This is a genomic window from Mesorhizobium sp. L103C131B0 (genome assembly GCF_000502275.1).
In the GTDB taxonomy this organism is placed as follows: domain Bacteria; phylum Pseudomonadota; class Alphaproteobacteria; order Rhizobiales; family Rhizobiaceae; genus Mesorhizobium.
This window is the reverse complement of record NZ_AYXC01000011.1, coordinates 115,343-170,759: the sequence shown is the minus strand read 5'-3', so window position 1 is coordinate 170,759 and position 55,417 is coordinate 115,343. Positions and strand designations below refer to the sequence as shown.

Genomic DNA, 55,417 nt, shown 5'->3' with positions numbered 1-55,417 from the left:
CGTCATGGCCACTATTTCCAGCCGCGCCAGAACTTGCGCCGTCCTGTCGGGCACGCTAGCAAGAAGGCTCATCTTCTCGTGAGCTTTTGCCATGCGCCAGCGCCCTGCCCTCACGCCGCTTGTCGGCGCGCTTCCCTCCACGGTGCCGTTTGTCGGACCGGAAGCGCAGGAGCGCGAGCGCGGACGTGCTTTTCGCGCCCGCATCGGTGCCAATGAGAGCAGTTTCGGGCCTTCGCCGCGCGTTATCGCCCGTATGGAGCGCGTCGCGCGTGACCAGTGGATGTATTGCGATCCCGACAATTACGATCTGAAGCAGGCTGCGGCCCGCCATCTCGGCGTCGGCGCCGAAAACGTCGTGGTCGGCGAAGGCATAGACGGGCTGCTTAGCCTGGTGGCGCGCATGTATGTCGCGCCTGGCGACGCGGTGGTCACCTCGCTCGGCGCCTATCCGACGTTCAATTTCCACATTGCCGGCGCCGGCGGCCGGCTGGTCACGGTGCCTTACGAGAACGACAAGGAAAGTCTGGATGGACTGCTCAAGGCAATTATCAAGGAGAAGGCGCCGCTGGTCTATCTCTCCAATCCGGACAATCCGATGGGAAGCTGGTGGGAAGCAGGAGATATCACCCGCTTCGTCGAAGCGTTGCCGGAAACCACCATGCTGGTGCTCGACGAGGCCTATGGCGAATTGGGGCCGGCCTCGGCGCTGCCGCCGATCGATGTCGCGCGGCCCAACGTCATCCGCATGCGCACCTTCTCCAAGGCATACGGGCTGGCCGGCATTCGCTGCGGCTATGCGGTGGCCGAGGCTGAGGTGATCCGCGATTTCGAGAAGATCCGCAACCATTACGGCGTCAGCCGCATGGCGCAGATCGCCGGCGTCGAGGCGCTGGCCGACCAGGACTGGCTTCACAGCGTGGTGGCGCGAGTCGCTGCCGGACGCACACGTATAGCCGGGATTGCCGAGACGAACGGGCTGAAGCCGCTGCCATCGGCGACCAATTTCGTCACCATCGATTGCGGCAAGGACGGCGCCTTCGCGCTGAAAGTGCTGCAAAATCTTTTGTCGCGCGACGTGTTCATTCGCAAACCGATGGCGCCAGGGCTCGACCGTTGCATAAGGGTCAGCGTCGGCCTCGATCATGAGCTCGATATCTTTGCCGAGGAACTGCCCGGCGCGCTCGCCGCTGCGCGGGGAAATTAGCCCGGCCGATTGCCGTCGCGACACGGCCTGCCAATGCCGCCAAAGGCCAAGACAGAATCAGCCGGGTCCCCGGCTTCCGTCGATCCAACAACAATCCAACCGTTCAAGGCTGTTGCTTTCGTCCGATCCCGCGCCAGTTCTTGAGCATGGGAGATAACGACCGGCAAAAGGCGGTGCAGGCGCGCGTGCATGGTAAGGTGCAAGGCGTCGGCTATCGGATGTGGGCGCGACGCGAAGCGATAGGGCTTGGCCTCGTAGGTTGGGTACGCAATGAACGAGACGGCACGGTGACGGCCTCGATTGCCGGTGCCGATGCTGCGGTTTCCACAATGATCGAACGGCTCCGGCAAGGGCCACGGGGTGCTTCGGTTTCGAAGGTCGAGATCGAAGAATTCGAACTCCTCGACGCGCCCATCGACTTTCGGATCATTGTCTAGACGGAACCACTTTATTGCCGCTTGAATTAATCGAACGTTCGTTTTATTACTAAATACCGGGAGGCGATCATGGCACGCACAACGGGATCCGATGGCGAAAAAACTGAAGCGGCCGTCCGCGAGGCGGCGGTCAGCCTGATCGCCCGCTTCGGCTATGAGGCGACGTCGATGCGACAGCTTGCCGCCGAGGTCGGCGTCCAGGCGGCCGCGCTCTACCGCTATTTTCCGACCAAGGAAGACCTGCTGTTCACGCTGATGCGCGAACATATGGAAGGGCTGATCGAAGCGTGGGACGCCGCACGCCCCGACGCAGCCGATCCGGCAATGCGGCTTGCCGCCTATGTCGAAAACCACATCGCTTTCCACATCGAGCGCCGCCACTCCACCCATGTCTCGAACATGGAATTGCGCAGCCTGTCGCATGACCGGCTGACGCAGATCCTTCGCATGCGCACCGCCTATGAGAAGGAGTTGCGCGCCATCCTGCGCGACGGCGCGGAGGCCGGCGCCTTCAGTGTCGATGACACCGGGCTCACTGCCATGGCCCTGATCCAGATGATGACCGGCGTCATCGTCTGGTTCCGGCCGGGCGAGCGGCTGTCGATGGCTGAAGTCACGGCGACATATCTTTCAATGACAATGCGCCTGGTTGGCGCGAAGATCGACGGCAAGACTTACAGCGCCGCGCGTCCCTTCGGACGCGCAAAGGACGCTGTAGCATTTTGATTTCGCGCATGATCCTTTCCGGAAATCAAAGTTGATTTTCGGGGTCATGCGGCAGGAGGAACGGCATGTACACGAACACACTCAGCTTCGGGCATGACAAGGACATCGAGGCGCTGCGCGATCTGGTGCGCCGCTTTGCCCAGGAGAAAATAGCGCCGATCGCTGCCGAGATCGACCGCAGCAACCAGTTCCCCACGCATCTGTGGAAAGAGCTCGGCGCGCTCGGCCTTCTCGGCATCACCGCCGATCCCGATTTCGGCGGCAGCGGCATGGGCTATCTTGCCCACGTCATTGCGGTGGAAGAGATTTCGCGCGCCTCGGGCTCGGTTGGTCTCTCCTACGGCGCCCATTCGAACCTCTGCGTCAACCAAATCAACCGCTGGGCGACGCCGGCGCAGAAGGAGAAATTCCTGCCGGCATTGTGCTCGGGCGAAAGGGCAGGTGCGCTGGCCATGTCGGAATCGGGCGCCGGCTCCGACGTCGTCTCGCTCAAGCTGCGCGCCGAAAAGCGCAACGACCGCTATGTGCTCAACGGCTCGAAAATGTGGATCACCAACGGCCCCGACGCCGAAACGCTGGTGGTCTACGCCAAGACCGATCCGGAGCGGAAATCGCACGGCATCACCGCCTTCATCGTCGAAAAGACCATGGCCGGCTTCTCGGCATCGCCAAAGCTCGACAAGCTCGGCATGCGCGGCTCCAACACCGGCGAACTGGTGTTCGACAATGTCGAGGTGCCCTATGACAATGTGCTGCATGAGGAGGGCCGCGGCGTCGAGGTCCTGATGTCGGGCCTCGACTACGAGCGCACCGTGCTCGCCGGCGGACCGCTCGGGCTCATGGCGGCCTGTCTCGACGTTGCCGTCCCCTATGTGCATGAGCGCAAGCAGTTCGGCCAGCCGATCGGCGAGTTCCAGCTGGTTCAGGGCAAGCTCGCCGACATGTATTCGACGATGAACGCCGCGCGCGCGTACGTTTATGCCGTCGCGGCTGCCTGCGATCGCGGCCAGACGACACGCAAGGATGCCGCCGGCTGCGTGCTGTTTGCCGCCGAGAAGGCGACGCTGATGGCGCTCGACGCCATCCAGCTGCTTGGCGGCAACGGCTATACCAACGAGTATCCGACTGGCCGGCTGTTGCGCGACGCCAAGCTCTACGAAATCGGCGCCGGCACCAGCGAGATTCGACGCTGGCTGATCGGGCGCGAGATCATGGCGGAAGGGGTGTGAGCGATTTCAATGCCTGGTTTGCCAAAATACCTTGGAGTATTAGCACGGACTATCGTCGCATTGATCCCATTGTCGGGATTTGCGAATGCCGCCTCTTCAGATATGCCGCAATTTCGAGACGTTGCAGCACTGCGGGTTGAAGTCATTTCCCGCCTGAAGGCTGACAGCCGAGTCAAGCAAGCAATTCCCAACCCCGCCGATCCGGCGCGTCTTGACGTAACCAGGGTCGGTTCTACCGGCAAGGATATTCATCTTCAGGTGGACGTTACGAACCTGCTAGGCCGCATTCGCGACCTGCCGGCGGGAGAGGCGGAAACCGAAATCGAACGTTTTCTAACCACGCTCGTGCTCAGCGATAGCGAAAGCGGCTTCCAGGCCGATCTACTGATTGCCAACATTCGACCGCGCGAACATCTCGACGCTTTCAAAGGCGATGGCACAGAGCCCGACAAAGGACCGGCGTTTGAAACCTTGGCGGGTGACGTCGTGATCCTTTACCAGATCGACAATGAGGACTCGCTCGCCAGCGTCCGGCTTGACGATGTTGGAGACCGCTCACTCGCACAGCTTCGCCAGCTTGCTCTGGAAAACATCAACAAGCAGATTACGAAGGTCAAGCAGGAGCGTATCCTCGACGGGATATCGATCTTCACCGTCGAAGGGGATGAGGCCATCTCACCCGCTCTCCTCCTGACCGAAAAATTCTGGGCCACGCTTGGACCGCAATTCCCCAACGGCGTTTTCATAGCCATTCCAAAACGCGATGCCATCGTCGTTGTAGACAAGCGGCTTCCCAATGCGGTTCAGTTTGCTCGCTCATTTATCGACAAGGTTTTCAAGACCGAACCTGATCTTCTCTCCGAGTACATTTTCGAGCGCCGTGACGGCAAGCTGCAAGTCGTGGCAGAGCAATAGGAACCGATGTGGCCGTACTCCAAACCCAGATCTCGCCCTCCTCCGAAACCTACCTCGCCAATGCCGAGCGCATGCGGGCGCTGGTTGCCGACATTGCGGAGAAAGCAACCAGCGTCGAGCGCGGTGGCTCGGAGGAGGCGCGCGAGCGTCATGTTTCGCGCGGCAAGCTGTTGCCGCGCGAGCGGCTGGCGCAATTGCTCGACACCGGCTCGCCTTTCCTCGAGATCGGCCAGTTCGCGGCATGGTCCATGTATGGCGAGGAGATTTCCTCGGCCGGCATCATCGCCGGCGTCGGCCGTGTCGAAGGGACCGAGGTGATGGTCGTGGTCAACGACGCCACGGTGAAGGGCGGCACCTATTATCCGCTCACGGTGAAGAAGCATTTGCGCGCGCAGGAGATCGCGCTGCAAAACAATCTGCCTTGCGTCTATCTGGTCGACAGCGGCGGCGCCAACCTGCCCAACCAGGACGAGGTGTTTCCCGACCGCGAGCATTTCGGCCGCATCTTCTACAACCAGGCCAACATGTCGGCGGCCGGCATTCCGCAGATCGCCTGCGTCATGGGCTCATGTACTGCGGGCGGCGCCTATGTGCCGGCAATGTCGGACGAGACGATCATGGTGCGCAACCAGGCGACCATTTTTCTCGGCGGCCCGCCGCTGGTGAAGGCGGCTACGGGCGAAGATGTCAGCGCCGAGGAGCTTGGCGGCGCCGACGTGCACACCAGGCTGTCCGGTGTCGCCGACCACTATGCGCTGGACGACGAACATGCGCTGGCCATCTGCCGGCGCATCGTCAAAAACCTCAACCGGCGCAAGACTGTAAGCTTGACCTTACAGAAACCCATGCCGCCGCTTCATGACGCGCAGGAACTCTACGGCATCGTGCCGACGGATCTGCGCCAGCCCTACGATGTGCGCGAGGTGATCGCGCGCGTCGTCGACGGCTCCGAGTTCGACGAGTTCAAGCAGAATTACGGCACCACGCTGGTCACCGGCTTTGCCCATCTTCAGGGCATGACGGTCGGCATCATCGCCAACAATGGCGTGCTGTTTTCCGAAAGTGCTGTGAAGGGCGCGCATTTCATCGAACTGTGCTGCCAGCGCAAGATCCCGCTGATCTTCCTGCAGAACATCACCGGCTTCATGGTCGGGCGAAAGTACGAGGCCGGCGGCATCGCCAAGGACGGCGCCAAGCTGGTGATGGCGGTTGCCACCGCCAAGGTGCCGAAGGTGACGATGATCATCGGCGGGTCGTTCGGCGCCGGCAATTACGGCATGTGCGGCCGCGCCTACTCGCCGCGCTTCCTGTGGATGTGGCCGAACGCGCGCATTTCGGTGATGGGCGGCGAACAGGCGGCGACCGTGCTGGCGGTGGTCAAGCGCGAGGGCATCGAGCGCAAGGGCGGTGAGTGGAGCGCGGACGAGGAAGCGAAATTCAAGAAGCCGATCCTGATGAAATACGAGCATGAGGGTCACCCGCTCTACTCCTCGGCGCGGCTGTGGGACGACGGCATCATCGATCCGGGGAAAACGCGCGAAGTGCTCGCGCTCAGCCTTTCGGCCGCGCTCAACGCCGACATCGAAGAAACGAAGTTCGGCGTGTTCAGGATGTAGATGAGCAAGTTCGGCGAACGGATACATGTCCACACCGGCGACATCACCAGGCTTGCGGTCGATGCCATCGTCAACGCCGCCAATTCCTCGCTGCTGGGCGGCGGCGGCGTCGACGGCGCCATTCACCGCGCCGCAGGCCCGGAGCTCGAATTCGAATGCCGGATGCTGAACGGCTGCAAGGTCGGCGAAGCAAAGCTTACCAAGGGCTATCACCTGCCGGCACGTTACATCATCCACGCGGTCGGACCTGTCTGGCAAGGCGGCGGAAAAGGCGAAGCCGGGCTGCTCGCCTCCTGCTATATCAGGTCGCTCGAAATCGCCGCCGCCAGGGATTGCCGGACCGTGGCATTTCCGGCGATCTCCACCGGCATCTACCGTTATCCGAAAAATGAGGCGACGCAGATTGCCGTTGGCATCGCAGGTACCTTCGTCGGACAGAACTCAACGCCCGAAACAGTTATTTTCTGCTGCTTCGACGAGCCAACAGCTCAACTATACCGACAAGCCGTTGCTGCCATTGAAGGATGCTAGTCTGCATGGATAAGATGGTTCATCCACCTACGCAAAAGAAATTTTCGGTGAGCAGGCTGGCGGCACTGGAGAATAGACGCTATTGTTCATCCCGCATTGGGCAACGGGGATGGGGTAAAGATGAGGCCGAAATATTCGGGAAAAACGACTGCGTCGGTACTTGCAGTCTTGCTTATATTTGCGGTACCCGGCGTTGGCGCCGCGGCATCGCTGGCGGGAAGCAAAGGCGACATCCATTTCTATCCGTATTTGCCGAAAAGCCCGAAAGACCAGTGCACCATGGCTTACAACGCCTATGTGGCCGCCGGCGGCCATTCGGCCTATGCGACCACGCCCTATGCCCGGATCCGTTCGTTGTACATCATCTGCGGCTCGGGCTTGAATGCACCGTCACAGAAGGCTGCCGAAGAACGGGCGATGAAATCCTGCGAGTCCGCCCGCAGCCATTACAAGGTCATTACAGGGGCGGGCTGCGAAGTTGCGGCATCGAAGTAGGCCGACAAGCATCGGCTTGGGCATTTTTCAAATGGGCGGCGCAAGATGAAATCGACACGCATCAAACGAATTACTGTATCGATGCTTGCCGGCCTGCTCGTATTTACGGCACCCGGTATCGGGGCGGCTGGATCGCTGGCGGGCAGCAAGGGAGACACCCGATTCTGGCCTCCGTTGTCACTGAATCCAAAGGAGCCCTGCACGAAGTCGTACAACGCCTATGTCGCGGCGAGTGGCCACTCGGCCTACGCGACCACATTCTACTCGCGCGTCGACGATCTTTACATCATCTGCGGTGCGCGGCTGAACGCGCCATCTCAGAAGGCCGCGGAAGAGTTGGCGTTGCGAAGCTGTCAGGTTGGCCTGAAAAAGTGGAAGGTTCAGACCGCGAGCGGCGGCTGCAAAATCGCGGCTTCGAAATAGGCTCATTCCTGCCAGACCGGCGCCGCCCGAGACAAACCCGGGAGGCTCCATGTTCGCCAAGATCCTGATCGCCAATCGCGGCGAGATCGCCTGCCGGGTGGTACGCACGGCCAGGAAGATGGGGGTGCGCACCGTTGCCGTCTATTCCGACGCGGACGCCAAGGCTCTGCACGTCGAAATGGCTGGCGAGGCGGTGCATATCGGCGCTTCGCCCGTCGGTGAAAGCTATCTGCGCGGCGACAGGATTGTTGCGGCGGCGCTGGCGACCGGCGCCGAAGCAATTCACCCCGGCTACGGCTTCCTCTCGGAAAACCCCGATTTCGTCGACCAGGTGGTGGCGGCAGGGCTCACCTTCATCGGCCCGTCGGCCGCCTCGATCCGCGCCATGGGGCTGAAGGACGCGGCCAAGCGGCTGATGGAAAAGGCCGGCGTGCCGGTGGTGCCGGGCTATCATGGCGAGGCGCAGGAGATCGTGCTGCTGGCGTCCAAGGCGCGTGAGATCGGCTATCCCGTTCTGATCAAGGCGCGCGCCGGCGGTGGCGGCAAGGGCATGCGCCGGGTCGAACATCCCGACGATTTCTCCGAGGCGCTGTCGGGCGCACGGCGCGAGGCCAAGGCCGCGTTCGGCGACGACCGCGTGCTGGTCGAAAAATATGTCGACAAGCCGCGCCACATCGAGGTCCAGGTGTTCGGCGACAATTTTGGCAATGCCGTGCATCTCTATGAGCGCGACTGCTCTGCGCAGCGCCGCCACCAGAAGGTGATCGAGGAAGCGCCGGCGCCCGGCATGACGCCGGCGCTGCGCAAGGCGATGACGGAAGCGGCGGTCAAGGCCGCCAAGGCGATCAGCTATTCCGGCGCCGGCACCATCGAATTCATCGTCGATGCCTCGCAAGGGCTGAAGGCCGACCGTTTCTGGTTCATGGAAATGAACACCCGCCTGCAGGTCGAGCATCCCGTCACCGAAATGGTCACCGGCACCGACCTCGTCGAATGGCAGTTGCGCGTAGCCGCCGGCGAAAAGCTGCCAAAGACGCAGAGCGAAATCACGCTTTCCGGCCACGCCTTCGAGGCGCGTATCTATGCCGAGGACGCGGCGAAAGGGTTTCTGCCGGCGACCGGCACGCTGCATCACCTGGCGTTTCCCGACAACGCGCCCGAAGGCGCCAGCATGCGCGTCGAGACCGGCGTGCGGGCCGGCGATGCGATCTCGCCCTTCTACGATCCGATGATCGCCAAGCTGGTCGTCCACGCCAAGGACAGGCAGGCGGCGCTCGACGCGCTCGGGACTGCGTTGTCGCAGACCGAGATTGCCGGCTCGACCGTCAACACCGCCTTTCTCGCGGCACTTGCCGCGAACGCCGATTTTTCGGCCGGCGACGTCGATACCGGCCTGATCGGCAGGCATCAGGAAGCGCTGACCGCGGTCGCCCCGCCGAGCAGCGAGATCGTTGCCGCGGCGGCCCTTGCCGCGGCGGGCGCCGGTGCCTTGCCGCCGTCGAACGATCCGTGGTCGTCGCTTGCCGGCTATGCGCATTTCCACAGCATTGCGCGCCGCACGCGCCTGCGGCATGGCGAGGACGATATACTGGCGCGTGTTTCAGTGCGGCCGGACGGGCGCTTCGAGGTGGCGCTGGACGCGCCCTATGACAGCGTCAATTCGCATGATCTTCGCGCCGCCCCTCGCCTTGCCCGCTGGCCAGGCCACGTCACCGTGTTCGAAGGCGCCGTCGGCTACAGTTTCCTCGTCCCGGATCCGCTGGCGCGAACCGACGAGGCGGCCGCCGCTTCCGGCAGCCTGCGCGCGCCGATGCCGGGCCTGGTCAAGCTGGTGCGCGCGGCAAAGGGCGAAAGGGTGATCAAGGGCCAGCCGCTATTGATCCTGGAAGCGATGAAGATGGAGCACACGATCGCGGCCAGCCATGACGGCGTGATCGCCGAGATCGCCACAGAGGGCGCGCAGGTCACCGACGGAACGGTGCTGGTGCGCTTCGTTGAAGAGGCTTCATAGCCGGCTGGAGGCTTGAACAAAAATGGCCGGGACAAGCCCGGCCATTTCCATGAGTACGCGGCCGCTTACTGCGCGATCGGTGCGTATTTGCCGTCGTGCCACTGGTTGATGTCGTAGCTGGCGTTCTTCAGATCGCCCTTTTCGTCGAAGGTCACGTCGCCGACCACGGTGCTGAACGGCGTGCCGTTCTTCAGCGCTTCGGCGACCTTGACCGGATCGTCTGTTCCGGCGCGCTTGACGCCCTCTGCAAACGCCTGAACGACGGCGTAGGAGAACAGCGTGAAGCCTTCCGGCACGAAGCCGCCCGCCTTGATCTTGGCGATGGCTTCCTTGGCTTCCGGCTTGGCCTGCGGGTCCGACGGGAAGACGAACAGGGTGCCTTCACCGGCGGGGCCGGCGACCTGCCAGAATTCCGGCGAGGCGATCGAGTCCGGCATGATCAGCTGGAACTTGACGCTCTGCTCGGCCGACTGACGCAGGATAAGCCCGGCTTCCGGGTGATAGCCGCCGAAATAGACAACGTCGGCCTTGAGGTCCTTCAGCTTGGTGACGAGAGCCGAATAATCCTTCTCGCCGGCATTGATGCCTTCATAGTCGATCTCCTTGAGGCCACCGGCATTCATCGTCGCCTTCACGGCATCGGCAACGCCCTGACCGTAGGCGCTCTTGTCATGCAGGATAACGACATTCTTGCCGGCATATTTCTTGGCGATCCACGGGCCAATGAAGGCGCCCTGCGCGTCGTCACGCGTATAGAGACGCATGATCGTCGGCCAGCCGGCCTTGGCGGCGGCATCGGTCAGCTCGGGATTTGAAGAGGCCGGGCTCATCATCAGCGCGCCGGCCTCGGCGTAGACGGCGGAAGCCGGGATGCTCGAACCTGAACAGGCATGGCCGTCAATAAACTTGACGCTGTTGGCAACGATCCGGTTGGCCACCGAAACCGCCTGCTTGGGATCGCACTGGTCGTCCTCGATGTCGAGCTTGATCATCGAGCCGTTGACACCGCCGGCGGCGTTGATCGCGTCGGCGGCTGCCGTTGCGCCCTGCTTGAACTGATCGCCGATCGTGGCGAGCTGTCCGGTCATCGGGCCGACCACCGAAATGGTGATGTCATCGGCAAAGGCAACCGGCGCGCTCATCATCAGGCCAAATACGGCCGCGCTCAAAATACCCATTTTTTTCATGGTGATAGAACTCCTCCCACACTCGCGCAGCCGCTCTGGCCGCGCTTCTTTCCGAAGGCGGGACAATTTCATCCTTCATTGGGCCTGTCTAGGCGCATCGGCGCCGCTCGATTGGGCCTCATCAACGCAAAAAGCCACGCCAGCCTGTTCCGGCCGGTCGTGGCTTTTTGCTCGTAGCAGTCCCCATGCGCCCCCGCGCCACGAAAACCTGCCCGCCGTCCCCATTGTGCACGACTGGACCGTGCCGGCCTGCCGCGTTCTTGTTCTTTCATGGTCGGCCGTCTTGTCGCGGCCTTGTCGTTTCACCGGTTCCGACCGTCTTTGCGGTCTTGATCCCGGGGCTTCCCTGCTTTCGATAATCTGCCTGCGATAATCTGCTCGCGATCTCAGTGCATCGTCATCCATTCGCGGGCTTCGCGCAGCGCCTTGGCGATCTCGACCTTGGACATTGCGGCCGACAGTTCCGAGCGCAGTTCCGCGGCGCGGACCGAGCCCTTGATGGCGGCGATGTTGAACCATTTGTGGGCGGCAACGACATCGGTCTCGCAATCGCGGCCGGTCGCATACATCATGCCCAGTTCGAAAAGAATGTCGGCCTGGGCAGTTGCCCCCATGGCGCCGAAGCCGGCTTCAAGCATTTCAAAACGTGCCATTTTAGTCCCCTGTCTGGCTCCCGAGAGCGGGCCTCTTCTGTCCCCCGGTGTTCCCCGGGGAGCCGCTCTTTCGATGCTTCCGAGAATGAGGCCGAGCCTTGAATCCGTCGTTAAATGGCGTGCTTAATTTGGAGAAAACAAAGCTAAAACAAGAGGTAAACGCGGAAATTCGTTAAGGATACAAAGTCAGCAATCCCGCCGTTTTTCGATCGATTTGACGAAAATTTGCAAGACGCCGATCAACACTCTGCTAACCACGCGAACCAAAGCCAACGCCTCGATCGTTTCATTTCCACGGGCTGCACTCTCCCGACCCCGCATGAAAATTGCGAAACCTTCCGTCGCGGCACGCTTTTGTTTTGCCGGGAGCTGGATTAGCTTACGTTTGCGTAAGGGGCAGAGAGGCGGCTGCCCCATCTAAACCAGGGAGGACAGATATGTTTCGCAAAGTGAGCTTGGCCCTGGCGGCCGCCGTGATGATGGCTGGTGCGGCTTGGGCCGATCCGATCGAAGGCAATTGGAAGACACAAGCCGGCGACACAGCAGTTATCGGCGGCAGCGGTTCATTCTCCATCACCCTGAAGACCGGCAAATATGCCGGGAAGACCATCGGTTCGCTCAAGGCGGCCGGGGCCAACAAATATGCCGGCAACATCACCGATCCGGCAAACGACAAGACCTATTCGGGCAAGGCAACACTGTCGGGCACCTCGCTCAAAATGAGCGGCTGCGTGCTCGGCGGGCTGATCTGCAAGAGCCAGACCTGGCACAAGCTCTGATCTTGCTGCTTTGAGTTGACCAAAGGGGCCTTCACAGGCCCCGTTTTCTTTTGCAGGACGGTCCGCGCCATAGCCACGACCGTGCCGCTTGCGGCGGCGCAAACCCGAACCGATGCGCTCCCTAAAACATCGTCAATCACTTTGAACCGCAGATGAACGCCGGCATCAGCGCCGGTTCAGTCGCATCAGGGCATTTTGATGGCGTGTTCAAGGAGACACCACGCAAATGCTCGCTCGCCGCTTCACCATCGTCTGCCTGTTGATGAGCCTGTTCGGGATGCTCTTCGCCATCCTCGTGGCCGAACCCGGCCGTCCGGCCCGTTCCTGGGATGCAGCCAGTTCCTGCCAATTCGATTGCATGAACCATTTTCGCCCCTGAGACGACAAAGACATAGATCCAAACAGAAAAGCAAAAGCCATGAACCGCATCGCCATCAACGCCCTCCAGACCCTTCGACTCCTGCCGCGGGCGGCGCTCGTCCTGGTCGTGCTGTCGGCGCCGGTCCTGGCCGTGCCGATGATGCGGGCCAATGCCGACACGACGATCGACGCGCCGGCGACGAAGAAGCATGGCGTCGGCTTTGTCTTGCTGGTCAGTCTGCAGCGCGGGTAAGGTGTGCCGGTATTAAGGTGATGCCGGCCTGCAAGTGGCGGCCTTGGTGCTCACATGCTTCGAGTACGCTCCGCTCCGGTTCTCGAAGCCAGCCAGTTTGGTCGCTTCGCGCCCGTCCTCGACTCCGGCTCAGCGTTACCTGAATCTCAGCACACCTTGGGCATGGACGAATAAATCGACCACTTGGCGGCCACCCTCCCCTCCCAAGTGCGGCCTCAAGTCTCTATATTGAGCCATGGAAAAGCGAATCTACCCACAAGCTATCGAATCGGTCGTCATGCCGGAGCCTTTCGGCAAGCAGAGCTTCGACGACGCCAAAAAGGCCGTGGCCGCCTTGCAGGTGCTCTACGACCGCAACACCAAGTTTCTGCGCGACTCCTTTGCCACGCTTGCCGACGGCGGCGACGAAAGCAAGCGCTACCGCGCCTTCTACCCGGAGATCGGCGTCACCACCAATTCGTTCACCCAGATCGACTCGCGCCAGGCTTACGGCCACATGCCGACCCCCGGGCATTTCTCGACCACCATCACCCAGCCGGTGCTGTTCGAACGCTATCTCGTAGAGCAGCTTCGCCTGATCATGCGCAATCACGGCGTGCCGGTAACGGTTTCGGAATCGACCACGCCGATCCCGCTGCATTTCGCGTTCCTTGAAGGAACCCATGTCGATGGCGCCGCCGCCGACCGCATCAAACGGCCGATCCGCGACCTGTTCGACGTGCCGGATCTCGACGGCACCGACGACCAGATCGCCAACGGCACCTTCGAGGTCGCGTTCGGCGAACCAAGGCCGCTGGCGCCGTTCACGGCGCAGCGCATCGACTATTCGCTGCACCGCATGACGCACTACACGGCGACCAGCCCGCAGCATTTCCAGAACTTCGTGCTGTTCACCAACTACCAGTTCTACATCGACGAGTTCGTCGCCCGCGCGCGGGCCCAGATGGCTGAAGGCGGCCACGGCTATACCGAATTCGTCGAACCGGGCAATGTCATCACCAAGGCAGGGCAAAACGCGCCCAGCGAAGGCGTGGCGGCGCCGCGCCTGCCTCAGATGCCAGCCTATCATCTGAAGAAGCCGAACCATGGCGGCATCACCATGGTCAACATCGGCGTCGGCCCGTCCAACGCCAAGACGATCACCGACCATGTCGCGGTGCTGCGGCCACATGCATGGCTGATGCTCGGCCATTGCGCCGGCCTGCGCAACACTCAGGCGCTGGGCGACTATGTGCTGGCGCATGCCTATGTCCGGGAAGACCATGTGCTGGACGATGACCTGCCGGTGTGGGTGCCGATACCGCCGCTGGCCGAGATCCAGGTGGCGCTGCAGGAGGCGGTCGCCGAAGTCACCGGACTTTCCGGCTACGATCTCAAGCGCATCATGCGCACCGGCACCGTCGCCACCATCGACAACCGCAACTGGGAACTGCGCGACCAGCGCGGACCGGTGCAGCGGCTGTCGCAGTCGCGCGCCATCGCGCTCGATATGGAATCGGCCACGATCGCCGCCAATGGCTTCCGCTTCCGCGTGCCCTACGGCACGCTGCTTTGCGTCTCCGACAAGCCGCTGCATGGCGAGTTGAAGCTGCCCGGCATGGCGACCGAATTCTACAAGCGGCAAGTGGCGCAGCATCTGACCATCGGCATCAAGGCGATGGAGAAGCTGGCGGAAATGCCGATGGAACGGTTGCATTCGCGCAAGCTGAGAAGCTTTTCGGAGACGGCCTTTCAGTAGACCGGCTTGCCGTAAATGTTTGCCGCGAGGCGTTTCGTCATCTTGATTGGGCCGCATTTCAGCCGATAAAGGCCTGATACCTCGGCAATGTATTACCCGGTCTATGGGCAAAACCCGGTCTGATGGCACGCGTGCGAAAGATGATGGCTTCAATGGCGTTCCTGGCAATGCTCGGCCTCTCGGCCGCGCTTGTAGCCGGGTTCTTTGGCGCACTGCATCCGGCCTTCGATTCCTTCGCCCATTTCCGCATCCATTTTGCCGTGCTGATGGGGCTGATTGCGCTGCCGCTGCTCGCCACCTCGTTTCGCCTGCAGGCGGGCGTGGGCCTGCTGCTGGCCGTGGCCGCCTTCGCCAGCACGTTGAGCACCTTGCCGCGCCTGTGGCCGGTGCAGGCCGCCAATGACGCCGCGCCCGGCAACGAACCGGTCTACCGGCTGCTGCAGATGAACCTGCGTTTCAACAATCCGACACCCAAGAAGGTTCTTTCGCTGATCGCCAGGACCAACCCAGACGTGATCACGCTCGACGAAGTATCGGCCATGTGGGCGACCGAACTCGGCTATATCCAGAACGCCTATCCCTATCGCATCCTGTGCGCCCATCCCGACGGCGTGTGGGGCGTGGCGCTTTTGTCCCGGCGACCTTTTGCGGCCGGCACCGAGCCGCATTGCGAACCGCGCGGCGCGATGGCGGCCGCCACCGTCGATTTCGGCGGCACTCCGGTCGATGTCGCGGCGATCCATTTGAGCTGGCCGTGGCCGAAGGAACAATACTGGCAGATCGGCGAGTTGACCGAGACGCTCACCTCGCTCGGCGAGACGGCGATCATGGCCGGCGACTGCAACGCCGTGCCGTGGAGCGCCGCGGTACGGCGCGTTGCCTCGCTCGGCGGACTGACCGTGATGCCGTCGGCCGGACCGACCTGGATCCACCGGACCCTGCCCGATTTCCTGCGGCGCTATGCGGGCCTGCCGATCGACCAGGTGTTTTCGAAGGGCGGGGTGACCATCCTGTCGTCGACGCAGATGGAAGAGACCGGCTCCGACCATCTGCCGGTGATGGTGGAATTTTCATTGATGCGCGACGAGACCAAGCCGGTCGACGAGGATTCTACCGCGACTGTGTCGCTGATCCAGCCCAGCATGGGCGGCTAGATCGTACGCCACGGGGCTTACGGTTTCACAAGCCTACCAAGGCCTCGATGATGCGCTCGACATGGCCGCCTTCACTGTGCTCGCGCGCGTCGAACGCGATCTGTTTTGCCTCATAGAGCTTGGAAGTGGCTTGCAAGCGCCGTGTGGCTTCGACGCGCGTTTTGTTGCATTGCGGATCGTTGGCAAATTTCAGGCCGCGAACCGACCGCTCGGCAGCCTGCATCATCTGCCCGGCGATACGGCCATGGGTTCCTTCATGAGCGAGAACGCCTGTGAAAAACCGGTTCCAGCGTTTGCGCAGCGCCGGCGTGACGGCCGAGGCGACGCGCGGGTAGGTGTAGGCGATGTTGAGCGTTCCATTGGCCTGGCGCAGGCGGCAGACGCCGTTGACCTGACCCACGTCCAGGCTCCAGTCGGCGGTGTAGCTTGTCTGCGCGATGGCGTGGGTCATGAAACCGTGCTTGGGGCCCCTGCGGTTCATGGCGATAACCAGACCGGCACCTGTCGTGCCGGTGATGTCATAGGTTCGCGTCTTGACGACGGTTTTCACCCCCGCCGACGCCGTCCCGACGACGCCGCAGGCCGCGCTTACGACGGCGACGCAAAACAAGACCAACACGCGCATGCCATTTTCCCCATGGACGCGGCAATGAGACCACAAGCAGACGACGGTTTCAACAATCTTTGGCGCCGAGCGCCTTACATGCCTTGGTAAACCCGGCCATCGCCGCCATTTTTGCTGGTTGAGACGGCCCCGGTCGGTGAGGCTCACATGCCCTGATAGACCGGGCCTTCGCCGCCTTGTGGCGGCACCCAGTTGATGTTCTGGTTGGGATCCTTGATGTCGCAGGTCTTGCAGTGCACGCAGTTCTGCGCGTTGATGACGAAACGCACATCCTTGTCAGACGGATCGGCGGCGGCGTTGCCGTCCTTGTCGACCCATTCGTAAACACCGGCCGGGCAATAGCGGGTCGAAGGCCCGGCAAAGACATCATGCTCGGAACGCTTCTGCAACTCCATGTCGCCGACGATGAGATGCACCGGCTCGTTTTCCTCGTGATTGGTGTTGGACAGGAACACCGAGGACAGGCGGTCGAAGGTCAGCACGCCGTCCGCTTTGGGATAGGCGATCTTCTTGTGCTTGGCCGCAGGCTCAAGCGTGGCATAATCGGCATTGCCATGTTTCAGCGTGCCGAAGGGCGAGAAGCCGAACAGCGTGTTCAGCCACATGTCGAGACCGCCGAGGCCGACGCCGATAATGGTGCCGAAGCGCGACCAGAGCGGCTTGACGTTGCGGACCTTCTTCAAATCCTTGCCGATATCGGTCGCGCGCCAGGCGTCCTCATAAGACGACAGCTCGTCATTGGCGCGGCCGGAGCCGATCGCTTGCGCGACATGCTCGGCCGCCAGCATGCCGGACAGCACCGCATTGTGCGAACCCTTGATGCGCGGCACGTTGACGAAGCCCGCCGCACACCCCATCAGCACGCCGCCGGGGAAGGAGAGTTTCGGCACCGACTGCCAGCCGCCTTCGGTAATGGCGCGCGCGCCGTAGCCGATGCGCTTGGCGCCCTCGAAGGTGCGCGATATCGCCGGATGCGTCTTGAAGCGCTGGAATTCCTCGAAGGGAGACAGCCAGGGGTTCTTGTAGTTGAGATGCAGGACGAAGCCGACCGCGACCTGGTTGTCCTCCAGGTGGTAGAGGAAGGAGCCGCCGCCTGTCTTCAGGTCGAGCGGCCAGCCGAAGGAGTGCTGCACCAGGCCCGGCCGGTGGTTCTCGGGCTTGACCTGCCACAGCTCCTTGAGGCCGATGCCGTATTTGCCGGGCTCACGCCCGTCGGACAGTTTGTATTTTGCGATCAGCTGCTTGGACAGCGAACCGCGCGCGCCCTCGCCGATCAGCACGTATTTGCCCATCAGTGCCATGCCCGGCGCAAAGCCCGGGCCATGTGTGCCGTCTTTTTCGACGCCCATGTCGCCGGTGATGACGCCCGTGACGGCGCCGGCATCGTTGTAGACGAGGCTGACGGCAGCAAAGCCCGGATAGATTTCGACGCCTAGCGCTTCAGCCTTGGTTGCCAGCCAGCGGCAGACATTGCCGAGCGAGACGATGTAGTTGGCGTGATTGTTCATCAGCGGCGGCATCAGGATATTGGGCAGACGGAACGAGCCGGCGGGGCCGAGCACCAGGAAATCGTCGGCCGTAACCGGCGTCTTGAAGGGGTGGCCATCTTCCTCGCGCCAGCCCGGCAACAGGCGGTCGATGCCTATGGGATCGACGACGGCGCCTGACAGAATGTGGGCACCAACCTCGCCGCCCTTTTCCAACACCACGACGGAAAGCTCGGGATTGACCTGCTTGAGACGGATCGCTGCGGCAAGGCCCGCCGGGCCGGCCCCGACGATGACCACGTCGAATTCCATGCTCTCGCGTTCGATCTCGCTCATCAACCCCTCCGCACTGGCCGACCGTTTCCGGGCATTTTGCTGGCTCCTGCGCTGCATAGCGCATCAATCCGCGACAGGAAACCGGCGCTGACGTGACAATGGCGATTTCGACAAAAAGTCGCGGATGACAACTCTGCCGCAAGCGTTTTGCGCGCGACCGCGCTCAGCGTCCCATATTTTAATTGTTCGACGGCTCTCTTATCGGCCATACTTATTTCCATGCGCACGCCGTCCGGCTATTCATTGACGCGCTTCCCCCTTCCGCCCGGCCGGACCTGCCGAGCGATCCTTCTCGCCCTTTCAATGCTTACGCCGGTTCGCGCTCAGGCCGAGCCGGTGAAGGTGTGGGCGACCGGCGCCTATTCCTTTTCCGACGAGCTTGGCGGTTTCCACATCACCGGCGCCTCGGGCACCGGCACCAAGGAAGATCCGTTGGTCATCTCCGAGGAGCTGAATTCGTCGACGCCGGTGACGCTCACCATCCGCACCACCAAACCGATCCAGCCGTTCAGCACCAACGGCGAATTCGCCAACGGCATCCTGTACATGCGTATCGAGGTGCTCAACAACAGCGGCCAGGCCTGGGTCGAATTCCAGTTCGAGCTGCAGGAGATACTCAACCAGCCGAGCGTGTTCGGCGACGGCCTGTCCTTCGACCAGCGCAACAAGACGCCCGACAACATCCTGTCGAACGCGTACGCCGATTTCGACCGCGATTTCGAACCCTATGACCGGCTCTTGTTCAAGAGTGGACAGATCGACCCGCTGAAGAGGGGACGCTTCGAGTTTCTGATCACCGACTACACGCCGCGCTGGACGTTCTATCTGGTGCAGGATCCGCGGATTCCTACGGGGTAAGCGGCAGACGCCGTGAAAATCGCCACGAAATGCCCTTCGTGATCGGCGAAAGCCGACGAGCGCGTAATCTCCCTCCTTGAGGGGAGATTACTAACCGCCCAACCTTGCAAATCGTCTCTCGGCGGACGAATGTTCCCGGCATGACTGCCGCCTCCCCCAACAACCGATCCGACCTGGCCGAGTTGCTCGCCTTCTACGCCTCTGCCGGTGTCGACGAAGCGTTGGAGGACGCGCCGGTGAACCGGTTTGCCGGGGCAGCACCGGAGCGCCCCGAGCGCACAACGGCGCCTGCCGCGCCGCCTCGCGAAAACAAGTTTCCGGAACAAGCCGCCGCCAGCCCCGGGCTGGACGCAAGCCGGGTGCCGGACGCGCCGGCGCGTTCCGTTCCGGCCATGGCGACGGTGCCCGACGAGGCACAGGCGGCCCTGGCCCGGCAAATGGCGGCAAGTGCCTCGACGCTCGACGAACTGCGCCAGCACATGGCGTCGTTCGATGGCTGCAACCTCAAATTCACCGCCAAGAACCTGGTCTTTGCCGACGGCAATCCGGAAGGTTTGGTGATGTTGGTCGGCGAGGCGCCCGGCCGCGACGAGGATATTGAGGGCCTGCCCTTCGTCGGCCGCTCCGGCCGGCTGCTCGACCGCATGCTGGGGGCGATCGGGCTTGACCGGACTTCGGTCTATATCGCCAACGTCATTCCCTGGCGGCCGCCCGGCAACCGCACGCCGACGCCGCACGAGACCGAAATCTGCCGCCCCTTCATCGAGCGGCAGATCGAGCTGGTCAATCCGAAGGTGCTGGTCAATCTCGGCGGCCCTTCGGCCAAAACCCTGCTCAACACGACCGAGGGCATTCTGCGCCTGCGCGGCAATTGGCAGGTGCACACGACGGTGTCGGGCACTGCCATTCCGGCCATGCCGACGCTCCACCCGGCCTATCTTTTGCGGACGCCGGCGCACAAGAAACTGGCGTGGCGGGATTTTCTCGAGGTCAAGGCGAAGTTGCGGGAGGTGGGGTGAGGCGCGCCTCTTCCTTCCACCCTTGTGGGGGAAGGTGGATCGGCGCGCAGCGCCGAGACGGATGAGGGGTGTTCCAGCGGAGTGAGACGTTGGCGTTCCCTGGAACACCCCTCATCCGACCGAGCTTCGCTCGGCCACCTTCTCCCACAGGGGGAGAAGGGAGAACCGCGCCAATGACCTCAGAGGTAATTGAAATACCGCCCGCCCCGGCCTACTCATCCTCCCATGACAACAGTCCAAACCTCCGCCGGCAGCCTGATCCGCGAATGGCGCACGCGCCGGCGCATGAGCCAGCTTGATCTCGCAATGGAGGCTGAGATTTCCCAGCGTCATCTCTCCTTCGTCGAAAGCGGCCGCGCCGCGCCATCGCGCGAGATGGTGCTGCATCTGGCCGAGCAGCTTGAGATTCCGCTGCGGCAGCGTAATCAGCTGTTGCTGGCTGCCGGCTTTGCCCCGAGCTTCAGCGAGCGGCCACTCACAGATACGACGCTGGCGCCGGCGCTTGCCGCGGTCGAGAGCGTGCTCAAAGGGCATGAGCCGTTCCCCGCCCTCGCCGTCGACCGGTACTGGAACCTGATTTCCGCCAATGCCGCCATCGGCCCGTTTCTGGCCGATGTTGCCGAGCCGTCGCTGCTCCAGCCGCCGGTCAATGTGCTGCGCCTCAGCCTGCACCCGAACGGCATCGCACCGCGCATCGTCAATCTCGCGGAATGGCGGGCGCATCTGCTGGAGCGGCTGAAACACCAGAACGATGCCGCCGGCGATCCCGTCCTGGTCGAGCTGGAGCGCGAATTGCGAACCTATCCGTCCGGGCTCAAGGGTGCGCGGCCGGTGCCGGTCGAGCCCAACGGCATCGTCCATCCGCTGCGGCTGGCGCATGGCGACCAGGTGCTGTCCTTCATCAGCACCATCACCGTCTTCGGCACGCCGCTTGACGTGACGCTGTCGGAACTGGCGATCGAGTCTTTCTTCCCGGCCGACGAGCAGACGCGAGCGGTGCTGGTGCGGCTGGCGAAGGAACGTGCGGAAGCTAACTGAGCCAACCCCGCGGACCTCCTCACCCCTGTGGTGGCGCTGCCTTGCGCGTTCGGGTGCGTTCCAGGCCGAGTTGGCGCTCGCGCCAGATGATGAACATGCCGGCGGCAACGACGATCACACCGCCGACGAGCGTGTTGATGGTGGCGATATCGCCAAAGGCGAAATAGCCGACGACGACACCGAGGATCATCGAGGTGTATTCGAACGGCGCCACCACCGAGGCCTCGGCGTGGCGATAGGCTGCCGTCATCAGGATCTGCGCCAGCCCGCCGCAGAAGCCTGCGGCGACCAGAAGGCCGGTCTGCAATAGCGTCAGCGCCTGCCAGCCGAAAGGCAGCGAAAACAGCGCCATGACGCTCGCCGTCGCCGAAAACCACAACACAATGGTCGCTGTCCGTTCGGTCTGAACCAGATTGCGCACGAGCAGGATGGCATTGGCGGAGATTGCCGCTGAGAAGAGAGCAGCGATGACGCCCAGCACCTCCTGGTCGCCGAGCGCGGCGCCCGACGTGAGCAGCGTCAGCTCCGGCCACGAGATGATCAGCACGCCGACCAGACCGACCGCAACCGCGCTCCAGCGATAGACGCGAATGGCTTCGCCGAGGAACAGCGAAGAGAACACCACCACCAGCAAAGGCTGGGCATAGTTCAGCGTGATCGCTTCCGGCAGCGGCAGCCGGGTCAGCGCGAAGAAGCCGAGCCCCATGGCGCAAACGCCGACGACACCGCGCGCAATGTGGTTCAGCGGGCGTTTGGTGGCGAACGCCGTACCGAGTTTTCTCTTGAAGGCCAGGAAGACGATGATCGGGAAGATGGCGAAGAAGGAGCGGAAGAAGACGATCTGGCCGGCCGGCAAAGTGCCGGCGGCCTTGATGCAGGTTTGCATGCCGACAAAGACTGCCACCGACATGACCTTGAGCATGATCCCAGTGAGAACATTAGAGCGCCGCGCGTCGTCTTCGACGCGTAAAGGACGCTCTGACACTTTAAATCTGCGCATCGTGCTTTCCAAAAATCGACATTGATTTTTGGGCCGATGCGCGCCGGGATGATCGGACAGTTTCCCGCCCGCTTCGTCTCCAGGCCCGGCTTTCACTGTTTTGTTGCTTCCCGGATCTCCGCTGAGATGCGCGTCGAACGACGCGGTACACAGGCGCCCATGCCGAACTTCGATGTGACGACGGTCATCAAGGCCTCACGATAATGGCGGAAGGGGAACGCCCCGAAATAGGCATTGGCGCAGTTTTGTCGAGTGACCGTTTCGTGTAAAGAGCGCGCAACTTTAGATTTAATGGGCCAGGACACGTCAGCGGCTCCGATAGCGACAGGGAAACCCAAGGGAATGCGAACCGATACCGGCCAGGTCTTCAAGCTCGAAGACTACCGCCCCAACGACTTTTCCATCCCGCAAACCGGCCTCACCTTCCGCCTTTCGCCAGACGCAACGCGTGTCACCGCAGTGCTGACGATCGAACGCCGCGATGGCGCCGCCGCCTCGACGTCGCTGGTGCTGGACGGCGACGGGCTGGTGCTCAAGCGCATTGCCATCGACGGTCGCGAGCTTGCCCCGGCCGAGTATCTCGCCACGCCGGACCAGCTGACCATTTTGAGGCCGCCGGCCCGTTTCCAGCTGCTGCTCGAGACCGAGATCGCGCCGGCCAGCAATGAGGCGCTGATGGGCCTCTACCGCTCCAGCAATGTCTATTGCACGCAATGCGAGGCCGAGGGCTTTCGCCGCATCACCTATTTCCTCGACCGCCCCGACATCCTGTCGGTCTATACCGTGCGCATCGAGGCAAGGCTGGACGAAGCGCCGCTGTTGCTTTCCAACGGCAATCCGGTCGAAAGCGGCGCGCTTGCCGACGGCTGGCACTTTGCAGTCTGGCACGACCCCTTCCCCAAGCCGTCCTATCTGTTTGCGCTGGTGGCCGGCAATCTCGGCAAGGTTGCGGACAATTTCGTCACCATGTCCGGGCGCGAGGTCGAACTCGGCATCTATGTCGAGCCAGGCAAGGAGGGGCTTGCCGGCTACGCCATGGATGCGCTCAAGCGCTCGATGCAATGGGACGAGCAGGCCTTCGGCCGCGAATACGACCTCGACGTCTTCAACATCGTCGCCGTTTCCGACTTCAACATGGGGGCCATGGAGAACAAGGGCCTCAATATTTTCAACGACAAGTATGTGCTGGCCGACCGGGAAACCGCCACCGATGCCGATTTCGCCAATATCGAGGCGATCATCGCGCATGAGTATTTCCACAACTGGACCGGCAACAGGATCACCTGCCGCGACTGGTTCCAGCTCTGCCTCAAGGAAGGGCTGACGGTCTTTCGCGACCATGAATTCTCCGCCGACCAGCGCTCGCGCGCGGTCAAGCGCATCGCCGAAGTGCGCACGCTCAGGGCACACCAGTTCCCCGAGGACCAGGGACCGCTGGCGCATCCGGTGCGGCCGCGCCGCTACCGCGAGATCAACAATTTCTACACGGCGACCGTCTACGAAAAAGGCTCGGAAGTCGTGCGCATGATCCGCACCATTCTCGGACCTGACACGTTCCGCGCCGGAATGGATCTCTATTTCGAGCGCCATGACGGCGAAGCAGCGACGATCGAGGATTTCCTCAAAGTGTTCGAGGACGCCTCCGGGCGCGATCTGTCGCAATTCGCGCTCTGGTACCACCAGGCGGGCACGCCGAACCTGACCGTCAGTTCGACGCACAATCCGGCCACGCGCGAGTTCACGCTCGAGATCGAGCAGTCGGTGCCGCCGACGCCGTCGGAAAGCCGCAAGCGGCTGATGCACATCCCGCTCGCCTTCGGGCTGGTCGGCGCCGGCGGCGAACCGGTTGCCTATGGCGGCGTCGAGGGCGCCGCCGTCGAGGACGGTGTCATCCATATTCGCAAGCGCCGTCACATGGTGCGCTTCTCAGGCGTTGCCGAGCGGCCGGCGGTGTCGCTCAACCGCGGCTTTTCGGCACCGATCACGCTTTCGGTCGAGCAGAAGGCCGACGACCAGTTCTTCCTCGCCGGCCATGACAGCGATGCCTTCGCGCGCTGGCAGGCGTTCAACACGCTGCTCACAGATGCGCTGATAGCGGCCTTCCGCCAGATCCTCGGCGGCGCGAAACCGGTTTTCACCGCCAGGCTGACCGGACTTGCCGGGAAGATCGCCGGCGACGAGACGTTGGAGCCTGCCTACCGGGCACTGGCGCTGTCACTTCCCGGCGAGGCCGACATTGCCCGCGACCTCGGCACTAACATCGATCCTGACGCCATCTTTGCCGCTCGCGAGGCGTTGGCGCTGGCAATCGCGCGCGCCAACAAAGACAGCTTCGCCAAGCTCTACGGCCGCCTAGCCGACGACGGGCCGTTCAGCCCCGACGCGGCAAGTGCGGGACGCCGCGCGCTGCGCAACATCCTGCTCGACTACCTCTCGCTGCTGCCGGAAGGTGCTGCGCTCGCCGCCCGGCATTTCGAAACCGCGACCAACATGACCGACCGCGCCGCAGCGCTGACCGTCCTTGCGCACCGCCATGACGGTTCGCCGGAGGCGATCAAGGCGCTGGCCGATTTCGAGGCGCGTTATGGCGCCGATCCGCTGGTCATGGACAAATGGTTCCAGATCCAGGCCAGCGTGCCGGGACGCCGGACAGTCGACACGGTACGCGAGCTGACTGGCCACGCAGCTTTCTCGATGGCCAATCCGAACCGGGTGCGCTCGCTGGTCGGCACATTCGCCAGCGCCAACCAGACCGGCTTCCACCGCGCCGATGGCGAAGGCTACCGGTTTTTTACCCAGACCGTACTCGAGGTTGAAAAACGCAATCCGCAAGTGGCGGCCAGGCTGGCGACAGCGCTGCGCTCGTGGCGCTCGCTGGAGCCGGGCAGGCAAGCCAAGGCCAGGGAAGCGCTGCTGGCCATCGCCGGTGCCGAGAACCTGTCGGCGGATTTGCGGGACATTGTGGAGCGAACGCTGGCTTGAGCGCCTCTTCCCTTCTCCCCCTGTGGGAGAAGGTGGATCGGCGCTTTAACGCCGAGACGGATGAGGGGTGTTCCAGCGGAGTGAAACGTCGGCGTTCCCTGGAACACCCCTCATCCGTCGCCTTCGGCGACACCTTCTCCCACAGGGGGAGAAGGGAAGATCCTGCGTTATTTCAATCAATTTTTAATGTTTTTCGGCCGCGCCTCTGGACAAGGCGAATCACCTTTGATTCTTTACAGACGATTCGGATGTGCGGTGTTGCCGGATCGTCAAGCGTACGGAAATTCGGGGAGTGCCATTTATGGCCAAGGCGGACGCGTGGGGCGCGCCCGAAGGGACGGCTTTTGAGCGGCGCAAGGCGCGAGGCGACGGCCTCGCCGGCAATACGCGGCTCATCGCTGAACCAGCCTACCGGCGGCTCCTGGCTGCCGAACCCCTTCTGCGCCGTTCGATACCGGCTCTCATCATCATCTTCCTGATCGTCATCGCCGCACTGCGCGTGCTGTCGCTGATGAACGAGCGCGACGAGGCCGAGCGCGATGGCAAGGCGGTGCTAGGTCTCGCCGCCGGCCAGATGGCGAACGCAATCTCGGCCGACCCGACCGCGGCATCCAGCGGTGCAATTGATCTTCTGGAAAGCACGAGCCGCCAGGGCGCCATGGGCAGAAGCCATGTGCTTGTGATCACCGACAGCGCCTTCAAGATCATTGCCGTGTCGCCGCTGTCGACCGGCTGGCAAGGGCGATCGCTGGACAGCCTGGTGCTGGACGGCCAGCCGCTGTTCATGTTCGGCGACCGCGCCGGGGTCATGGATGTCAGCATCGGCGGCCAGGACTGGTACGCGGCGGTGAGCCTGACCCGGGACCGCAAGAACGCCGCCGCCGTGCTGGTGCCGCAGGAAGCGGCGTTCGACAACTGGCGCAAGACCGTCTCGCTCAACGTCACGCTGTTTGTGCTGACAGCCGGCGTGCTGATCATCATCCTCTACGCCTATTTCGGCCAGGCATCGCGCGCCCAGACAGCCGACCGCATCTATCTCGAAGCCCATCAGCGCATCGACATGGCGCTGGTTCGCGGTCGCTGCGGCCTGTGGGACTGGGACATGGTGCGCGGCAAGATGTACTGGTCGCGCTCGATGTACGACATGCTGGGCTACGAGCCCTGCAACTCGATGCTGTCGTTCGGCGAGGTCGACGACATCATCCACCCCGAGGACGGCGACCTGTTCGAGCTGGCCAACAAAATCGTCGAGCGCGAGATCGACCATATCGACCAGGTGTTCCGGATGCGTCACGCCGACGGCCAGTGGGTGTGGATGCGCGCCAGGGCCCAGGTGATCGACCCGGAAGCGCCTGAGATCCAGCTGATCGGCATTGCCGTCGACGTCACCGAGCAGCGGCATCTGGCGCTGCGCTCGGAGGCGGCCGACCTGCGCCTGCGGACCGCGATCGAAAACATCAACGAGTCCTTCGTGCTGTGGGATGCCGCCCAGCGCCTGATCATGTGCAATTCCAAATACCAGAAGGACAACGGCCTGTCGGACCGCGACGTCATGCCGGGCGCTGCGCGCGCCGTGCTTGAAGAGCGCATGCTGGCCTTCGCCTCTGAACGGCGGCTGGCCAACACCAACGGGCCGCAAGGGGGCGCAACCTTCGAGCGGCAGCTCTCCGACGGCCGCTGGCTGCAGGTCAACGAACTGAGGACCCGGGACGGCGGCACGGTCTCCGTCGGCTCCGACATCACCCAGATCAAGCTGCACCAGGAAAAGCTGGTCGACAGCGAGCGCCGGCTGATGGCGACCATCCACGACCTCAGCCTCGCCCGCCGGGCCGAGGAAGAGCGCGCCAAGGAACTGGTCGAGCTCAACCGCGAATATATGAAGGAAACCGAGCGCGCCGAGGCCGCCAATCGGGCCAAATCCGAATTCCTGGCCAACATGTCGCACGAGCTGCGCACGCCGCTCAACGCCATCATCGGGTTCTCCGAACTGATGGAACAAGGCCTGTTCGGGCCGCTCGGTTCGCCGCGCTACGAGGAATATGCCAACGACATCAACGGCAGCGGCAAATATCTGCTCGGCGTCATCAACGACATACTCGATATGTCGAAGATCGAAGCCGGCCAATTCTCGGTGGACCGCGAGGAAATCGATCTCTGCCCGCTGATCCGCGAGACGGTGCGGGTGATCTCGCTGCAGGCGGCGGAGAAATCGATCACGGTCGAAACCCGCATCGCCGATACGATGACGCTGTTCGCCGACCGCCGGGCGATCAAGCAGATCGCCATCAATCTGCTGTCGAATGCGGTGAAGTTCACCGGCCAGGGCGGCCATATCTCGGTGCGCGCCCGCAACACGTCAGGCGCGCTGGTGCTGACCATCGAGGACAATGGCTGCGGCATTCCGAAGGAGGCACTGAGCAAGCTTGGCCGCCCCTTCGAACAGGTGCAGAACCAGTTTTCGAAGAACCACGCCGGTTCCGGCCTCGGCCTTGCCATCTCGCGCTCGCTGGCCGAGTTGCAAGGAGGAGCGCTGAAAATCCGCTCGACCGAAGGCGTCGGCACGATCGTGTCGGTGCGCATCCCGGTGAAGAAGGCGCAACCGGCGGTGAAGGCGGCGGCCTGACGGCCCGCCAATGCGAGCGGTGCTCTCCGCCGCGTTCAAGGACTGAGTAGCCCCGGTCATGTAAGGGCTCCGGCGGCTTTCGCCGCCGGAGACATATCGCCATTTCACTCCATGCTGTCGTCGCCACCGTCCCATTGGTGGTGGCGGCCCATGCGGCCTTTCTTTGGGAGTTCGTTGCGCTCGATCTTGCCGTCATTGTTGCGGTCGAGCATGGCGAACACCTTCTTCTCGCGCCCGGTGATGTCGTCCGTGGTCAGCGTGCCGTCGCCCTTGCTGTCGTAGCGGGCAACGATGCGCTTGGCCATTTCCTCGAACCGCGCCTTCTCCAGCGCGTCGGCGAGCTGGGCAACGGTCAGCTTGCCGCCATTATCGGCGACCAGCTTCTTCAGCCGCGCGTTCATGGCGTCGGAAAACTGGTCGAAGCTGATGGTGCCGTTGGAATCCTTCATCGCCTTGTCGAGGCGCATCATGGTGCCCTCGCGCATTCTGGCGCTGGCATTGTTCTCGGCATAGGCGGTGGTGCCGACGGCGCCGGCAAGCGCGATGAAGGCAAGGGCAAGTCCGGTTGTCTTTCTCATGGGTATCTCCTGTTGCATCGTCACCCCCGATGCGATCCGAAACAGCCGCCAGCGCTTCACGCCCTCACAACCGTTTCGTACGAAGCAAAAGGTCGAAATCCTTTCTGACCTTTTGCGACGTCTCCTTGAGATGTGCTTCCAGCACACCGAAATCCGGCAGGTCAGTCACCGCCAGAAGCAGATCCGACAATCCCGGCGGAACGTCATCGCGTTCGAATGCGCCGGTGAGGCAAAGCCGCGTCATCTGGGTCAGCGCCAGATAGAGCTGGTAGGCTTCGCAAAGCTGCTGCCTGACGTCGGCCTCGGCGAAATCCGGCGACAGATGCGCCAGGATTTCGCCGGTCGCGGTCACCCTGCGGCCGGCTTCGACCTGCCCGGTTATAACCGCCACCTGCGCGATGAATTCGAGGTCGATGAGGCCGCCGGAGATGAGCTTGATGTCCCAGAGATCGCGCGGCGATTTTTCCTTCTCGATCAGCGCGCGCATCTCGGATGCCTCTGCCCTCACCTTGGCGGCGTCGCGCGGCAAGGCCAGAAGTGCCGCCACCTCGGCCTCGACCTCGGCGCAAAGGGCCGCGTCGCCGCCGATGGCGCGCGCCCGGGCCAGCGCCATGTGCTCCCAGGTCCAGGCCTCCTGGCGCTGGTATTTCGTGAAGGCATCGATGTGGGTGGCCACCGGCCCCTTGTTGCCGGATGGCCGCAAGCGCAGGTCGAGCTCGTAGAGAACGCCTTCGGCGGTCGGCGCCGAGACAGCCGCGATCAGCCGCTGCGTCATCCTGGTATAGTAGTGCGATGGTGCGAGCGGCTTGTCGCCGTCGGACTCGTCGGCATCCGCGTCGTGGTCGTAGAGCAGAATGAGGTCGACGTCCGAACCAGCCGTCAATTCGCGGCTGCCGAGCTTACCCATGCCGAGCAGCGACACGGTGCCGCCGGCGATGCGGCCATGACGCAGCGCGAATTCGGTGGTCACCGCCTGCAATGCGGCGTCGATGGTGAGGTCGGCGAGATCGGAAAAGGCGCGGCCGGCGCGCGCCGGGTCGATCGAGCCGGCGAGCAGCCTGACACCGATCAGGAATTTCTGCTCGGAGGCAAAGATGCGCAGCCGGTCAAGCACATCCTCGTAGGGCCTGTCGCCATCGATGAAAGCGGCCAACCGCGCTGAGAGATAGGCGCGGTTGGGCAGTTCGGTGAGCAGCGCCGGGTCGAGCAGACCGTCGAAGACATGCGGGCGCCTTGTGATGATTGCCGCCAGCCGAGGCGCGGCGCCCATGATCGTCGCCATAAGCTTCAGCAGAGCGGGATTCGACTGCAGCAGCGAAAACAGCTGGATGCCGGCGGGCAGGCCGGCCAGGAATTCATCGAAGCGAACCAGCGCCTCGTCGGCCCGGCGCGTCTGGCCGAAGGCTTTGAGCAGCGCCGGCGTCAGTTCGGTCAGCCGCTCGCGCGCTTCCGCCGACTGGGTGGCGCGGTAGCGGCCGAAATGCCAGCCCCGAATGACGCGGCAGATGTCGCTTGGCCGCTGGAAGCCAAGGCCATGCAAGGTCTGCAGCGTGTCGGGATCGTCGACATCGCCGGTGAAGACCAGATTGCCGACGCCGGCCGACAATTCAGGCGCGGTCTCGAACAGCGCGGCGTAATGGCGCTCGACCTCATGCAAAGCCGCGCGAAAGGTTTCGGCAAATCTGGCGGCATCGGCAAAGCCCAGCATATGGGCGATGCGTTCCAGCCCTTCATCATCGTCGGGCAGAATATGCGTCTGCTCGTCGGCGACCATCTGGATGGCGTGTTCCACGCCGCGCAGAAACCAATATTGCTGCGTGAGCGCGTCGCGTGCATCGGCGGTGATCCAGTTGCGCGCCGCCAGCGCACCCAGCATCGGCACCGTCTCGCGGCCGCGCAGCTCCGGAAAACGGCCGCCGGCGATCAGTTGCTGGGTCTGGACGAAGAACTCGATTTCGCGAATGCCGCCGCGGCCGAGCTTGACGTTGTGTCCTTTGACCGCGATCTCGCCATGACCCTTGTGGGCATGGATCTGGCGCTTGATCGAATGAACGTCGGCGATCGCCGCATAGTCCATGTATTTGCGCCAGACATAGGGCTGCAATTCCCGCAGGAACGCGTCCCCGGCATCGAGATCGCCGGCCACGGGACGCGCCTTGATCATGGCGGCGCGCTCCCAGTTCTGGCCGCGCGCCTCATAGTAGCGAAGTGCTGCCTCGACCGGGATGGCCAGCGGCGTCGAGCCTGGATCGGGACGAAGCCTCAAATCGGTGCGGAAGACATAGCCGTGCCCGGTGCGGTCCTGCAGGATGCGGACCAGCCTGCGGGTCAGGCGCGCAAACAGCTCTGTGGCGTCGAGCGGATCGACGATTGCCGGCGCATCCGGATCGAAGAAGACGACCAGGTCGATGTCGGAGGAGAAATTCAGTTCATGCGCGCCAAGCTTGCCCATGCCGAGCACGATCCAGCCGGATTGCCGTGACGGATTTTCGGGATCGGGCAATTTGAGCTTGCCTTGGCTGTGCGCCTCGCGCAGCAGGAAGTCGACCGCCGCGCAGGTGCAGGCATCGGCGAGATTGCTGAGGCGCCTTACCGTCAGCGCTGCATCGGCCTCGCCGGAGAGGTCTGCAAGTGCGATCAGGAAGTGAGCTTCACCCTTCCACTGCCTGAGTTCCATCATCAGGCTGGATTCGCAAACGGTCTCTGAAAAGGCGGCCTGGCCGATCGCTTCGGCGATGGCGAGCAGCCGAGCCTCGACACTGCCATCGAACAGCGCGTCGAGGATTTGCGGCCGGCGGCGCGCGACATCGCGGAGGAAGGGCGAGAGGTCGAAGACCGCAGCGAGAAACTCCTGTGCGGCGCCCTTGCCTTCTAGGAATTTCGCCAGCCGCGGCAGGTTCTCGTCCTTGGCATCGCCAGCGATCTCCGACAGTTCACGCCGGGCGCGGGCCTCATCCAGAGGCGCGAGCTGCGCCGCCAGTTGCAGGCGCCATTCGGTCTCGATCCGTTTCGCAGCCATCCTCACCGCCATCAATGGTCCTCCCGCGCCGGGAAGCTCATGATAACCGACAATCCGGGATTGGCAGGCAGAAGTTCAAGCCGGCCATTGTGAAAAGTCATGATCGCCTTGGCGAGGCTGAGGCCAAGGCCTGATCCCGGCTGCGAGCGGCTCTTTTCCAGCCGAACGAAGCGCTCGGTCGCCCGGGCGCGGTCCGCATCGTCGGGGATGCCATGGCCATTGTCGGAAACGGAAAGGCGGATTTCGTGACCGACGCGCTGCAGGGCTACGCGCACGGCAGGCTTTTCCGTCGCATCGGTCGAGTATTTGATGGCGTTGTCGACGATGTTCGACAGTGCCTGGCCGATCAGCTCGCGGTTGCCATCGACGGAAAAATTCCCGTCCGCGGCAGTTTCAAGCACCACGCCAGCCTCCTCCGCCACCGGCTCATAAAGCTCGACAACGTCATGCACCGCGGCGGCGAGATCGACCTTGCTGGTGCTCTCCGAGGAATAGCCGGCCTCCAGCCTGGAGATCATCAGGATGGCGTTGAAGGTTTTTATCAGCTGGTCGGATTCGGCGATGGTGCCTTCCAGCGCCTGCCGGTAGTCGGTGGTCTTGTGCTTGCCCGAAAGTGTCGCCTCAGCGCGGTTGCGCAGTCTGGTCAGCGGCGTCTTCAAATCATGGGCGATGTTGTCGGAGACCTGCTTCAGCCCTTCGTTGAGCGTCGCGATCCTGGCCAGCATGGTGTTGAGGTTTTCCGACAGGCGGTCGAACTCATCGCCGGCGCCGGTCACCGGCAGCCGTCCCGTGAGATCGCCGCCCATGATGCGGCGGCTTGCCTCCGAGACGCTGTCGATGCGCTTCAGCGCGGCGCGGCCGACAAGGAACCAGATCAGCAGCCCGCCCAGGCCCATCATGCCCAGCGCCAGCATCAGGGCGCGGCGGACGACGGCGCGGAAGCGCTCGGGCTCGCCGAGATCGCGGCCGACCAGCATGATCATCTGGTTGGGCAGCCGCAGCACCAGCGCGATGGCGTTGTGGCCCTTCTCGCCCTCGGGCTGAATTTCGGTCTCGCCGGGCTGCGCGCCATTCGGGTCAGAAGCCTGGTTGCGCTGCCGTTCGAGCTCACCTTCGCCGAAACGGCGATAGGAGAAGGGTTCGGTCGTCCAGCCATCGGTCTCGAGCACCCCCGGTGCCAGGCTCTGCACGTTGCCGGTGAGGATCTGGCCGTTGACATCGGCAATGAGATAGAGGTTGGCGCCGGGCTGGCGCGAGCGCTGCTCGACGACGCGCACCAGCCGCGGCAGGCCGCCGCTCTGATAGGCACGGGCGAGGCCGAGCACCTCGTCATTGATGGTCTGCTGGGTCTGGCCGGTCAGCATGCGGGCCGACAACGACGTCATGTAGAAGACCAGCAACACGGCACATAGCGCGAAAAGCAGGAAATAAAGCGCTGAAAGCCGCGCCGCCGTCGTCCTCATGATGGCCGGCAGGGAAAGGGCCATCGAGTTCTAGCTCATGATGAGATTTGGCTGAAATCTCATCATGACCTACCCCTTTGTTGGAGCATGATCTTCTCCAAAAACCGGTACCTACTTTTTGGGATCATGCTCTAGCCGCTCTTCAGCATATAGCCGGCGCCGCGAACCGTATGCAGGATCGGCTTGTCGAAACCCTTCTCGATCTTGCCACGCAGGCGCGAGACGTGAACGTCGATCACGTTGGTCTGCGGATCGAAATGATAGTCCCAGACATTTTCGAGCAGCATGGTGCGCGTCACCACCTGGCCGGCATGGCGCATCAGATATTCGAGCAGGCGGAATTCGCGCGGCTGCAGCGTGATCTCGCGCGCCGCGCGCTTGACCGAATGGGACAGCCGGTCAAGCTCGAGATCGCCGACCCGGTAGACGGTTTCGGCCTCCCTGGCGCTGGCGCGGCGGTTCAGCACCTCGACGCGGGCGAGCAATTCGGAAAAGGCATAGGGCTTGGTCAGATAGTCGTCCCCGCCGGCGCGCAGACCGGTGACGCGGTCATCGACTTCGCCCAGCGCCGACAGGATCAGCACCGGCGTGGTGTTGCCGCGCGAGCGCAGGCCGGCAATGACGGAGAGCCCGTCGCGGCGTGGCATCATGCGGTCGACGACCATCACGTCATAGTCGCCGGCATCGGCCAGCGCAAAGCCGGTTTCGCCGTCGCCGGCGACATGGGCGGTGTGCCCAGCCTCGGCAAAGGCCTTCTGCATATAGTCGGCCGCCTCGCGATCGTCTTCTATGACGAGAATCTTCATAGAGCCGTTATACGCGATTTCGCCGGAAGATTGAGGGGCGGCCATAAGCGCAAAAGCTTTCGTTCAAGCATGTCGTTTTGCCAAAACCGTCGTGCACTTTTGGGCGACATGCTTCGATGTTAGAGCGGCAGCGGGCGATGGGGCCCGCTGCCGCCGGGGGCAGAACACGATGACTGACTAACGCGTTCGGCCCCTTGCTTCCCGTGCGGCGGCTCGGGGGTGTTGAAACCGCCGCACTGGAAACTGTGTGATGTCAGCCTTTGGCGACTGGCAGCGCGACGAAGCGGTTTGAATCGTCGCGGGTGATCTGCATCAGCACCGCCTTGCGGCCGGACTTGACCGCATCGGCCATCGCCTTGGCGACGTCTTCGGTGCCGTTCACCTCCGTCGAATTGACCGAGGTGATGACATCGCCGGGCTGGATGCCGCGGTCGGCGGCATCGCTGTCGGGATCGACATCGGTCACCACCAGGCCCTTGCCGTTTTCCGACTTGGTGACGGTGAGGCCGAGATCGGCCAGCGCGGCGGGCTTTGCCGGTGCCGCGGGCTGCTGCGGGTCGGCCGAGGCCTGCTTGTCGGTGGATGGCAGCGTGCCGAGATCGACCTTGATGGTCTGGCTCTTGCCGCCGCGCCACACCGTGACGTCGACCGACTTGCCGGGTGGGTAGGCGCCGATCAGACGAGCCAGTTCCTTCGGCGATGCGACGTCCTTGCCTTCGACCTGGGTGATCACGTCACCGGCGGTGATGCCGGCCTTCTTGCCGGGGCCACCGTCCTGGGCGCCCGAAACCAGAGCCCCGTTCTGCGACTTCAGGCCCAGCGATTCGGCGATGTCCGATGTAACCGGCTGGATTTCGACGCCGAGCCAGCCACGCTGCACCGAGCCGCTCTTCATCAGATCCTGCACCACCTGCTTGGCGGTCGAGGCCGGAATGTCGAAGGCGATGCCGACGCTTCCGCCCGACGGCGAGAAGATCGCGGTGTTGATGCCGACGACCTGGCCGTTGAGGTTGAAGGTCGGGCCGCCCGAATTGCCGCGGTTGACCGAGGCGTCGATCTGGATGAAGTCGTCGTAGGGACCGGCGCCGATATCACGGCCACGGGCCGAGACGATGCCGGCGGTGACGGTGCCGCCGAGGCCGAACGGATTGCCGACGGCCACCACCCAGTCGCCGACGCGAACCTTGGAATCGTCGGCGAAATCGACATAGGTGAACTTGCCGACGCCATCGACCTTGAGCACCGCCAGATCGGTGCGCGGATCGGTGCCGATCAGCTTGGCGTCAAGCTCCTTGCCGTCATTCATTACCACTGTGAAGGCGGAGCCTTCCTCGACGACATGGTTGTTGGTGACGAGATAACCGTCATCGGAGATGAAGAAGCCCGAACCCTGCGCTACCGGACGCGGCTGGTCGTTGTTATGGTCGCGGTGGCTGAAGCGACGATTGCCGCCGCCCTGGCCGTTCTGATCGCCAAAGCCCCGGAATTGCTTGAAGAACTGGCGCAGCTGCGGATTGTCGGGCAGGTTGTTCATGCCGTCCGGATCGTCGGACTGGTCGGAGCCGTCATCAGCGGCAGGCTCGATCTTGGCCTTGACCTTGACGCTGACCACGGCCGGCGAAACGCGCTCAACGACGTCGGCAAAGCCCGGCACCTGGGGCGCTTCGACCCGCACGGCGTCGGCCAGAACGGGAGCTGTACCAGTGGCAACGGCGCCGAAACCGATGCCGCCGGCAATGGCCAGCGAAGCGGCGGCGGCCAACAGGCGCTTGCGGGTGCGGGAATATGGGTTGGGGGCGATAGTCATGGGTCTCGTATCCTCTTTTCACTGGATGCGGCTCAGGCAGAGCATCCTCGGACAAGAGAAATAGAGAGGCGCACATTACGGCGCCATTTCCGGTGCATGAAAGTTTTGTAATGTTGGGCGGTCGCACAAATCGCTTGGTTGCGCTCGCCTGCTGCCCTATGGTGTACACAACTCAGCACAAGGCTTTCACAATGACAGCAAGCACCACCATGACCATTCGAGTCTCGTCCGAGACCAAGCTGAAGCTGGAGCAGATCGCTACCGATACCAGGCGTAGTAAATCGTTCCTCGCCGCCGAGGCGGTCTCAGCCTATGTCGATCGCGAGCTGGATATCATCGAAGGCATAAAACGTGGCATGGCCGACGCAGAGGCTGGCCGTGTCGTGCCCCACGACGACGCCATGGCGGAGCTCGACGCGGTGATCGAAGCAGCGAAAGCCAGGCGCGCAGGCAAGGCGTGAAGCTGTTCGTCACCTGGTCGCGAGAAGCGCTGGACGATCTCACGCAGCAAGTTGCCTTTATCGCTCAGGACAATCCTGCCGCCGCCCGACGCCTCGCGGACCGTATCCGTGAAATGGGCCGGGGCCTTGGTGATATGGCGACGGGCCGACCTGGCCGGGTAACAGGCACTTATGAGAAGCCCATCGGCCGCCTGCCCTACATCATTGCCTATGAATTGCGCCTGATCGCCGGCCGTCAAAGCATTGTTATCCTGCGCGCCATCCACACGTCGCGGGACTGGCCTTTGGAGGAATGGCCGAGCTAGTCGCTCAGCATCTTGTCCAGCGCCGCCTGTTCCTCGGCGCTCAGCGCCTTGGTTGCCAACGAGCGGCGGGAGCGTGTGGTCAGCACAATGAAAATGCCGCCGACTAGAAGCAGAAGCACCGGCGTGCCCCAAAGCAAGGCGTTGCGCGGGCTGAAGCGCGGCTTCAACAGCACGAACTCGCCGTAGCGCGACACGATATAGTCCATCACCTGCTGGTCGGTATCGCCGGCAACCAGGCGCTGGCGCACCAGGATGCGCAGGTCGCGGGCGAGGTCTGCATCGGATTCGTCGATGGACTGGTTCTGGCAGACCATGCACCGCAGGCCTTCCGACAGTAGCCGCGCCCTCGCCTCGAGCGCCGGATCGGTGAGAACCTCGTCCGGTTTCACCGCTTGCGCCGCGCCGGCAAACAGCAGCGCCAGAAGCAGGGTGAGCGAGGCCAACGAGAACCTGGTGCTCACGGCGCGCCTGCCGACGGCATGGAGGCTGCCTGCTTGCGGCGGCGCGAGGGTGCGCCAACCCGCAGGCGACGGTCGAGCAGCGACATTGCGGCTCCCGCCATCATCACCAGAGCTCCGCCCCAGATCAGCGTCACCAGCGGCTTCCACCACAGGCGCACCACGACGGATCCATCGGTGCCTTCATCGCCCAGCGACAGATAGAGCTGGCTGAAGCCGATCGTCTCGATGCCGGATTCGGTCGTCATCGTCTGCCGCACCGGAAAGAAGCGCTTGGCCGAGGTGATTTCGGCTGAAACGCCGCCATCGGCGCCGATCAGGGAAAAGCGGCCGCGCTGCTCGCTGTAGTTCGGACCCTGCGCCGGGAAGAGGCCGTCGAAACGCAGCGTGTGGCCGGAGAGTTCGACGCTCTCGCCGGCATGCATCGACAGTATCCTTTCGGTGCCGAAGCATAGCGTGCCGACAATGCCGAGCGTCGTCAGCCCGAGGCCGAGATGGGCAAGTGCAGTGCCGAACACCGAACGCGGCAGGCCGGCGAAACGGCGCAGCATGATGGCGGGCGACACATTGCCAAAGCCGGACTTGACGGCGAGGTCGGTGAGCGCGCCGGAGACCAGCCAGCAGGCGAGGCCGACACCAAGGGCGGCGAACACCGACGCGCCGTCGATGAACAGCCCGGTGACCAGCATCGCCAGGAGAGCGGCGCCGAAAGCCGCCATCAGGCGCTGGGCGACGGCATAGAGGTCACCGCGCTTCCAGGCGAGCAATGGTCCGAAAGGAACCACGACCAGCAGCGGCACCATCAGCGGGCCGAATGTCAGGTTGAAGAAGGGGGCGCCGACCGAGATCTTGCCGGCCGAAAGCGCTTCGACCGCCAGCGGATAGAGCGTGCCGACCAGCACGGTGGCCGTGGCCGTGGTCAGGAACAGATTGTTGAGGACGAGTGCGCCTTCGCGCGAGATCGGGTGGAACAGGCCGCCGGCCGTCAGCCGCGAGGCGCGCAGCGCAAACAGGGCCAGCGAGCCGCCGATGAACAGCGTCAAAATGCACAGGATGAAGATGCCGCGGGTCGGATCGGTGGCGAAAGCATGCACCGAGGTCAGCACGCCGGAGCGCACCAGGAAGGTGCCGAGCAGCGACAGCGAGAAGGTGAGGATGGCAAGCAGCAGCGTCCAGATCTTGAGCGCCGAGCGCTTCTCCATGACGATCGCCGAATGCAGAAGAGCCGTGCCGGCCAGCCACGGCATGAAGGAGGCGTTTTCGACCGGATCCCAGAACCAGAAGCCGCCCCAGCCGAGCTCGTAGTAGGCCCAGTAGGAGCCCATCGCGATGCCGCCGGTGAGGAACATCCAGGCGACCAGCGTCCACGGCCGCACCCAGCGCGCCCAGGAGGCATCGATGCGGCCTTCGATGAGGGCGGCGACCGAGAAGGAAAAGCAGATAGAGAACCCGACATAGCCGAGATAGAGCAGCGGCGGATGGATGGCGAGGCCAAGATCCTGCAGGACCGGGTTGAGATCGCGGCCCTCGATCGGCGCCGGATTGAGCCGGGTGAACGGATTGGATGTCGCCAGGATGAACAGGAAGAAGGTGGCGCCGATAGCCCCCTGCACGGCCAGCACATTGGCGCGCAGCGTCGCCGGAAGGTTGGAGCCGAAGACAGCGACCAGCGCACCGAAGAAGGTCAGGATCAGCACCCAGAGCAGCATCGAGCCTTCGTGATTGCCCCAGGTTCCGGTGATCTTGTAGATCAGCGGCTGCAGCGAATGCGAGTTTTCCCACACGCTCGCCACCGAGAAATCGGAACTTGCATAGGCGCCGGCGAGTGCTGCGAACGATAGCGCCGTGAGCGCGAAGCCTGTGACCGTGACGGGACCGCCGACAGCCATCAGCCTCTGGTTGCCGGTACGGGCGCCGATCAGCGGCACCAGCGTCTGCACCAGCGACAGCACAAAGGCGAGGACGAGCGCGAAGTGTCCGGTCTCAACCATTACTGGCTCTTGCTCTCTTGCCACACGCCCTTGGCCTTCAGCCCGTCAGCGACTTCCTTGGGCATGTAGCGCTCGTCATGCTTGGCCAGCACGCTGTCGGCGACGAAAACGCCGTCGGCGCCAAAGCTGCCTTCGGTGATGACGCCCTGCTCCTCGCGGAACAGATCGGGCAGGATGCCGGTATAGCTGACCTTGACCGATTTGTGCGCGTCGGTGACCGAGAACGCAACCGTCGCGCCCTGCCCGCGCACGACTGTGCCCTTTTCGACGAGGCCGCCGAGCCTGATGCGCTGTCCCGGCTGCAAGCTGGCGGTGGTCAGATCGGCGGGCATATAGAAATAGGAGGCCTTCTGGCCCAACGCATAGAAGGTCAGCCCGGTGGCGGCGCCGAGGAAGGCAAGACCTCCGACAATCACCGACAATCGCTTCTGCTTGCGCGTCATGTCCTACTCCGTCGCCGTCAGGCCGAGCGAGGCGGCAAAGGCGGTGAATTTCTTCGCTTCCTCACTGTCGGCGCCAAACACGGCGATACCGCGATGCAGCGCGTCGCGCGCCTGGTCGGCCTTGCCCAGCACAACATAGGAACGAATGAGCCGCATCCATCCTTCCGTGTCGCGCGGTTTTTGCCGCAATTTTTCGTCGAGGCCGGCGACCATGGTTTCGATCATGGCCTGCCTGTCCTGCGGCGCCATCGACGAGGCGGCGTCGACGGCCGCGGCATCGGGGCCTTTCGCCGGCTCTCCTGAGGCGACGCTGCGGTTGGCAGCCTCGGCTAACGCCTGTTGGACAGCTCCGCGCCATGGTGAATCCTGCGGCAGGGAATCGAGCATTTTCTGCCACGCCGCGGTTGCCTCGGGTATGCGGCCTTCCTGGGCCAGCGCCATCGCCAAATAGAACGAGGCTTTCGCGTTTGCCGGGTCGAGTTTTAGCGCCTGTTCGAAAGCGGATTGCGCATCGGCCGAAACGATGCCGCCGGCCGCATTGGCAATCGCTTCGCCGAGGCCGGCCTCGCGGGCGGCCGTGTCGCCATCGAGGCGGATGGCATTGCGATAGGCGGTCACGGCATCGGGAAAGCGCTGCAGGCGCAGATAGATCGGGGCGAGCACGTCCCAGCCGCGTCCATCGCCAGGGTTGGCGGCAAGATGGGCCTCGGCGCGCGCCACCAACTCGTCGACCGAACTATCGGCCGGATTCTTGGCCAGCCGTTCGGCGAGCGGCTGCGACGGCAGATCCGGCGAGCCGAGCTGGCTGTACAGGCCCCAGCTGAGCAGCGGGACCACCAGCACCGCTGATGTTGCCATCAACCTGGCCGCCCTCGACGGCTGCCGCGCGCCAGGTGCATCGGCTTGACCGACATTGGCTTGACCAACATCTCCCAGGCGAAGGATGCGGCGGGCGATCTCAGTGCGCGCCTCCTCGGCTTCGGCCGGCTGAATCAGGCCGCGCGCGGCGTCACGCTCAAGCTCGGCCAATTGGTCGCGATAGACTTCGAGATCATGGTCGCTGCTGGTCGGAGCGCCCTTGCCGCCGCTGGTCAGCGGCAGCAGCACCGCCAGGCTTGCGCCCAGCGTGAGGAGTGCGGCTATGACCCAGAACAGCATGGTTCTTCCAATAGAGCGAGAGCCCTGCTCTCACAACATGAGGGTGCTGCGACGCTTTGACGGGATTCCGGCCCCGGCCCAATGTTCAGGTCAGCGGCGTCCAGCTGCCGTCGGCGTTGCGGCATGCGGTGCCCCGCGCGGTCTGGCCGGCCGTGCCGGTAAACACCGTATGGGTGTACTGGCGGCAATCCTGCGAGCCGACGCGGTAGGGCTGGGCCGCGACGACTTCGCCGGAATGAGCCGAACTGTCGCTCTTCCACGTCACCTTCTGGCCGCTTGCCGTATATTCGAGCGCCTTGTATTCCGCCTCGAGCGCCTTGCGCTTCTCGGTGCTGTTCAGGCCGCTGCCGATCGATCCGCCGACGAGCCCGCCGGCCATGGCCGAGATGATCGTCGTCGCGACTTTGGCCCCTGAAGGAGGCGACGCGGGCGGGTTGGTGATGGAGATATCCGGGCCACTGCCCTTGCCCAGCGTTCCGCAGCCGGAAAGAGCGAGCAGTGCGGAAACGAGCGCAACGCGAATCTTCATGCCAACAACCGGTTTTCTTGAACGGGATGCGCTGGGGGCCGCGTCATCGGGGGCGTCAGGACGTCATACTATTGATATTTGTCGGAAATTTGGCCGTTCTTAACGGCTTTTGCGCAATCGAGGGGCCGCCATAACACAGGCATTCGGCCGTGTCGATTGGCCCTGGGCAGTACATCATTGCAAGCTCCGCAAGCGCACAACCGCCTTCAGCCCGCCCATCGTGGAGCGTTCCAGCGCCAGCGCCCCGCCATACTCGTTGACGAGGTCGGCAACGATGGCAAGTCCGAGCCCGGTTCCCGGCTTTGTCTCGTCGAGGCGCCGGCCGCGTTTCAAGACATCGCGGGCCTTGTCCTCGGGGATGCCGGGACCGTCATCCTCGATCGATAGCTCGAACAGGCCGGCTGCGGCCGGCGTGACGGATACGGCAACAGTGCTCCTTGCCCATTTCATCGCATTGTCGAGGAGGTTGCCGACCAGTTCCTCCAAATCCTCGCGCTCGCCAGCAAAGAGGATGTCGGCCGCCGGCAGCGTAAGCGACAGGCTGACATCAGGCTTGAGTTTTTGCAGCACGCGCACCATGCGCTGCACCAGCGGGGTCACCGGCGTGCGGTAGACGACGCTGTCGCGCTGCGCGGCGACCCGAGCCCGCTGCAGATAATGGTCGACCTGCTTCTGCATCGAGGCGGCCTGGTCGGCGATGAGCTGGCCCTTGGCGCCGCCGAGCGCCCGGCCCTCGTTGATCAAAACTGCGAGCGGCGTCTTCAGCGAATGGGCGAGGTTGCCGACCTGCGTGCGTGAACGCTCGACGATGCGCTTGTTGTTTTCGATCAGCGCATTGGTCTCGTTGGCGAGCGGCTCGATCTCGGCGGGAAACTGGCCGTCGAGCCGTTGCGCCGTGCCTTCGCGCACCTGGGCAAGCGCGTTGCGAACCCGGCGCAAGGGCTGCAGGCCGAGCAGGATGGCGATCGCATTGATGGCGATCATGCCGACGCCGAACAGGCTGAGATAGGTCAACAGGCGGCCCTGGAAGGTGGCGATCTCGTGCTCGAGCTCGGTCTTGTTGCCCATTACGCGGAAGCGCGCGGCGCGGTTCTTGGCATCGAGGACGAATTCGCTTTCGAACACTTGCAGTTCCTCGTCACCGATGCCGTCGGTGGAATAGCTGCGCTGGAAACTGGAATTGAAAGGCACCTCGGCAACGGTCGGCGACGGGATCGTCGTGGTCATCGAGGACGAATGAAGGTTGCCGTGCACGCCTTCGGAAGCCGGCTCCACCGACCAGTACCAGCCCGAATTCGGCTCCGAGAAGCGCAGGTCGCCAAGGTCGGGAGCACCGGTGAGCTGGCCGGATTCGGAAACGCCGACCGAGCCGATCAGATTGAACAGATGCGCCGACAGCAGGCTGTCGAAGCCGCGCTCGCTGGCCTGGCGGTAGAGCGTGGTGATCAGAGTGAAGATGACGATCAGGGTGAGGATCGCCCAGATCGTGGAAAATCCGATGACGCGGAAGGCCAGCGAGCGCGGCCAGAGCCGCGCCGAAAAAGGCTTCCTTGCTGGTATGGGGAGCGGTTCCGCCTTACGCCTCCGGCTCACGCATGCGATAGCCCATGCCGCGCACGGTTTCGATCATGTCGATGCCCATCTTCTTGCGCAGCCGGCCGACAAAGACCTCGATGGTGTTGGAATCGCGGTCGAAATCCTGGTCGTAGAGATGCTCGACCAGCTCGGTGCGCGACACCACCTCGCCCATATGGTGCATCAGATACGCCAGCAGGCGGAACTCATGCGAGGTCAGCTTCAGCGGCACGCCGTTGACATCGGCCTTGGAGGCCTTGGTGTCGAGGCGCAGCGGCCCGCAAGTGAGCTCGGACGAGGCATGGCCGGCGGCGCGGCGGATCAGCGCCCTCACCCTGGCCAGCACCTCCTCGATGTGGAACGGCTTGGTGACATAGTCGTCGGCGCCGGCATCGATGCCCGACACCTTGTCGCTCCAGCGGTCGCGCGCTGTCAGGATCAGCACCGGCATCTTGCGGCCGTTGCGGCGCCAGCGCTCGACGACGCTGATGCCGTCCATCTGCGGCAGGCCTATGTCGAGCACGACGGCATCGTAGGGCTCGGTGTCGCCGAGGAAATGCCCCTCCTCGCCGTCATAGGAGCGGTCGACGACATAGCCGGCATCGACCAGCGCGTCGGCCAGTTGCCGGTTGAGATCCTTGTCATCTTCGACGACGAGTACGCGCATGATCGGTCAGGCCTGTTGATGGGTCAGCTATAGGCCGATTCCGGTGGTCTGGGAAACGACCCTGCAAGGGGGAAGATTGGATCAGTTCGCCGGGACGACGATCTCGGAGCGGCGCGGACGCTGGCCGTCCTTGCCCGGCACAAGCACGACGATGACGCAGACCTCCTGGCCGCCACGCGTCGTCTGCGAAGCCTTGGCCAGCGTGCCGCCATTCTGCTCGGCAACCTGCTGGCCGATCGCGTAGCAATCCGCCGCGGCTGCCGGCGTCGCTTGCGACGCCAACAGGCCGGCCGCTGTGAGCGCCAGTATCGCGGTTCTGACATGAGAGCGAAGCGTTTTCATGGTCGGCGTTGTAACGCAACTGTGCTGAACGTGAAATGAACGGTGAACGGGTGAAAATCCATCCCCGCAATACCCCCTGCGCGCGCAACGAATGAATGCGATCCTACCGCCCAGTCCCTCAGACCGGGCAATGGATTCATAACCGGAAAACCGGCTGCGCGGCTATGGTGTTTGCGCGCAGGTTCTCAATTCGCAGCCAGATTGGGAACAGGTCAAGGCGAGACCATTCTGAAGGGCCGCCCTAAATAGCGCGGGAAACGCCAAATCATCGGAGTGCGCCATGACGGATAAAGACCTTGCCGACCTTTACCGGGGCTATATCGCTTGCCTGAATGCCCAGGACTGGGCGAAACTTGGAGACTTTGTCGGCGACGAGGTGCAGCACAATGGCGAAATGCTCGGCCTGTCGGGTTATCGCCGTATGCTCGAAGGCGATTTCGAGGCGATTCCCGACCTCCGCTTCAACATCGAACTGCTGGTCTGCCAGCCGCCGCGCGTGGCGGCGCGCCTGCATTTCGACTGTCATCCCAAGGGCGTGCTGTTCGGCCTGCCGGTGAACGGCAAGCGCGTGTCGATCGCTGAGAATGTTTTCTACGAATTCGGAGAGGGTCGCATCCGCGAGGTGTGGTCAGTCATCGACAAGGCCGAGATCCAGGCGCAAATCTAGGTTGCTTCAATCACTTTGCTCGGTGAGAGCGCGTATCCGCAGCACCCCGTGGTAGAGCGCCAGGTCCTCGTCATAGCGGGCCTCGGCGAACTCCAAGGACAGGCGGGTCTGGTCGCGCGAGCCGGTGGCGAAAGCGGCGCCGTCAAGGCGCGCCCGGATGCTGTCCATGATCAGACGCGTCTCGGCCTCGCCTTGCGCCTTCGACCAGACATGCAGCGTGATGAGCTGGTCGTCATCATTGTCGGCGCCGGTGTCCAGATCGAATGCGCTGGTCCTGCCATAGGTCACATAAGGGAAGGCGGCACTGTCGGCCGCCTGCTCGCGCAACCCGGCGCCGCCGAGCAGCGCCGTCAGCGAGGCATCGCTCTTCAATCTCATGAACAAGGCTTGCAGCAAATCGCCGGGCGCCGTCATCGTCGTCTCCGTTCGCCTGTCACGCTTTGAACAACCTCAGTTTCGCGCGCAACCTAACCGCGTTGCACGGATTTCGCCAGATGACGATCCGCCTGATGGAAGGCGGCGAATCGGGCGGCATGGCCCTTTCACGGACCGGGTTCTATTTGGCATGCGGGGAGTTTCAAGAAGGGTGTTATGAGGAGCCCTGTTTTCTCCGGCAATTCGAGGTCATTTCATGCGAACGCCACCGCTGCTGCCGGCTTTTGAAAAGCTCGGCGTCAAGCCCCCGGTCGCGATTGCGGCAACACCCGCCCTGTCGAAGAGCACCGTGGCCCTGCGCATGCGCGAGATACTTTCAATGCATGGCGGCCTGGCCTTGAAGCTGTCGGTGGTGGCCTGGACAATCCTGATCCTGGCGGCGGCATTTTTCATGTCAAAGGCCTGATGCCGATATGGCAAACCGCTACGCGTTGCGCATGGACGAGCCCGAGAGCTGGACTATCTTCGACATCTTCACCGGCCAGCCTGTCGATCTTAAGCAACAGGTGATGGTGGCCATGAATTTGCGCGATGCGGAAGCGATGGCCGACCGCCTGAACAGCCGGGACGTCAAGCGGCGGGCAAAAGCCGACCGCAAGTCCTGACGCACGCTGATCTCAGCCGCTCTGATTGCAAGACGAACGCGCGCTAGCCGAAATCCGCGGCTGTGAGCACATATATGCTCTTGCGGGTGCGAGCGTAGGCCTTGCTGGCAATGTCATGGATGGAGCTGGACGCGGTGTCGAAGGCCGCCAGATAGGTGGCTTCCGCGGTCGCCGTCCCTGATGGCGCCTTCGAGAGGGCATCGGCGGCGACCGAGAAGGAAATCTGGAACATGCCGTCATGGCCGACAAAGCGGACGCGCTTGCCGGCCTCGTCATAGAAGCGGCTTGGATTGGGGAATGTCAGGCTCATGACGTGCCCCCCTTCGGCGCGGCGGCGGCTTTCTTGACTGTCGCCCGCTTCTTCTTCGGTGTCGGGTTCAAGGCTTCCGCGACGCGGTCGGCCTCTTCCTTGGCCAGGCGCAATTCCCTGAGCCTTGCCGTCTTGATCTCCCTGGCCCTCGCTTCGGACATGTAGTCGGAGGTTGCCTTGTTGCGCTCGGCCGTCTTCTTCTGCTTGTCCATGAAGCGGGCTTCAGCTTTTTCCATGATGCTCTGATTGCCTTCGGCCATCGCCTAAATCTCCTCGTGCCTGAAATGGTGAAATCGAACTTACGATATAAATAGTCGCTTTGGCCTCGAAATTCAATTTTTCGAAATATCTAGGCGCCTCGCGACGTTTCGAATCCGGCAGACATCATAATACTTTTTAATATTTAATTTTGGCCACGAATAATTTTTGGCACTCCTATCTATCGAGTGCCAATACGCCTATAAGAACGGCGCGGTCGCCTATGCCGGCCCCAGAAAGAAGTTCTCATGAAGTTTCGGCCACTCCACGACCGCGTCGTCATCCGGCGCGCCGAAGGCGATGTCAAATCCAAGGGCGGCATCATCATTCCCGACAATGCCAAGGAAAAGCCGCAGGAAGGCGAAGTCATCGCCGTTGGGCCGGGCGCACGCGACGAAAACGGCGCGCTTGTTCCGCTCGACGTCAAGGCCGGCGACTTCATCCTGTTCGGCAAATGGTCGGGCACCGAGGTCAAGATCGACGGCGAGGACCTGCTGATCATGAAGGAAGCCGACATTATGGGCGTCATCGACAAGAGCGAGACGGCCGCTATCGGCAAGAGCGGGACGGTCGTCACCGAGAAGAGCGTCAAAGCCAAGAAGGCCGCCTGACCGGCCTGGCTTTGCCAGGCTCCGGCGAGCCGCTTGCTTCACCACACCAACGGGATTGAAAAAAATGTCTGCCAAGGAAATCAAATTCGCCACCGACGCGCGCGACCGCATGCTGCGCGGCGTCGAGATCCTCACCAATGCGGTGAAGGTCACGCTCGGCCCCAAGGGCCGCAACGTCATCATCGACAAGGCCTATGGCGCGCCGCGCATCACCAAGGACGGTGTGACGGTGGCCAAGGAAATCGAGCTTGCTGACAAGTTCGAGAACATGGGCGCGCAGATGGTGCGCGAAGTGGCTTCGAAGACCAACGACCTCGCCGGTGACGGCACCACCACCGCCACGGTGCTGGCCGCATCGATCCTGCGCGAAGGCGCCAAGCTGGTTGCCGCGGGCATGAACCCGATGGACCTCAAGCGTGGCATCGACCAGGCTGTCGCCGCCGTGGTCAAGGACATCAAGGCGAAGGCCAAGAAGGTCAAGTCGTCGGCCGAGATCGCGCAGGTCGGCACCATCGCCGCCAATGGCGATGCCAGCGTCGGCGCCATGATCGCCAAGGCGATGGACAAGGTCGGCAATGACGGCGTCATCACCGTCGAGGAGGCCAAGACCGCCGACACCGAACTCGACGTCGTCGAAGGCATGCAGTTCGACCGCGGCTATCTCTCACCCTATTTCGTCACCAATGCCGACAAGATGCGCGTCGAACTGGAAGAGCCTTACGTGCTCATCCACGAGAAGAAGCTCGGCAATCTGCAGGCGATGCTGCCGATCCTCGAAGCAGTGGTGCAGAGCGGCAGGCCGTTGCTGATCATCTCGGAAGACGTCGAAGGCGAAGCACTGGCGACGCTGGTCGTCAACAAGCTGCGCGGCGGCCTCAAGGTCGCGGCCGTCAAGGCGCCGGGCTTCGGCGATCGCCGCAAGGCGATGCTGGAAGACATCGCCGTGCTGACATCGGGCCAGATGATTTCCGAGGATCTCGGCATCAAGCTCGAAAACGTCACCATCGAGATGCTTGGCCGCGCCAAGCGCGTACTGATCGAGAAGGACACCACCACGATCATCGACGGCGCCGGCACCAAGGCGACCATCCAGGCGCGCATCGCGCAGATCAAGGGCCAGATCGAGGAGACCACGTCCGATTACGATAAGGAGAAGCTGCAGGAGCGGCTGGCCAAGCTCGCCGGCGGCGTTGCCGTCATCCGCGTCGGCGGCGTCACCGAGTCTGAAGTGAAGGAAAAGAAGGACCGCATCGACGACGCGCTGAATGCGACGCGCGCGGCGGTGGAAGAAGGCATCGTGCCCGGCGGTGGCGTGGCGCTTCTGCGCGCAAGATCGGCTCTGGCCGGCCTGACCGGCGCCAATGACGATGTGACCGCCGGCATTTCGATCGTGCTCAGGGCGCTTGAAGCCCCGATCCGCCAGATCGCCGAGAATTCCGGCGTCGAAGGCTCGATCGTCGTCGGCAAGCTGTCCGACAGCAAGGACCAGAATCAGGGCTTTGATGCCCAGAACGAGGTCTATGTCGACATGATCAAGGCCGGCATCGTCGACCCGGCGAAAGTGGTGCGCACCGCGTTGCAGGACGCCGGCTCGATCGCCGCCCTTCTGATCACCGCCGAAGCGATGATCACCGACATCCCGGCCAAGGATGCGGCGCCTGCGGGCGGCGGTGGCGGCATGGGCGGCTACTGACCATCGCCCGAAAATCGCCCGCCTGGGAATCTGGGCGGGCATAAATCAGAACAGGCGCCGGGGACATTTCCCCGGCGAGCCAGGAATTTCCGTCAGTCAGTCAAGACCAGTCAGCAACGACACGGAGATCGACAGATGATCACATTTGCCCCGAAGCCATACGCTGTATCCGCGACCAAGCCGGCGGAGGAGAGCCGCTTCGATCGCATCCGCCGGATTCCGCCGACAAGCTCAGGCAGGCCGATGCTGGGCCGATTCGCCGCGAGCCGTCGAAGACCGGCGACAAGCGGCCGATGTGACGGCTGCCAACCTCACGACACCGGCAACGCTCCGCCCTCTTCGGTGCGGCGGGCAATGAACTCGTCGAGCACATCGGATGTGGCAACGGCCGACGCCGGCGGCTGGAAGTCGGCCAGCGTCCGCTTCCAGATGCCGGTGGCGCGCTCGGTGGCCGACTTCGAACCGGACTGCGTCCAGCTGCCGAAATTCGACCAGTCGGCGACCAGCGGCTCGTAGAAGGCGGTGCGGTAGCGCGTCATGGTGTGGCCGGCGGAGAAGAAATGCCCGCCCGGCTGGACTTCGGCGATCGCCTCGAAGCCGATCGAATCCTTGTCGCCGGGCGTCGTAGCGCAGAGTTCGGCAACCGTCTGCAATGCCTCGATATCGGTGATCAGCTTCTCGTAGGAGACGCTGAGGCCACCCTCCAGCCAGCCCGCGGCATGGATGCAGACGGTGGCGCCGGCAAGCACCGAGCCCCACAGCGCGAACTGCGTCTCGTGCGCCGCCTGCACATCGGAAATGTTGGCCGCACTGCCGCCGCCGGACCGCCAAGGCAGGCCGGTGAAGCGCGCCAGCTGGCCGGCGCCCAGCGTCGCCTTGACGTGCTCGGGCGTGCCGAAGGCCGGTGCGCCGGACTTCATGTCCACATTGGAGGAGAAGGATCCGTAAACCACCGGTGCGCCCGGCCGCACCATCTGCGCCAGCGCGAGACCGGCCAGCGCCTCGGCATGCTGCAGCGTCAATGCGCCGGCGACGGTGATCGGCGCCATGGCGCCGGCCAGGCAGAAGGGCGTGATGACAGAGACCTGGCCGGCCTTGGCGAAGTCGATGATGCCTTGCGCCATCGGGATATCGAGCTGGCGCGGCGAATTGGTGTTGATGACGGTATAGCAATGGAAGCCGGCCAGGAACTCGTCCTGCGAGAGGCCGCGCGCCAGCCTGATCATCTCGAACCCATCCTCGACCTGCGGCGTGCCGCGGGCGAAGACGAAGGGGAACTTGTCCGACAGGGTCAGCTGCGCACGGTTGACGGCATAGTGGCGCAAATGGTTGTCGACATCCTGCGGCTCGATCCAGGGGCCGAGCATATGCAGCACGTCGAAATTCTGAACAAGCTTGGTCAGTTCTTCGAAAGCGGCGAGCGTGCCCGGACGCCGTCCGCGTTCGAGATCGGTGACGTTGGGCGCCCCGGCTCCGGCGAGGAACGTCATCGAGCCGAGCTCCAGCATGAGATCGCGGCTACGGTTGCCCGCCAGCGCCCGGATGGATTTCGGCACCGAGGCCAGTGCCGCAGTGACAATATCGCGGCCGATGCGCACCATCTGGCTGTCCTCGTCGACCAGCGCACCGGCTTTGGCGTAGATCGCCCGTGCCTCCGGCAGCAGCACCTTGATGCCGAGCTCTTCCAGCACGCGCAACGCCGTGACGTGGATGGCCGCGACCCGGTCGTCCGAAAACACCGGCTGCGGCAGGAACGGGTTCTTGAGCGAGCGATAGTTCGGGTGGCGGCTTGGCCCGCTGCCGGCATCACCGGTGTGCCCGCGCCGGCGCTCGCGCCTGGTCTCCCTTATGATGTCATCGACCATGGCCAAAACTCCTCATTGCCGCATCGCCTTGCCCTCGGGCCGTATGGCGAGCCGGAATAATTCGCGCCGGCCGCTCGACGCCGCCGACAATGTGCACCCAAAGCGCGGTCCCCTCCCCGGCGAATTCGTCCCCCAGCAACGTCAGCGCGACGCTTTTGCCTATTGTGTAGCCATAGCCGCCTGAGGTGACGAATCCGACCCGCCGGCCCTTGTGCCAGACTGGCTCGAAGCCACTGGCGTCGGCATCGACGGAGCAGAACTCCAGCGTCACGATCCGGGCGGCGCTCAACAAACCGTGCGGTGTGGCCTGGCTGCCCTTGTGAGCCGGGCTGAAATGGAAGAATAGTCTTCGCCGGGTATGCCCGCCCTGAAATTGCCCGCTTGCGGTTCTCAGGTGGGTTGGGTGAGTTTCGGGAATGGCCAGTCCTTTAGAACGACGTCCAAGACGAAGAGGTCCGATCGCCGCCGCACTGCTGGCGGTGGACGCGTGGATCGATTCCTCGCTCTACGAAATCGGCTTCAAGGCCGGCCAGTTCTGGGAATCGGCGACCATTTTTTCGCGGCGCTTCCGAGTCACCGGCTGGCGACGCGGCATCATCGAGGTGCTGAGCGAAGGTTTTACGATGGGCGCCGGCGGCGTCGTCGTGCTGCTCGCACTCGCGATGCCGGCCTTCCAGATCACCACCGGCGACTGGCGCAGTCAGGGCGATTTCGCCGTCACCTTCCTTGACCGCTACGGCAATGAGATTGGCCAGCGCGGCATCATCCAGCGCGATTCCGTGCCTGTCGACGAGATGCCGGACCATGTCATCAAAGCGGTGCTGGCGACCGAGGACCGANCGAGGACCGACGCTTCTTCGAGCACTACGGCATCGACGTGCTCGGCCTGTCGCGCGCCATCTTCGAGAATGTGCGGGCTAATTCCGTCGTCCAGGGCGGCTCCAGCATCACCCAGCAGCTGGCCAAGAACCTGTTCCTGTCGAATGAGCGGACCTTCCAGCGCAAGATCAAGGAAGCCTTCCTGTCGCTGTGGCTGGAGGCCAATCTGTCGAAGAAGGAGATCCTGCAGCTCTATCTCGACCGCGCCTATATGGGCGGCGGCACGTTCGGCATCGAGGCGGCGGCGGATTTCTATTTCGGCAAGAGCGTCAAGGATCTGAACCTCGCCGAGGCGGCGATGCTGGCCGGCCTGTTCAAGGCGCCGACCAAATACGCCCCGCACATCAACCTGCCCGCCGCCCGTGCTCGCGCCAATGTGGTGCTGTCGAACCTCGTCGATTCTGGTTTCATGACCGAAGGCCAGGTGCTGCAGGCAAGGCTGCATCCAGCCGAGATCGTCGACCGCGGCGAGCAGAAGAGCCCGGACTATTATCTCGACTGGGCCTTCGATGAGGTCAAGAAGATCGCCAAGCCCGGCCAGCATTCGCTGGTCGCACACACCACTTTCGACGCCAACATCCAGAAAGCGGCGGAGGAATCCGTCGAATTCCATCTCCGCCAGTTCGGCAAGGAATACAACGTCACCGAGGGCGCCGTTGTAGTGATCGAGACCAATGGCGCGGTACGCGCCATTGTCGGCGGCCGCGACTATGGCGCAAGCCAGTTCAACCGCGCCACCAAGGCGCTGCGCCAGACCGGCTCCTCGTTCAAACCTTACGTCTACGCCACCGCCATGGAGCACGGGTTCACCCCGGACTCCGTCGTCTCAGGCGGGCCGATCAGTTGGGGCGGCTGGTCACCGCACAATTACAATGGCGGCTCGGCCGGCAATGTGACGCTGATCACGGCGATCGCCAAATCGATCAACACCGTGCCGGTACGGCTGGCCAAGGACTATCTCGGCATCGGCCCGATCAAGGCGATGGCCGAATCATTCGGCGTGGAATCGCCGCTGGAGTCGCACAAGACCATGGTGCTCGGCACATCGGGCATGACGGTCATGGACCAGGCGACGGGCTACAGCGTGTTCGCGCAGAACGGCTTCGCCGGCTCGCGGCACGGCATCACCCAGCTCGTCACCCGCACCGGCGATGTCGTCTACGACTTTGCCAAGGATGCGCCGGCGCCGCATCGGGTTCTGTCGGAACAGGCTTTGAAATACATGAACACCATGCTGGCTGCGGTGCCGGCGATCGGCACCGCGCGGCGCGCGCAGCTGCCCAACATCGTCGTCGCTGGCAAGACGGGGACGACGCAATCCTACCGCGACGCCTGGTTCGTCGGCTTCACCGGCAATTACACGGCTGCCGTCTGGCTCGGCAATGACGACTTCACCCCGACCCGCAACATGACCGGCGGCACGCTGCCGGCGATGGTGTGGCAGCGGCTGATGGTCTACGCGCACCAGAATATCGACCTGAAGCCGATCCCCGGCCTCGACAAGCCCTTCGTCGACGAAGAGATCGCGGCCAAAGCCGAGGAAGCGGAGAAGAAAAACGCCGATCAGGCAGCCGCCGATGCCGCGGCCGAGCGCCCGGCGGTGTTGTCCAGCCGCACGACACAGACGCTGCGCGAGATGACCAAGGTGTTCCAGACAGCGCCCGTGCTCGGCTCGCCGCAGACACCGGAGACCCTGTCGGCGCTTTGATTCCACAGCGCTGCTTGCTCTGTGGCCTGCCCCGCTATATCCCCGAACGATAATTCTCTCGTCCCGGTTCTTCATGCTCAAGACCGCCTTTTTCACGCTGCTTTCGCTTGCCATAGCCATCGGCCTCGGCGGCGGCAGCGTCTGGTATGCGCTGCAGGCGCAGAGCGGCGTCGGCGCGATCAGCATCGGCCAATGGACCGCCTTCCCCGAGATCGGCACGCAAGATGCCGACCCCTATTCGAAGGCGCGCGTGGCGCGCGAGGGCGTGCTGGCGCTCGGCAAGGCGGAAGGCTTGTCCTTCATCGCCGAACGCGATGCGGCCGGCGATGAGCTTCAGCGGCAATGCGACTACAGGATCGAAGGCAGTTTCCCGACCGCCCGGTTCTGGACGCTCTATGCCGCGGATCAATCGCTCGGCGTGGTCGACACCGGCAAGCCGAGGCTGGCGGCGCTGCAATCCTACCAGGTGCTGCGTCAGCCCGACAATTCGGTGATCATCGCCGTCGGCAACCGTCCGGCCCCCGGCAACTGGCTTCTGACCGAAGGTTTTGGCCGGATGTATTTCGTGCTCACCTTCTACGACACGCCGATTGCCTCAAGCACCGGCCTTTCCGACGTGTCGCTGCCCCGGATCGTCAAGGCTGGCTGCAATGCGTAGGTTGCTGCACGCCATCCTGCTCGGCCTGCTCGGCGCCGGCATCGTCCACATCGTGGTGCTTTTGCTGGTGCCGGAATTTACCGAGCGCGATGCCTGGTCACGGCTGGCGATGGCGTCCGACCTCTACAAGATGACCAGGCTGGATGCCGAGGCGGGCGGCGCGCCGGTGGTGAAGTCGGTGGATCCGCTGTTTTACGCCGCCGCCTGCCGCTTCGACCTTGCCGAAGGCGTGGTGCGGATCAAAGCGCCGGGCAGCGTGCCGTTCTGGTCGGTGTCGGTCTATGACCGCAACGGCCACAATTTCTATTCATTCAACGACCGCACGGCGACCGGCAACAAGCTGGACACCGTGGTGCTGACGCCGGCACAGATGATCGACGTGCGCAGGGAGCTTCCCGAAGACCTGCAAGGGGCGATCTTCGTCGAGGCGCCGATCGAGGAAGGCATCTTCGTCATCCGCGCCTTGGTGCCTGACGACAGCTGGAAGCCGGTTGTGTCGCAGTTCCTGGACCAGAGCTCCTGCGAACTGCAGGACTACTGACCTCACCCCGACGACCAGCAAATTCAGTGGTGCGGAACAGGCGTCCGTGGTGTGCCCGGCTGGTCCGCCGGTCGCGCCTGGCCCGCCAATGGCGGATGCTCGTAGCGGACGCCGGGAAAAATGATCACCGCCGCCGGCGTACCGGTGTCCTGAACTGCTCGATTGACTGGTGCCGATCGCGGCACGAAAGACAGTACCATGCCCATGGTTCGCGTATTCCTCTCGGTTGCCCCGGAGCACAACGCAACGCCTCCAAATGTGATTAAGGCCGGCAGAGGGTTAACGGAGCGCTAACGGATCGCGGCTAATTTGATGTTTGTTCCAGGCCTAGCGCGAAACCGACACAGTTGCGGTTGAGCATGGTCCGGGTTGTGTCGAGTGTCGGGCGTATCTTCCGTGTCAGCTTCGGATTTCAGGCAAATCGCCATACGGACGGAATCGGGAAAAGCCGAAAGGCTGTTTCGCGCCGCCGTGTCGGCGTTCTGCTCGCTGACCCGCCCGTCGCGCCGCGAGATCGCCCAGCTCGAGGATCTGACGCTGCCGCTGTTCGACAGCGTGCCGGACGAATCGCGCCGCTATGTCGCCGCCGCCCTGTCCGAATGCGAATATGCGCCGGCCGCCCTGGTGCGGCGGCTTTGCGAGGAGCCGGTCGATGTCTGCGCGCCTTTGCTCGTCCGTTCGCGGGCGCTGGGCGACATCGACCTGATCGCGTTGATCGGCCGCCACGGCCTGCCGCATGCGCGCGCCATTGCCCGCCGCAAGGATTTGAACCCGGCCATCGCGCAGTTGATCAAGGCGCTGGAAAAGCCGACCCTGGTGCGCGTGCGGCAGCCCGAGCCGATCGCCGACGTGGCGGGCAACGGTGCCGAAGCCGCTGCCGCCGCTCCCAGCGCACCAAAACTGCCCGGCAGCGCCGCCGAAACCGCCAGGCGCCGCCTGCGCTCGATGATGCTCGCCGAGGGCGAGGCGACATCGGTCAATCCCTTCGTCGGCTCAGCAACTTACAGCAAGCTGCGCGAGACGGCGCTGACCGGCAACGCCGCCTTCTTTCAGACCGCGCTTGCCGACGCGCTCGACATCGACTTCTCCACGGCGCGGTCGCTGACCGAGCATTCGAGCTATGTCTCGTTGCTCGCCGCGCTGCGGGCGCTCGACCTCAGCGAGGACAGGGCATTCCTGATCGTGGTCGCGGTTTACCCCCGGGAGTTTCCGCACCCGCAGGCGATCCGCATCTTCCTCGACCGCTACCGGCTGCTGCACCACGAGGCGGCGCTCGACAAGGTGCGCGGCTGGAAGGCCGAAACATTGTCGCGAGCGGTGCGCGGCAACACCCCTGTCGCCGCGAATGGCGACCAAGCGCCGGACGACAAAGCCAGCTTAGCGGCCAGCCTCAAGGCGTCTTGACGGAGAGAAGCTCCTCGACGGAAACCGTTGCGGCCTCGATCTCGACCACCCAGATGTCGGGATCGAATTTTTTCTCCCGCTCAAGCCTGGCGTCAAGCGCGGCGGCATCGTCGCCGGCGCCGAGCAGCGTGAAAAAGCGATCATCCGGTTTGTCCGAATCGTAGCTCGTCTGCGGCGCCGGGCCGAACAGGGAGACGTCGCCCAGCCTGCCGCGGGAGAGCACGAAGACAGCGCCGGCCTCGGTTGCGCCGCGCTTGACGACGGCCGCAAAGCCGCCGGCGCCGAAAACACGGCGCAGCAGGGCCGACACCCAAAACTCGGTGGTTACGCGCATGACGAGGCTCCGGAGGACATGCGCGGCGTCTTAGCCGGATTTTCGTCTATCCGCGAGCGGTCGTCTTGACCACTCAATTGGTCAGGCCGATCTCGCGCATCTTGACGTAGACGACCTCGTCGGGCTCGCCCGTTTCCGGCAGGCCGAACAGCGACTGGAATTCCTTGA

At 63.4% G+C, this 55,417-nt stretch carries 57 protein-coding genes and 1 pseudogene (2 of these 58 cut by a window edge); 30 read left to right on the top strand and 28 right to left on the bottom strand.

From position 1 onward, the window contains the following. Positions 1-93 carry the 5' portion of a hypothetical protein gene (locus X730_RS145780; protein ID WP_023826795.1) on the bottom strand. It extends 87 nt beyond the left edge of the window, so only the first 93 of its 180 coding nucleotides appear in the window; the start codon lies at positions 91-93; the stop codon falls past the left edge of the window. On the opposite strand from X730_RS145780, the gene X730_RS145785 reads away from it, so the two are divergent. From X730_RS145785 to X730_RS145830, 10 genes are all read left to right on the top strand, one after another. Next, positions 92-1,204 (top strand): pyridoxal phosphate-dependent aminotransferase, encoded by a 1,113-nt coding sequence (locus X730_RS145785; RefSeq protein ID WP_023826794.1) that lies wholly within the window; start codon positions 92-94, stop codon positions 1,202-1,204. The genes X730_RS145780 and X730_RS145785 overlap by 2 nt on opposite strands. A gap of 146 nt (positions 1,205-1,350) precedes the next feature. Continuing rightward, positions 1,351-1,641: an acylphosphatase gene (locus X730_RS145790; protein ID WP_023709796.1), complete on the top strand. Its 291-nt coding sequence runs from the start codon at positions 1,351-1,353 to the stop codon at positions 1,639-1,641. A 69-nt stretch (positions 1,642-1,710) separates the two neighbouring features. Further along, positions 1,711-2,367 (top strand): TetR/AcrR family transcriptional regulator, encoded by a 657-nt coding sequence (locus X730_RS145795; protein ID WP_023754786.1) that lies wholly within the window; start codon positions 1,711-1,713, stop codon positions 2,365-2,367. 65 nt (positions 2,368-2,432) lie between these two features. Beyond that, positions 2,433-3,596: an isovaleryl-CoA dehydrogenase gene (locus X730_RS145800; protein WP_023754787.1), complete on the top strand. Its 1,164-nt coding sequence runs from the start codon at positions 2,433-2,435 to the stop codon at positions 3,594-3,596. A 9-nt stretch (positions 3,597-3,605) separates the two neighbouring features. Beyond that, a complete protein-coding gene (locus X730_RS145805; protein ID WP_155922473.1) occupies positions 3,606-4,511 on the top strand; it encodes a hypothetical protein in 906 nt (301 codons plus the stop codon). A gap of 8 nt (positions 4,512-4,519) precedes the next feature. Beyond that, positions 4,520-6,127 carry a carboxyl transferase domain-containing protein gene (locus tag X730_RS145810; protein WP_023826793.1) on the top strand — a complete coding sequence of 536 codons (1,608 nt, stop codon included), beginning with the start codon at positions 4,520-4,522 and terminating at the stop codon, positions 6,125-6,127. Next, positions 6,128-6,658, top strand: a complete 531-nt coding sequence (locus tag X730_RS145815; RefSeq protein WP_023826792.1) for an O-acetyl-ADP-ribose deacetylase — start codon at positions 6,128-6,130, stop codon at positions 6,656-6,658. It abuts the gene before it with no gap. A 120-nt stretch (positions 6,659-6,778) separates the two neighbouring features. Beyond that, entirely contained in the window at positions 6,779-7,153 is a 375-nt protein-coding gene (locus X730_RS145820) for a hypothetical protein (protein WP_023670207.1), read from the top strand. Between the two features lie 45 nt (positions 7,154-7,198). After that, a complete protein-coding gene (locus X730_RS145825; RefSeq protein WP_023684512.1) occupies positions 7,199-7,576 on the top strand; it encodes a hypothetical protein in 378 nt (125 codons plus the stop codon). Between the two features lie 49 nt (positions 7,577-7,625). After that, entirely contained in the window at positions 7,626-9,587 is a 1,962-nt protein-coding gene (locus X730_RS145830; RefSeq protein WP_023826791.1) for an acetyl/propionyl/methylcrotonyl-CoA carboxylase subunit alpha, read from the top strand. A gap of 65 nt (positions 9,588-9,652) precedes the next feature. Here X730_RS145830 and X730_RS145835 read toward each other — a convergent pair whose 3' ends face one another. Together X730_RS145835 and X730_RS145840 are read right to left on the bottom strand one after the other, a co-directional pair. After that, positions 9,653-10,774 (bottom strand): ABC transporter substrate-binding protein, encoded by a 1,122-nt coding sequence (locus X730_RS145835; RefSeq protein WP_023670204.1) that lies wholly within the window; start codon positions 10,772-10,774, stop codon positions 9,653-9,655. Between the two features lie 386 nt (positions 10,775-11,160). Next, a complete protein-coding gene (locus X730_RS145840; RefSeq protein ID WP_006199745.1) occupies positions 11,161-11,427 on the bottom strand; it encodes a sel1 repeat family protein in 267 nt (88 codons plus the stop codon). A gap of 437 nt (positions 11,428-11,864) precedes the next feature. Between X730_RS145840 and X730_RS145850 the strand changes: the two genes are divergently transcribed. Next, positions 11,865-12,206 carry a DUF2147 domain-containing protein gene (locus X730_RS145850; RefSeq protein ID WP_023687258.1) on the top strand — a complete coding sequence of 114 codons (342 nt, stop codon included), beginning with the start codon at positions 11,865-11,867 and terminating at the stop codon, positions 12,204-12,206. A 136-nt stretch (positions 12,207-12,342) separates the two neighbouring features. On the opposite strand, the gene X730_RS1000000167600 is transcribed toward X730_RS145850, so the two are convergent. After that, the gene (locus X730_RS1000000167600; protein ID WP_155922472.1) at positions 12,343-12,573 is read right to left on the bottom strand and encodes a hypothetical protein; all 231 of its coding nucleotides are present in this window, start codon (positions 12,571-12,573) and stop codon (positions 12,343-12,345) included. A gap of 51 nt (positions 12,574-12,624) precedes the next feature. Between X730_RS1000000167600 and X730_RS145855 the strand changes: the two genes are divergently transcribed. The 3 genes from X730_RS145855 to X730_RS145865 all read left to right on the top strand — a co-directional run bounded on the left by X730_RS145855 (position 12,625) and on the right by X730_RS145865 (position 15,711). Then, complete coding sequence (locus X730_RS145855; RefSeq protein ID WP_023698597.1) at positions 12,625-12,819, top strand: hypothetical protein; 195 nt, start codon at positions 12,625-12,627, stop codon at positions 12,817-12,819. A gap of 277 nt (positions 12,820-13,096) precedes the next feature. After that, positions 13,097-14,557, top strand: a complete 1,461-nt coding sequence (locus X730_RS145860) for an AMP nucleosidase (protein ID WP_245261385.1) — start codon at positions 13,097-13,099, stop codon at positions 14,555-14,557. A 152-nt stretch (positions 14,558-14,709) separates the two neighbouring features. Continuing rightward, positions 14,710-15,711 carry an endonuclease/exonuclease/phosphatase family protein gene (locus X730_RS145865; protein ID WP_245260713.1) on the top strand — a complete coding sequence of 334 codons (1,002 nt, stop codon included), beginning with the start codon at positions 14,710-14,712 and terminating at the stop codon, positions 15,709-15,711. 25 nt (positions 15,712-15,736) lie between these two features. Here the strand turns inward: X730_RS145865 and X730_RS145870 are convergent, their stop codons facing one another. Then, positions 15,737-16,483, bottom strand: coding sequence for a DUF922 domain-containing protein (locus X730_RS145870; RefSeq protein WP_348633127.1), 747 nt, complete (start codon positions 16,481-16,483; stop codon positions 15,737-15,739). Next, a complete protein-coding gene (locus X730_RS145875) occupies positions 16,480-18,159 on the bottom strand; it encodes an electron transfer flavoprotein-ubiquinone oxidoreductase (RefSeq protein WP_023826786.1) in 1,680 nt (559 codons plus the stop codon). The genes X730_RS145870 and X730_RS145875 overlap by 4 nt, the downstream gene beginning before the upstream one ends. A 303-nt stretch (positions 18,160-18,462) precedes the next feature. Between X730_RS145875 and X730_RS145880 the strand changes: the two genes are divergently transcribed. The 3 genes from X730_RS145880 to X730_RS145890 all read left to right on the top strand — a co-directional run bounded on the left by X730_RS145880 (position 18,463) and on the right by X730_RS145890 (position 21,074). After that, positions 18,463-19,017: a hypothetical protein gene (locus X730_RS145880; protein ID WP_032890987.1), complete on the top strand. Its 555-nt coding sequence runs from the start codon at positions 18,463-18,465 to the stop codon at positions 19,015-19,017. 140 nt (positions 19,018-19,157) lie between these two features. Beyond that, positions 19,158-20,036, top strand: coding sequence for a uracil-DNA glycosylase (locus X730_RS145885; RefSeq protein WP_023826785.1), 879 nt, complete (start codon positions 19,158-19,160; stop codon positions 20,034-20,036). A 225-nt stretch (positions 20,037-20,261) separates the two neighbouring features. After that, entirely contained in the window at positions 20,262-21,074 is an 813-nt protein-coding gene (locus X730_RS145890) for a helix-turn-helix transcriptional regulator (protein WP_023826784.1), read from the top strand. A gap of 19 nt (positions 21,075-21,093) precedes the next feature. Here X730_RS145890 and X730_RS145895 read toward each other — a convergent pair whose 3' ends face one another. Continuing rightward, positions 21,094-21,996, bottom strand: coding sequence for a DMT family transporter (locus X730_RS145895; RefSeq protein ID WP_023670192.1), 903 nt, complete (start codon positions 21,994-21,996; stop codon positions 21,094-21,096). A gap of 170 nt (positions 21,997-22,166) precedes the next feature. Beyond that, on the bottom strand, positions 22,167-22,379 hold the full coding sequence (locus tag X730_RS1000000167595) for a hypothetical protein (RefSeq protein ID WP_155922471.1): 213 nt from the start codon (positions 22,377-22,379) through the stop codon (positions 22,167-22,169). Between the two features lie 37 nt (positions 22,380-22,416). Between X730_RS1000000167595 and pepN the strand changes: the two genes are divergently transcribed. Together pepN and X730_RS145905 are read left to right on the top strand one after the other, a co-directional pair. Continuing rightward, the gene (gene pepN, locus X730_RS145900) at positions 22,417-25,056 is read left to right on the top strand and encodes an aminopeptidase N (RefSeq protein ID WP_023826783.1); all 2,640 of its coding nucleotides are present in this window, start codon (positions 22,417-22,419) and stop codon (positions 25,054-25,056) included. A 301-nt stretch (positions 25,057-25,357) separates the two neighbouring features. Further along, positions 25,358-27,679 carry a PAS domain-containing sensor histidine kinase gene (locus tag X730_RS145905; protein WP_023684522.1) on the top strand — a complete coding sequence of 774 codons (2,322 nt, stop codon included), beginning with the start codon at positions 25,358-25,360 and terminating at the stop codon, positions 27,677-27,679. A 104-nt stretch (positions 27,680-27,783) separates the two neighbouring features. Here X730_RS145905 and X730_RS145910 read toward each other — a convergent pair whose 3' ends face one another. The 5 genes from X730_RS145910 to X730_RS145930 all read right to left on the bottom strand — a co-directional run bounded on the left by X730_RS145910 (position 27,784) and on the right by X730_RS145930 (position 35,352). Beyond that, positions 27,784-28,257, bottom strand: coding sequence for a hypothetical protein (locus X730_RS145910; protein ID WP_023732018.1), 474 nt, complete (start codon positions 28,255-28,257; stop codon positions 27,784-27,786). A 64-nt stretch (positions 28,258-28,321) separates the two neighbouring features. Further along, on the bottom strand, positions 28,322-31,288 hold the full coding sequence (locus X730_RS145915; RefSeq protein WP_031197119.1) for a bifunctional [glutamine synthetase] adenylyltransferase/[glutamine synthetase]-adenylyl-L-tyrosine phosphorylase: 2,967 nt from the start codon (positions 31,286-31,288) through the stop codon (positions 28,322-28,324). Further along, the gene (locus X730_RS145920) at positions 31,288-32,763 is read right to left on the bottom strand and encodes a HAMP domain-containing sensor histidine kinase (protein ID WP_023742645.1); all 1,476 of its coding nucleotides are present in this window, start codon (positions 32,761-32,763) and stop codon (positions 31,288-31,290) included. Before X730_RS145920 ends, X730_RS145915 begins: the two co-directional genes overlap by 1 nt. Before the next feature lie 107 nt (positions 32,764-32,870). Beyond that, positions 32,871-33,545, bottom strand: a complete 675-nt coding sequence (locus X730_RS145925; RefSeq protein ID WP_023670185.1) for a response regulator transcription factor — start codon at positions 33,543-33,545, stop codon at positions 32,871-32,873. 253 nt (positions 33,546-33,798) lie between these two features. After that, a complete protein-coding gene (locus X730_RS145930; RefSeq protein ID WP_023754800.1) occupies positions 33,799-35,352 on the bottom strand; it encodes a Do family serine endopeptidase in 1,554 nt (517 codons plus the stop codon). 191 nt (positions 35,353-35,543) lie between these two features. Between X730_RS145930 and X730_RS145935 the strand changes: the two genes are divergently transcribed. Both X730_RS145935 and X730_RS145940 read left to right on the top strand, forming a co-directional pair. Then, positions 35,544-35,813 (top strand): CopG family ribbon-helix-helix protein, encoded by a 270-nt coding sequence (locus tag X730_RS145935; RefSeq protein ID WP_023684527.1) that lies wholly within the window; start codon positions 35,544-35,546, stop codon positions 35,811-35,813. Then, entirely contained in the window at positions 35,810-36,118 is a 309-nt protein-coding gene (locus X730_RS145940) for a type II toxin-antitoxin system RelE/ParE family toxin (RefSeq protein WP_023742647.1), read from the top strand. Before X730_RS145935 ends, X730_RS145940 begins: the two co-directional genes overlap by 4 nt. Here X730_RS145940 and X730_RS145945 read toward each other — a convergent pair. The 8 genes from X730_RS145945 to X730_RS145980 all read right to left on the bottom strand — a co-directional run bounded on the left by X730_RS145945 (position 36,115) and on the right by X730_RS145980 (position 43,281). Next, on the bottom strand, positions 36,115-36,579 hold the full coding sequence (locus X730_RS145945; RefSeq protein WP_023670181.1) for a cytochrome c-type biogenesis protein: 465 nt from the start codon (positions 36,577-36,579) through the stop codon (positions 36,115-36,117). The genes X730_RS145940 and X730_RS145945 overlap by 4 nt on opposite strands. Then, positions 36,576-38,567, bottom strand: a complete 1,992-nt coding sequence (locus X730_RS145950) for a heme lyase CcmF/NrfE family subunit (protein ID WP_023754801.1) — start codon at positions 38,565-38,567, stop codon at positions 36,576-36,578. The genes X730_RS145945 and X730_RS145950 overlap by 4 nt, the downstream gene beginning before the upstream one ends. Continuing rightward, a complete protein-coding gene (ccmE, locus tag X730_RS145955; protein ID WP_023705431.1) occupies positions 38,567-39,010 on the bottom strand; it encodes a cytochrome c maturation protein CcmE in 444 nt (147 codons plus the stop codon). Before ccmE ends, X730_RS145950 begins: the two co-directional genes overlap by 1 nt. A gap of 3 nt (positions 39,011-39,013) precedes the next feature. Further along, the gene (gene ccmI / locus X730_RS145960) at positions 39,014-40,168 is read right to left on the bottom strand and encodes a c-type cytochrome biogenesis protein CcmI (protein WP_023754802.1); all 1,155 of its coding nucleotides are present in this window, start codon (positions 40,166-40,168) and stop codon (positions 39,014-39,016) included. A gap of 85 nt (positions 40,169-40,253) precedes the next feature. Beyond that, entirely contained in the window at positions 40,254-40,697 is a 444-nt protein-coding gene (locus X730_RS145965) for a hypothetical protein (protein ID WP_023687241.1), read from the bottom strand. Between the two features lie 174 nt (positions 40,698-40,871). Next, a complete protein-coding gene (locus X730_RS145970; RefSeq protein ID WP_023826782.1) occupies positions 40,872-42,290 on the bottom strand; it encodes an ATP-binding protein in 1,419 nt (472 codons plus the stop codon). Next, positions 42,274-42,939: a response regulator transcription factor gene (locus tag X730_RS145975; protein ID WP_023670175.1), complete on the bottom strand. Its 666-nt coding sequence runs from the start codon at positions 42,937-42,939 to the stop codon at positions 42,274-42,276. Before X730_RS145975 ends, X730_RS145970 begins: the two co-directional genes overlap by 17 nt. A gap of 81 nt (positions 42,940-43,020) precedes the next feature. After that, a complete protein-coding gene (locus tag X730_RS145980; protein WP_023670174.1) occupies positions 43,021-43,281 on the bottom strand; it encodes a hypothetical protein in 261 nt (86 codons plus the stop codon). Between the two features lie 280 nt (positions 43,282-43,561). Here X730_RS145980 and X730_RS145985 point away from each other — a divergent pair, with 280 nt between their 5' ends. Beyond that, positions 43,562-43,948, top strand: a complete 387-nt coding sequence (locus X730_RS145985; protein WP_023826781.1) for an ester cyclase — start codon at positions 43,562-43,564, stop codon at positions 43,946-43,948. Between the two features lie 6 nt (positions 43,949-43,954). Here the strand turns inward: X730_RS145985 and X730_RS145990 are convergent, their stop codons facing one another. Beyond that, the gene (locus X730_RS145990; RefSeq protein ID WP_023670173.1) at positions 43,955-44,362 is read right to left on the bottom strand and encodes a DUF3168 domain-containing protein; all 408 of its coding nucleotides are present in this window, start codon (positions 44,360-44,362) and stop codon (positions 43,955-43,957) included. Positions 44,363-44,579: 217 nt separating this feature from the next. Between X730_RS145990 and X730_RS145995 the strand changes: the two genes are divergently transcribed. Both X730_RS145995 and X730_RS146000 read left to right on the top strand, forming a co-directional pair. Then, on the top strand, positions 44,580-44,789 hold the full coding sequence (locus tag X730_RS145995) for a hypothetical protein (protein WP_023826780.1): 210 nt from the start codon (positions 44,580-44,582) through the stop codon (positions 44,787-44,789). Positions 44,790-44,820: 31 nt separating this feature from the next. Then, complete coding sequence (locus X730_RS146000) at positions 44,821-44,988, top strand: hypothetical protein (RefSeq protein WP_348524274.1); 168 nt, start codon at positions 44,821-44,823, stop codon at positions 44,986-44,988. Positions 44,989-45,031: 43 nt separating this feature from the next. Here X730_RS146000 and X730_RS146005 read toward each other — a convergent pair whose 3' ends face one another. Together X730_RS146005 and X730_RS146010 are read right to left on the bottom strand one after the other, a co-directional pair. Next, on the bottom strand, positions 45,032-45,298 hold the full coding sequence (locus X730_RS146005) for a DUF1488 domain-containing protein (protein WP_023705437.1): 267 nt from the start codon (positions 45,296-45,298) through the stop codon (positions 45,032-45,034). Next, complete coding sequence (locus X730_RS146010) at positions 45,295-45,558, bottom strand: hypothetical protein (protein ID WP_023670169.1); 264 nt, start codon at positions 45,556-45,558, stop codon at positions 45,295-45,297. Before X730_RS146010 ends, X730_RS146005 begins: the two co-directional genes overlap by 4 nt. 246 nt (positions 45,559-45,804) lie before the next feature. Here X730_RS146010 and X730_RS146015 point away from each other — a divergent pair, with 246 nt between their 5' ends. After that, positions 45,805-46,167 (top strand): co-chaperone GroES, encoded by a 363-nt coding sequence (locus tag X730_RS146015; protein ID WP_023698577.1) that lies wholly within the window; start codon positions 45,805-45,807, stop codon positions 46,165-46,167. A gap of 64 nt (positions 46,168-46,231) precedes the next feature. After that, positions 46,232-47,860, top strand: coding sequence for a chaperonin GroEL (gene groL, locus X730_RS146020; RefSeq protein ID WP_023692807.1), 1,629 nt, complete (start codon positions 46,232-46,234; stop codon positions 47,858-47,860). 311 nt (positions 47,861-48,171) lie between these two features. Here the strand turns inward: groL and X730_RS146025 are convergent, their stop codons facing one another. Beyond that, positions 48,172-49,725, bottom strand: coding sequence for a trimethylamine methyltransferase family protein (locus X730_RS146025; RefSeq protein WP_023826779.1), 1,554 nt, complete (start codon positions 49,723-49,725; stop codon positions 48,172-48,174). Then, positions 49,715-50,014, bottom strand: coding sequence for a glycine cleavage T C-terminal barrel domain-containing protein (locus X730_RS1000000168715; protein ID WP_245261384.1), 300 nt, complete (start codon positions 50,012-50,014; stop codon positions 49,715-49,717). Before X730_RS1000000168715 ends, X730_RS146025 begins: the two co-directional genes overlap by 11 nt. Before the next feature lie 127 nt (positions 50,015-50,141). On the opposite strand from X730_RS1000000168715, the pseudogene X730_RS01000000164605 reads away from it, so the two are divergent. The 4 genes and pseudogenes from X730_RS01000000164605 (at position 50,142) to X730_RS146045 (ending at position 54,915) form a co-directional block, all read left to right on the top strand. After that, positions 50,142-52,312: pseudogene (locus tag X730_RS01000000164605) on the top strand (penicillin-binding protein 1A). 73 nt (positions 52,313-52,385) lie between these two features. Further along, the gene (locus X730_RS146035; protein ID WP_023670163.1) at positions 52,386-52,970 is read left to right on the top strand and encodes a DUF1214 domain-containing protein; all 585 of its coding nucleotides are present in this window, start codon (positions 52,386-52,388) and stop codon (positions 52,968-52,970) included. Next, positions 52,963-53,511 carry a DUF1254 domain-containing protein gene (locus tag X730_RS146040; protein ID WP_023702197.1) on the top strand — a complete coding sequence of 183 codons (549 nt, stop codon included), beginning with the start codon at positions 52,963-52,965 and terminating at the stop codon, positions 53,509-53,511. Before X730_RS146035 ends, X730_RS146040 begins: the two co-directional genes overlap by 8 nt. Before the next feature lie 396 nt (positions 53,512-53,907). After that, positions 53,908-54,915, top strand: a complete 1,008-nt coding sequence (locus tag X730_RS146045; protein WP_023702198.1) for a DUF2336 domain-containing protein — start codon at positions 53,908-53,910, stop codon at positions 54,913-54,915. Here X730_RS146045 and X730_RS146050 read toward each other — a convergent pair. Both X730_RS146050 and X730_RS146055 read right to left on the bottom strand, forming a co-directional pair. Then, entirely contained in the window at positions 54,902-55,249 is a 348-nt protein-coding gene (locus X730_RS146050; RefSeq protein WP_023670160.1) for a DUF1491 family protein, read from the bottom strand. The two genes, X730_RS146045 and X730_RS146050, sit on opposite strands and share 14 nt — an antisense overlap. 73 nt (positions 55,250-55,322) lie before the next feature. Further along, positions 55,323-55,417: the final stretch of a peptidoglycan-binding protein gene (locus tag X730_RS146055; protein ID WP_023826777.1), read on the bottom strand. The gene runs 694 nt beyond the window's last position; 95 of the gene's 789 nt are visible here — the last part of the coding sequence; its start codon lies off the right edge, out of view; its stop codon occupies positions 55,323-55,325.

Bases quoted from the DNA above. Each gene is read 5' to 3' on its own strand.
- X730_RS145785 (WP_023826794.1), top strand. From the start codon at position 92: ATGCGCCAGCGCCCTGCCCTCACGCCGCTTGTCGGCGCGCTTCCCTCC.
- X730_RS145790 (WP_023709796.1), top strand. From the start codon at position 1,351: ATGGGAGATAACGACCGGCAAAAGGCGGTGCAGGCGCGCGTGCATGGT.
- X730_RS145795 (WP_023754786.1), top strand. From the start codon at position 1,711: ATGGCACGCACAACGGGATCCGATGGCGAAAAAACTGAAGCGGCCGTC.
- X730_RS145800 (WP_023754787.1), top strand. From the start codon at position 2,433: ATGTACACGAACACACTCAGCTTCGGGCATGACAAGGACATCGAGGCG.
- X730_RS145805 (WP_155922473.1), top strand. From the start codon at position 3,606: ATGCCTGGTTTGCCAAAATACCTTGGAGTATTAGCACGGACTATCGTC.
- X730_RS145815 (WP_023826792.1), top strand. From the start codon at position 6,128: ATGAGCAAGTTCGGCGAACGGATACATGTCCACACCGGCGACATCACC.
- X730_RS145820 (WP_023670207.1), top strand. From the start codon at position 6,779: ATGAGGCCGAAATATTCGGGAAAAACGACTGCGTCGGTACTTGCAGTC.
- X730_RS145825 (WP_023684512.1), top strand. From the start codon at position 7,199: ATGAAATCGACACGCATCAAACGAATTACTGTATCGATGCTTGCCGGC.
- X730_RS145830 (WP_023826791.1), top strand. From the start codon at position 7,626: ATGTTCGCCAAGATCCTGATCGCCAATCGCGGCGAGATCGCCTGCCGG.
- X730_RS145835 (WP_023670204.1), bottom strand. From the start codon at position 10,774: ATGAAAAAAATGGGTATTTTGAGCGCGGCCGTATTTGGCCTGATGATG.
- X730_RS145840 (WP_006199745.1), bottom strand. From the start codon at position 11,427: ATGGCACGTTTTGAAATGCTTGAAGCCGGCTTCGGCGCCATGGGGGCA.
- X730_RS145850 (WP_023687258.1), top strand. From the start codon at position 11,865: ATGTTTCGCAAAGTGAGCTTGGCCCTGGCGGCCGCCGTGATGATGGCT.
- X730_RS1000000167600 (WP_155922472.1), bottom strand. From the start codon at position 12,573: ATGGTTCATGCAATCGAATTGGCAGGAACTGGCTGCATCCCAGGAACG.
- X730_RS145855 (WP_023698597.1), top strand. From the start codon at position 12,625: ATGAACCGCATCGCCATCAACGCCCTCCAGACCCTTCGACTCCTGCCG.
- X730_RS145860 (WP_245261385.1), top strand. From the start codon at position 13,097: ATGCCGGAGCCTTTCGGCAAGCAGAGCTTCGACGACGCCAAAAAGGCC.
- X730_RS145865 (WP_245260713.1), top strand. From the start codon at position 14,710: ATGGCGTTCCTGGCAATGCTCGGCCTCTCGGCCGCGCTTGTAGCCGGG.
- X730_RS145875 (WP_023826786.1), bottom strand. From the start codon at position 18,159: ATGAGCGAGATCGAACGCGAGAGCATGGAATTCGACGTGGTCATCGTC.
- X730_RS145880 (WP_032890987.1), top strand. From the start codon at position 18,463: ATGCTTACGCCGGTTCGCGCTCAGGCCGAGCCGGTGAAGGTGTGGGCG.
- X730_RS145885 (WP_023826785.1), top strand. From the start codon at position 19,158: ATGACTGCCGCCTCCCCCAACAACCGATCCGACCTGGCCGAGTTGCTC.
- X730_RS145890 (WP_023826784.1), top strand. From the start codon at position 20,262: ATGACAACAGTCCAAACCTCCGCCGGCAGCCTGATCCGCGAATGGCGC.
- X730_RS145895 (WP_023670192.1), bottom strand. From the start codon at position 21,996: ATGCTCAAGGTCATGTCGGTGGCAGTCTTTGTCGGCATGCAAACCTGC.
- pepN (WP_023826783.1), top strand. From the start codon at position 22,417: ATGCGAACCGATACCGGCCAGGTCTTCAAGCTCGAAGACTACCGCCCC.
- X730_RS145905 (WP_023684522.1), top strand. From the start codon at position 25,358: ATGGCCAAGGCGGACGCGTGGGGCGCGCCCGAAGGGACGGCTTTTGAG.
- X730_RS145910 (WP_023732018.1), bottom strand. From the start codon at position 28,257: ATGAGAAAGACAACCGGACTTGCCCTTGCCTTCATCGCGCTTGCCGGC.
- X730_RS145915 (WP_031197119.1), bottom strand. From the start codon at position 31,288: ATGGCGGTGAGGATGGCTGCGAAACGGATCGAGACCGAATGGCGCCTG.
- X730_RS145920 (WP_023742645.1), bottom strand. From the start codon at position 32,763: ATGGCCCTTTCCCTGCCGGCCATCATGAGGACGACGGCGGCGCGGCTT.
- X730_RS145925 (WP_023670185.1), bottom strand. From the start codon at position 33,545: ATGAAGATTCTCGTCATAGAAGACGATCGCGAGGCGGCCGACTATATG.
- X730_RS145930 (WP_023754800.1), bottom strand. From the start codon at position 35,352: ATGACTATCGCCCCCAACCCATATTCCCGCACCCGCAAGCGCCTGTTG.
- X730_RS145935 (WP_023684527.1), top strand. From the start codon at position 35,544: ATGACAGCAAGCACCACCATGACCATTCGAGTCTCGTCCGAGACCAAG.
- X730_RS145950 (WP_023754801.1), bottom strand. From the start codon at position 38,567: ATGGTTGAGACCGGACACTTCGCGCTCGTCCTCGCCTTTGTGCTGTCG.
- ccmE (WP_023705431.1), bottom strand. From the start codon at position 39,010: ATGACGCGCAAGCAGAAGCGATTGTCGGTGATTGTCGGAGGTCTTGCC.
- ccmI (WP_023754802.1), bottom strand. From the start codon at position 40,168: ATGCTGTTCTGGGTCATAGCCGCACTCCTCACGCTGGGCGCAAGCCTG.
- X730_RS145965 (WP_023687241.1), bottom strand. From the start codon at position 40,697: ATGAAGATTCGCGTTGCGCTCGTTTCCGCACTGCTCGCTCTTTCCGGC.
- X730_RS145975 (WP_023670175.1), bottom strand. From the start codon at position 42,939: ATGCGCGTACTCGTCGTCGAAGATGACAAGGATCTCAACCGGCAACTG.
- X730_RS145980 (WP_023670174.1), bottom strand. From the start codon at position 43,281: ATGAAAACGCTTCGCTCTCATGTCAGAACCGCGATACTGGCGCTCACA.
- X730_RS145985 (WP_023826781.1), top strand. From the start codon at position 43,562: ATGACGGATAAAGACCTTGCCGACCTTTACCGGGGCTATATCGCTTGC.
- X730_RS145990 (WP_023670173.1), bottom strand. From the start codon at position 44,362: ATGACGGCGCCCGGCGATTTGCTGCAAGCCTTGTTCATGAGATTGAAG.
- X730_RS145995 (WP_023826780.1), top strand. From the start codon at position 44,580: ATGCGAACGCCACCGCTGCTGCCGGCTTTTGAAAAGCTCGGCGTCAAG.
- X730_RS146000 (WP_348524274.1), top strand. From the start codon at position 44,821: ATGGACGAGCCCGAGAGCTGGACTATCTTCGACATCTTCACCGGCCAG.
- X730_RS146005 (WP_023705437.1), bottom strand. From the start codon at position 45,298: ATGAGCCTGACATTCCCCAATCCAAGCCGCTTCTATGACGAGGCCGGC.
- X730_RS146010 (WP_023670169.1), bottom strand. From the start codon at position 45,558: ATGGCCGAAGGCAATCAGAGCATCATGGAAAAAGCTGAAGCCCGCTTC.
- X730_RS146015 (WP_023698577.1), top strand. From the start codon at position 45,805: ATGAAGTTTCGGCCACTCCACGACCGCGTCGTCATCCGGCGCGCCGAA.
- groL (WP_023692807.1), top strand. From the start codon at position 46,232: ATGTCTGCCAAGGAAATCAAATTCGCCACCGACGCGCGCGACCGCATG.
- X730_RS146025 (WP_023826779.1), bottom strand. From the start codon at position 49,725: ATGGTCGATGACATCATAAGGGAGACCAGGCGCGAGCGCCGGCGCGGG.
- X730_RS146035 (WP_023670163.1), top strand. From the start codon at position 52,386: ATGCTCAAGACCGCCTTTTTCACGCTGCTTTCGCTTGCCATAGCCATC.
- X730_RS146040 (WP_023702197.1), top strand. From the start codon at position 52,963: ATGCGTAGGTTGCTGCACGCCATCCTGCTCGGCCTGCTCGGCGCCGGC.
- X730_RS146050 (WP_023670160.1), bottom strand. From the start codon at position 55,249: ATGCGCGTAACCACCGAGTTTTGGGTGTCGGCCCTGCTGCGCCGTGTT.